Raw genomic sequence first — 57,671 nt, 5'->3', positions numbered from 1 at the left:
AGTATTAATGCCAATGAGCCAAAGCTTGTTGAATATCTGGCAAAAACCATGCTGGAAAGAAATATTAAACCGGAAATAGAAGTGTTTGATACGGCGATGATTAGCAATTCTGTTCGTTTAGAGCAGGCAGGACTGATTAAGGAACCCTTGTTATTCAACTTTGTATTAGGAGTTAAAGGTTCTTTACCGGCAACTCCTAAGAATCTATTTTTTCTGTATGAAAGCTTACCGCATAATGCAGTTTGGAGTGTCTCCGTCATTGGTCCTCAACATGTCAATTTATCCGTAATGGCAATGGCATTGGGCGGACATGTGAGGGTAGGAATTGAAGATAACGTATATTATAGTAAAGGTATATTGGCAACTAATGTTGCTTTGGTAGAGCGTATTGCTAATATTGCAAAGGCTATGGGGCGAGAAATAGCAACTCCAGAAGATGTAAGAAGAATATGGGGTATAACAGAGAACAGCCTAATATGAGTATCTTGACAGAGGAGATACCTTAGATAGAGTAAAGTTTCTGCTTGAAAAGATATATATATATTCGTAAATTTAAGCCTTCCGGCGTTTTGTCGGAAGGCTTAAATTTGGTTAAAGATGAACGAAAATAATTGCCAGCTAAAAAACTTGACAAATTTTAGCTGGTTTTTATACCTACCTCAATCTGGCTGTAATTGTACGGATAAAGAGAGAGAGGGGTTTAATTTAGTTTAAGTCTGGAATGTAGATAAATAAGAATTGATTTTTGGGGGTGGGACATTGGAATTAAATCTTAGCAATACGGTACAGCTCATTACAATCATTAGTTTTACAGCAGGGTTAGTAAAATATTTAATCGTTAAGCCTTTGCAAACTGCAATAACAGCGCTAAAAGAGGCAATTACCGAAATGAAAGATATGCTTTTTCGGTTAGATCAAGATCAAAAAGGAATTGATAAAAGGCTTGTTGCTGTGGAAGAAGCGGCAAAATCGGCCCATAAAAGATTAGATGGAATGGGGGTACATTAATGATGATACCAACAAGTAAATTACAAATCATTTATGTAGCTGCTGGCATATTGGTGGCGGCTAATGTTTTGGCTATTGGGTTATTCGTGATGTTTGCGAAACTTCGGGATGGACGGCTAAAAGAATCGATTCGAAATATTATCTTTGAGCTCGATCGATTTGCCGACAGTATGGAAAACACCGATAAGCGAAGATCTGCAATCCAGCAGATAAACGATATTTTAGGATGGAGAAAATTTATTATCCCTGGCGCGCTGATTGGTTGGGTAATTGACGCAGAAGTGGCGGTAATAAGAAAGATGCAAAAGGCAACAAATACACCAAATTTACATGGGGAGGACAAAATTAATGGCTAAAATATTTATTAATCCTGGACATGCACCAGGGGGATATCCTGATCCAGGAGCCCTTGGACCATCTGGATTGCGCGAATCGGACGTTGCTGTCGATGTGGGTGCCATGGTCTCAGTTTATTTAAGGTCGGCTGGCTGCGATGTTATAGTATATCAGTCGGACAGTTTGCAAGATATTTGCGATCGAGCCAATGCCTGGGGAGCAGATGCAGTAGTAAGTATCCATTGTAATTCCTTTTCTGCACCTACAGCCACTGGCATGGAGATCTGGACCAGCAGAGGACAAACTAGAGCTGATAGTTTGGCCAATTATATTATGGCGCAAATGGCTGGGGAATTTCCCACGTTGCCAGTCCGTGGTGATTGGTCAGACGGTGATGTGGATAAAGAGGCAGGATTGTATGTTCTTAATAATACGGTTGCGCCAGCAGTATTGGTTGAGCTTGCATTCATATCCAATCCAAAGGAAGAGGCTATTTTAGCAAGTGATGAAGGTAAGCGTATGTTTGCGGCAGCAATTGCTAGGGGCATAACGGATTGGCAGGTGAGTGCGTAATGAGTGAGGAAGAACTTTTAAGCCTTATTAACTCCAAAATTGGCATAGGAAAATATACACTTAGAACCCTCATAATCGTTGCCGTAATCTCTTTAATTATAGGCATCGTTACAGGATTAGCCATAGGGCATGTCTTAGCAGAAGGTGATAGGCAAGCCTTGGCGGTAGAAAAGAATAAGCCTCCTACTATAAAGGAGACAGTCAAAACGGTTACAGATACAAAACTGCAGTATGTGCCAGGGCAAACGGTCTATTTACCAGGGGAAGTTAAAGAAGTCTTAGTAGAACCAGTGGCTAACGATACACCTGGTGCTATTCCTGCAAAGTTAGACGGTAAATTTGATATTGGCAAACAACAATTTATCTATATGGTGAATGGCAAGGTAGGCAAGTTTGATAAGACGGATGATGAGCAATTTGTCTTTGATAAAAATATGATCGATTTACAACAGACCAGCACAATCACAATGAAAGCTGAGATACCGACGATTGATTTGACAAGGCACAACGTGATCACAGTCGGTGCGATGTTCACAAAAGGTAAGATTGAGCCTGCTGCTGGCTACACTGGCAGTATCGGTAAAGTTGGTGCTTATCAACTGGCAGGCAGTCAGTCGGCTGCTTATGTTGGTGCCGGATTTAAATTTTAAAACGTACCTACAGCTGCAGTAACGAAATATAATTATCTACACAAAAGCACCGTCTTACCTTTGGTAGGGCGGTACTTTTTATTTTGAACCTATCTATCAGACAGTAGTTACAGAGAGAGTAATTGCAGGAGTAGGAGTCATGTGGCTCTATATTATTTTTTTGCGAAGGTTCTAATTTGAATATAATAAGCGTATGATACATCATTGAGCGCCCTTGCGTTAACAAGGGCGCTCGGCTAGAATAATGGGAGCGATCAGGTGAACAATTCGGCAATAATGCGTAGCAAGACTAGTAGTAGCCAGTCTGAGACGTTAAAGTTGAAGCGTTTCGTCTCAAGACGCATTAAAGTCACCTCCCATATTCGGTTTAAGGGCAGAGGCCGAAACTCTGCCCTTATAAAATATATGCGTTGTTATAGAAGTTTAGAACCGAAAAATGTTAAAAAAATCCAGCAGACAAGTTCGGTGGTTCATTGCGAAAAAGAAGAGAATCTTAAGAGCAATTATAAAGAATGATCATGATAAAAATAAGCATGCAGAGATGATAACAATCTTGCATGCTTATTTTTACTATTTATTTTTTAAATTATGAACAGTTTCCCATATGACTATGGTATCATAATTACGGATGTGCCAATTTCGATTTTTTCAAATAACTCTTCAATATCCTGATTATACATTCGAACACAGCCGCCAGAGACATAGCCTTCTACCGGACCATTCCATGAGCCATGCAGGCATGTTTTATCAGACGATAGGACCAACCTTCGGGAGCCAAGGTCTACATCGGCTATCTTTTCAAATATCAACTTTTCGATAATCTGATAATTTCCTGGCGGGGTAGGTGTATCAGCTTTACCAATACCTACGGAATATTCTTTGATTAACGTATCATCTTCATAATAAGAAGTACGAAAAGTGGTAAGATTTACGGCAATATGCTTTTTCATTGGTTGTTCATCTCCTTCAAACTTATTCTATGCAAGATTACATTTTTTGTTCAAAAAGATAGAACGTATAGAGGCAAGGGATTATTTAAAAACAAATCCATTATGTATATAAAGAAAGACTGAATTTGGAATCCCTGAATCATCAATATCCAAATGATCGTCATTAATATGCTATAGAGCTATGGTGTTATTGTGAATGTCGAGGGCCTCAAATCATTTTTCAAGGTGTAACACGTAGAATGGTCTGAACTTATGGTTTATTGGTGTATGGTTAGCATGGTACTTAATATTGGTTTTAAAAAAGAAAATCAGGTAAAATGAGCCTTATGGCGAAACGCCAGAAGGCTTATTTATAAGAATTGCTACAGAAATGATCCTAATCTTCTTTTTCATCTTCTTGTTGATTAAAAAGAGGTTTTGCTACAGCTGGTTGCATGCTGCTAGCGACACGGTTCTTGGCATCTAAGGGAACTCCATCTTGCCACATTTGATAACCATAAATTACTACTGCATGTGTTATCGTGATTGGCAGCGATAAAAATGGGGATATTTTGAAATCTAATATTCCGTTATTTGGTAAAAGGTAGTTTAGCAAAAAAAAGTTAAACCCTATATCTAGAATGGTGTTGGTAATAAAATACATTCCAAAACGTCCATAGGTGAACTTAAAAATTCACATTGTTAATACAGGCATGGTACCAAAAAAGTAAGGCATCATTTGATGAAAAGGAAAAATTGATTCCCGAGTAGCCCAAAATCCTAATGTAGTCCCTACGTCATGAATGATGACAGTCAGGACTAGAGCAAACATGGCAACAGGCATCCAATGCTTTATCTCCTCTTTCTTCATGAAGAAGAGAGAGAGCCAAGGAACAAAGCACATTGACCACATAAGAACACTGTTACTCACCAATTGTCACTTCCAGTCACAGTCGTTATTGAATCGAAGTTAGTTTTACCTTAACATCCCGATTGTATACGGGGAAGAACTGATAGGCAAGCTGGATCACTTACTCCCTTGATAATGACTCGTACTGAACTTCCCTTTGTGCGCAAGTCGGTGAGAATCTTTTATATTTCTCTTACCTTATTTGTTCAAGAACCTGCAGATATTCTTCAACGTGAAGGTTAACAGTTTTTGAGGTGGTGACAATTGGAAAAACGTTAGATTTAGGAACCGTCTATAAGGCTGTAATTAAGTTATCCACAAACATTCACACCTTATGCACAGGGTTATCCACAATAGTGATCTTTTTGTGAAGGAAACCTAGGAATTTAATTGAATAGAGAAGAGTAGACTAAAAATAGTCTTTAAAATAGAATGTAGAATAACGCAGGTGCTTTATGGAGATTTGGAAGAAAAATTTATATGTCTGTTGGTTTGCAGTGTTTATTGTCTCTTCAGGTATGAGTCAGATGGCTCCGTCACTGCCCCTTTATATTGAACATCTCGGTGTCCATGGGGCAGCGTCGATTGCGAAATGGTCGGGAATCGTTTTCGGGAGTAACTTTATAAGTTTGGCGATTTTTGCTCCTATTTGGGGTAAGTTTGCAGACAAGTATGGACGAAAATCTATGATTCTAAGAGCAAGTCTCTGGTTATCTATAATCGTGACTTGTATGGGGTTTGTGGATAATGTGTATCAGCTAACGGGTTTGCGGATTTTTCAAGGAGCCCTTTCTGGTTTTCAATCGGCAGTCATTACATTAGTTGCGACGCAAACACCAAATGAACAAGTTGGATGGGCAATGGGCATCCTTTTTAGCGGGCAAGTTGGAGGTACCTTACTTGGGCCTTTGTTTGGCGGATTTTTAGCAGAAATAATAGGATTTCGAGCAACCTTTATTGCAATTGGCTGCATGTGTTTTGTTGCTTTTATTGCATCCTTCCTATTCATTAAAGAAAATAAAATTACTATAAACAAGCAATGCAACCTTAACTTTCATGAGGTTTGGGAGCTTCTTCCCAACCATAAGGTAACGGTGTGTTTGTTCATTACTACCTTGATCATGCAGCTTGCGCTTATGTCCATACAGCCGATTATTACTGTCTACATTGCCCAATTATCTTCAGGCACGAATCATATTGCTCTCATTTCAGGTGCGGTTTTTGCTGCTTCAGGTCTGGCAAGTATAATCTCGGCTCCTCGGCTTGGGAAAATTTCAGATCGAATTGGACCGCAAAAAGTGCTATTAGCAGCATTGGTTGTAGCGGGGGTGTTGTTCGTTCCTCAGGCCTTTGTAGAACATCCTTGGGAGCTGGGAGTACTTCGCTTTTTGCTGGGGCTGGCTACGGCAGGTCTATTACCTTCTGTTAACAGTCTTATTGCGCAAAGTACACCACAGTTCATCACAGGCCGAGCTTTGGGCTATAATCAATCCGCGCAATTTTTTGGTGTATTTCTAGGTTCGATACTAGGTGGACAAATGGCAGGTACGTTTGGTATTCGTTATGTGTTTTTCTTTACGGGGGCATTGTTGCTAGTGAACGGATTTTGGGTTTATTATACGATATACAAAGAAAAGTTTAATGTTTGTTAATCCAATAAAAAAAGGTCCCAATAAGGGACCTTTTTTTTATTGGATTAAACAAAGAGAATCGCTTTAATATTAAAGTCAAGAATCATCTCGAAAAGATATAGTTAACAATCCAATATAGTTATCCGAACAAAAGTTGTTTTACCTTGCGTCTAATGCATTAAAAGTAATTATGAATCGGGTTCCCTTACCTTCTTCCGATTGTACCTCTATAATTCCGTTGTGGCGTCGTACAATTCCTACACAAACAGAAAGCCCCAGCCCAGTACCACTTTCCTTTGTAGTGAAGAATGGATCAAATATTTTTTCCTGATTCTCTTTACAAATCCCGCATCCGCAATCTGCAACACATAAGGAAACCGTATCACCCTCAAGGATACTTTCAATAATTAGCGTTCCTTGTTGGCCCATAGCTTCGATGCCGTTTCTTACAAGATTTAAGAGCAACTGTTTAATTTCTTTTTCATTCAATAAGAGGTGAGGTAATCCTTCAGTTAGATTTACTTTCAACTCAATATCTCGCTCTGTTGCGTTAGTTGCTATAAGTGGAAGAATTCCTTTTATGATAGCATTTAAGTCTTGCTTTTTGTTCTCTACCAGCTTATTTTTTGCCAAAGAGAGGAAATCAGTAATAATTTGCTCAATTCGTTCTAATTCGCATAAAACAAGACAAAACTGCTCGACCATACTGTCTGAAACATTTTTACTAAGGAATTGCAGATAGCCTTTAATAACTGTCATAGGGTTTCTGATTTCATGGGCTACTCCAGCCGCCATTTCTCCTACCAAATTTAAGCGATCAAGTTTTGTCATGTCTTCCTTGAGTTTTTCATATTCGGTGATATCATGGATGATTGTCATGGCACCAATAATCGTATTCTCGTAATTACGAAGTGGAATTGCATTCAGTAAATAACAATTTCCATATGCGTTCTTTAGATAATAATCCAAAGTTTCTATTCCCTTTAATGCTTGATTACAAGGTGAGTGCTCCCAATCTAATCCTAGTGCTTCTAAAAGATAGCGCCCTGACTTACCTAGAAATTCTTCTTTTTTGAAATTTGATATACGTTCACGATGAGCTTTATTCAATGCGATAACATTACCTTTGTTATCATACAAGACAATTCCCAAAGGGCATAACTCAATTAATTGGTTTAGCTTTTTATTTTCGGTTAAATATTGATTTAAGAGTTGTTGCTGTTTCTCCTGGGTCTTTCCCCTGAAATTCTCTTGCTCACTTATTTGATACTTTCTTTCTAATGTAGATAAAAATTCTTGGCTGGTTTCAACTCCACTCAGCGCTTTGGCAATCGCAGATTCAGCGTGTTCAATAGAGTATTCATTGATAAATCGGTTAGAGGAAATATTTTTTATAAATTCTTTATTTACAGTAAGTATTCTCCCTTGTTTATCAACTATAAAAATAGCCATTGGGCATGACTCAATTAACTCGCTGATTGTCGTAACTTGATTAGGGAGGGGGATCTCTGATAAATTGCTCTCTGTAGTATCTGTAACATTGCACATAACCGCTTCAATGTCTCCGCTAGGTGTAATAATTGGATTTATCAAATATTCAAAAGAGTGATGCTGTCCTTCTGCATTAGAAACGCCTATATAATTATCATATACAGCGGCTCCCGTATTGAATACCTCTATTATTTTCTCATCCAATCGCTCAAAATCTTCCGATGGTAAATCAGTATTAAGGTCCCTCCAATTTTTACCTATCATATCAATTGGCTTTAGACCTAAGTATTTTGCCCCCATTTCACTCACATAAAGAAACTTTAGGTCTTTACTTATAATAGCGATAAATTTAAGTTGCGGCTGAAGTTTAAATTGTTCATCAGTCATGGTTAATTTTTTAATAAGTTGTAGTAACATAAGAAACCTCCAAATATTATACTAATGCAAAATTATATAAGTAACAAAAAAATCTCGACCAACAATACAATCCATTGTTAGAAGCAATTAATTGAAACAAATATAAATTAAGCGCTTCATTTGATAAGCACAGGGCTATGATTAAAAAATGCCTCCAAAACAAAGCATGTAGCTTTCTAAGCGGTGTCTGTATGTTACAAAGTTTCGTGATTATTCTGCTTTCGAAATATACTTGGAAAAACTCATTCTAACATTATTGGAGAAATTTACCGATAATACACCGATTGATAGAAGGTTGTTCACTTTTCATCAATCCTGCATTTTTTCTATGAGATATTACGATATTCTATTTTATTGTCTTATATAGGATGTAAGACATGTTGGCGTTGTTTTTGTTTGAAACTCCGTAATGTGGATGTCTCCACATGTTTCTGAACTCATAGAATGACTTAAAGTAGCGGCAACTTCGTTGCACTCATAGGAATCGAAATATTTCTGGTGCTGCTGTTTAAATTTAACTTTAACTAGACCCTTATAGATTAGGTCAACAACATAATCTTTAAAAGCAAGTTCTTCTAGCACTAGTTCTTCTTCGGCGATCCTTTCCAAAACTTTATATACCTTTTCATCTATTAAATATTCACTATAATATTGATTTTTGGAATATAAATAGAACTTCTTATCATTATTATTACTAAACGAGTAGTCAATTTTTACATGTAGGTCATCAGATAGAAATAGATATAAATTTTCCCACTCCACTGAGTGCAGCATATTAATTTGTTCGAAATATTCGGCTACCTTCTTATTAATCCCTTGGGTAGGATTATAAATGGATTTTGAATAAAAACTATTGCCTCCTTTTTTGATTAAAATGTATCCAAAGTTTACTGACGATATACTTGAGCAATTAAAATTCTGTATCCACATATCCAGTTCAGCATTGTATTGCTCAATTGTCTGTTCAAAAGGGTAATGGCAATGGGGTATGGAAAATAAAACATCATTTCTGTCAGCGGTAGTCAGTATTAGCTTATCTGCCTTTGTTTCTCCCCACCATTGGTTCAATTTCTCCTCATAATGGTGAACATTCACTAAATCAGTAACAATAAAAAGACTTCCTGCATCGCTCAGGTGTAAATCAGCATTTTTGATAATTACTTCTAATAACTTTTCGCCATTATTGCCTCCATCTCTAAAGTCTAAGTTACTATCGGGACTTGGAACAAAAGGTGGATTGGCTAAAATAGTATCAAACTTTTCATTACCGATAGGTACGTAAAGATTACCCTCAACAAATTTTATATTTGATATTCCATTTAGTTGTGCATTAAATCTGGCAAAACGTATAGCCCGCGGATTGATGTCTATCCCAACGACTTTCTTTGAGTAGCAGCTGGCTGTAATTGCCTGGATGCCGGAACCTGTACATAGATCAAGTGTATTTTTGGATAAATACTTCGGTACCGTATGTACCAAACCTAAACTGTCCATCCCAATATACATAACCGGATTTTCTTGGATCTTGTCTTCTTCATAAATCATATATCGATGGTCGGTAGCAATAAAAAACTCATTAACACAGTAGATATCAACTCTTGAGGCAAACAAATTGCCCCTTGGAATAATGATTCCCAAGTTGCAAAGATTCTGGAAACAACACTCTCCAAGTATCTCTGTAATTCTTTCTTTCTTTAAAGAATCGCGCAGTAAAAATAATCTGAGCAGGTCTTCTAGTTCTCCTTGACCAAGTTTATGATTGTTATAGTAATGGATATAAGTTGGCTCGATACTTTGAAGGGTTTCAATCTCAAGCAATTTACAAATGTTACTTTCTGAATAGCCATGCTTTGTAAGGTTATCATTAAACTGTTTAAGCGTATTGTATAAACGGAAGGACTCATCGGTAAACTGTCCCAGAGTACTATCTGAAAGCTTACTATTGGTACTGTCGCTTTCTTTTCTAAGCATCTTATAGGGCAAATTGTATCTTTTGAGCTGTTTTGAAGCCCACTCTAATTTTTCCCAAAACGCCTTTTCAGATAAGTTTAACTCTAATCTCAATTCCTCAAGCTCGGCTTCTGTGTCTTTATAGCAAAGCATTATTAGGCGTACTTCTTCATATGTATAATATTTTGAAGGAATTAGGTCAGTTAAATCTCTTATTTCTGACATTCCCAGTGGATCCAATAAAAGTATCAGATCTTTACCTAATTGTGCTGAAAAATGGGTGCCAAGTGGATTCTTAGCAAAAAGAACAGATGTTTCTTTATACATTGCGCCTTGGGAAGAAATCTTTTTTAATTCATTTGTTGTCCAAAATGAGTTCTCCGTATTGCCATAGAAAATAGCTTCATCTAACTTCTTCATTAAGTCAGTAACATCGATTCTTTTTTCTGCTAAACCATGAGGATAATCAGGTTCCTGCAATTGGAGCAAGTGCTCTTCATAACTTAATACAGGTGAATGTCTTTTCCTTATCCAATAATCTTCAAGACTAAGAAAATCGATGTCAGTTGAAAGGAATGTGCTGATTGCTTCTTCTGGTGTTTCAATAATTGGCTGACCGGCTATATTGAAGCTTGTATTTAAAATAACAGGACATCCTTCTCTTTCTTTAACCATGTTGTAACACAAATCATAAAAAAAGGTGTTCTGCTCCGACGTAACTGTTTGAACTCTCCCTGTACCATCATAATGAGTAACAGAAGGAATTTGATCATGGTATTCTTTTTTGATATTAGAAACTAAAAGCATGAATGGGCATGCTATAGCTTGTTCAAATATTGTAGATATTTCTTCCAAAGGTATGACTGGTGCAAATGGTCTAAAGGCTTCTCTGAATTTGACTCTATAATTTACAATGTCTTTCATTTTTTTAAAAGTTGGATCAGCAATGATAGATCGATGGCCTAAAGCTCTGGGGCCAAATTCTGATCCGCCTTCAAACCTTGCAATGATATTCCCTTTTGACATATGAGCAGCGCAGGTTGAAACCATTTCTTGAGAAGAAAGTTTTTCTATAATGATTTCATTTGCGAACTTATGAAGAGCTGATTCAATTTCATCTTTAGTATAATCTCTACCAAGGTCTGCTTTCTCTAGTTTGGGGCGAAGGTTACCCCTTTCAATGTTATGATATGCCCAAAGCGCATTCCCAGCAGCGATACCTGCGTCTCCAGCTGCAGGGAAAACAAAGATATCTTCCAGATTAAGTTGCGTTAAAAGTTTATAATTGACAACTGAATTTAAAGCCACTCCTCCTGCGCAGCAAAGCTTTTTGCAGTTCGTTTGCTCAATTGCAAGTTCAACGATATGTAACAATGCCTTTTCCAATTCTGATTGAATTTTATATGCCAAATCTACAATATATGGTCTAAGGTAAGCTTTTCCTTTACCATCATCATATAATTTTTTTAGTGCTTCCACCTCCAGAAACAAGTCATAGGCAGAAATATCGATACTGTAACTTTCCGGTTTAGTATGCAGCCACTCACGCCATTGATCACAATAAGTTCCATAGGGAGCCAATCCCATAAGTTTTCCTGCTTCTGGTATTGCCAGGTTTTTCCCAATGATAGTTGAAAAACCAGCCAATTTTGTAATGAATTCATAAATAAATCCGAGAGTGGAAAGTGATGCCAAATAAGCTTTTACCTTTTCACTATGCAACAATTGTATCTCGGTTCCTTTTGCAATGTACAAGCTGTATGATTCTGTAAGCCCCTCTTTGTCTGTACTGCCTGAAGCATCGACAACAAGAATAATTGCTTCATCAAAGCCCGATGGCCAGTAAGCTGTATACGCATGAGATAAATGATGGCTTGGAATCGTACAAATTTTATCCGATAATTCCCTTGGGAAGATTCTTTGTAAGATATCTTCTGAGTAGTCTATCCCCGGCATATTTGCCGTAATACTGGAAAGATCATTTATTCCAATATTGTATTTTCGTAGACAATATTGAATCGCTTCATGAGGAATCTGAATGCTTTTACAATCTCCCAATGTTTGGTGCAAAAAACCTATACTGTTTTTTGTCCTATCCAATCGTTCTTGCTGTATTGCGATTTCGATTTTTCCATTTCTTACGAGTGCTGCTGAACGGTCATGTCCGAGGTTAATTCCTAAATGATACATTGGCTCATTTGAAGTCGCCATAAATCATCCCTCCCAGTAAATTTTACCAGTTTGTCGCCAATAAATTGACCAACGCCTGCCACTTGGTATTACGGTATACTTTCTCAAAGAGAGGGGCATGCAAGCTCACAGGCAGAATAAGAAAGATTATCATTTTCATAAGCTGTAGGGAAATCTAGTTTCTGATAATCTTCCCAAAAAAAATAAAGCTATTAATAAAGTAGATATTGAGTATAAAAATGTAATTAAAGGGTTTTATTGTAAAAATTCGTCGGAGTTCTTGTTTTTCCTTCAAAAAAACTGATAAAAGTAAATTTGTTTTGCAACAATGATTTACCAAATGATACAGATGTGTTTAGTCGTCTATCTTTAATTAAGTGGACTGCTCTATTTTCGTCACAATTTTGTCACATATTTATTTTAAAATGTAAAGCGGCAGATCGGTATAGAAGCGGCTGATAAATTCACTACCGCTAGCATCCATGTCTATATCGCTCTGTTTTGTCGTTTATAAAATTAACAAGATGCTAACAACATTATTGATGATTGTGTAGTATAATAAATCCAATAGCAGATGCTATTTTAGTAATCTTTAAATAAGGAGGTGTTGAACTTGCTGGTTCATACCCAATGCGGATGTAGTATTATTCTTAGCCCTCAAGGCAGGGGGAAATGCCCCAATTGCGGCAAAAAAGTCAAAGTGCAAATATCTAATAAGTAAAAGAACCGTCTATCTTCCGGGTAGGTGGTTTTTTTATTTTAATAATCGCGATTGGGTTATGTTTTAATAGAGCGCTTGGAATCTCTCAACCGGAGGACATCGTTGAACGCAGTATGAAAATTATGTGGGCAATGAAAGACGAAGGCACTAGTTCTCTTAAGCGAGATATCCAAGCAGGTGTTGCCAGTGAAATTGAAATGTTTGGCGGTGAAATATGTCGTCTTGCAGCGACATGCGGCGTAAAGGTTCCTATGAGCTGCAAAGCATATGAAGCGCTCAAAAGTAAAATACAGGGATAGTTGTATCCACTGTTCCCAATTTGTTTGCTTCAATGCATGGACAATTTTAGTCCTAAAGGCGAGGAAACCTTACCAGGATTGTAGGAAGAAAAAGGCTTTAAATTGAGATGTATCAATAGCTTAGAAAGCTAAGAGTGTGCATAAAGAAGCAGGAAGTGGGGATAGTATCCCTCCTTTCCTGCTTCTTTGCGTATATCATTTTTGCTGTTGATTTCATCTGTTCTTCTGTGGAAAACTCAGCTATGCAGGGATAATCCTTTTACGATTTTATCAACAACTCTTTTATCCGCACGGATAGCCAAGCCAACTAAATTGAGATTACTGCTATTTGACATTTTAACAGCTGCTCGGTTTCCCTCATCGTGTGCAGTTGAAAATAGTTCTTCAGTAAAAATAGAAAATCGCTAGTATTTCATTGCTGATCTAATTGACAAATGAATCAGCGAAATATATAATTGAAAAATAGTTAACTAGTTAACTATTAAGTATAATAAAAAGGGTGAGAAAGATGGAAAACTCTGAATTACTATTGCATCAACTCTTTCAAACGGTTCGTATTATTGCCAAGGGTCTAAATAAAAGCTTAGAGCCTCACGGGATCTATGGTTCCGAATGGTCGATTATTACAACGCTAAATGAAAAGGGATCAATGACCCAGGGAGCGTTAGCAAACTACTTAAATATTGAACCGCCTGCAGTGTCTAAAAGTTTGGTCAAATTAGAGCAAAAGGGGCTAATCATGAGGATACCAGGCGCTGATAAAAGGGAAAAAAAAGCTACGTTAAGTCAAGAAGCAGTGGATCAATGCTTTTTCTGGAGAGAAATCGTAGGGCATCATAGAAATGCCATTTTAAATAATCTATCAGAGGAAAAGCAGAAAGAATTAACAATGCTGCTAAAGACTATTTTTCAAAATGCACAACAATATGAAAATAAAATTACAATGTGAATCCAAAAAATTAACCAAGGAAAAACACGATTGATATGGAGGCCATACGATGGAAATAAAAAAAGTCAAAAGTCATAGTACTACAACACTATGGTCTAAAAGTTTTCTGCTACTCCTATTTGGAAACTTATTCATTTATCAAGGCATTTTAATGCTAATCCCAACCTTTCCGTTATATATTAAACAAATTGGCGGAAATGATTTGGAAGCTAGTCTGCCTTTTGCCGTCATCTCGATTTCTGCTCTAATTGTTCGTTCCATTAGCGGTACTGCAGCAGATACATTTGGACGAAGACCACTGCTGATAGTCGGTATGTGCATCCTTATTGTCTTTAACTGCTCTTTTTTTGTAGCTTCAGGAATTGGCATCATACTGGTGTTACGATTTTGTCAAGGAATCGGTTGGGGGATGACATCAACAGTGCTGGCAACGATTATGTCGGATATTGTATCTCCTAAGCAGCGGGGAGAAGGTACAGGATATTTCGCTTTATCGATTATTCTGGGTACCTCTTTTGCAACAGTGCTTGGAATAGAGGCGATGAAGCGTTATAATTTTGATGTCATTTTACTGATCTCTACCATTTTAGTTGGGGGTGGAATGTTATTAACGCAAGGTATATCAATGGATTCTGCAAAAAAAGAGCTTAAACCTAAACGTATTAAAAGAGGAATCCTTTGGAGTGATTTATTTGAGAAAAGTGCATTGCTGCCTGCTTTTTTATGTTTCTTGCATTCAATAACCTTTGGTGGAATTATGAGCTTCATTATGCTGTTTGGTCAGGAAACCGGCATCCAGAATGTCGGAATCTATTTTGTTGGACATGTTTCAATGATTTTAATCAGCCGCCCATTCGCCGGGAAATTATTTGACCGAAAAGGGCATGCCTTCGTAATAGTGCCAGGAATAGTGCTTATGATCGCTGGCCTCTTGATGCTGTCTTATTCAACTACGACTTACATGTTAATTGCATCTTCGCTATTCTATGGGTTAGGATATGGGGCGGCTCATCCTTCACTGCAAGCCTGGGCGATTGCGCGATCACCTGCGGAACGTAAAGGAGCTGCCAACGGCACATTTTTATCTTCTTTGGATTTGGGATATTCAGTTGGTGCCGTACTATTAGGCCTGATTGCCACCCATACGAATTATGCTGCTATGTATCGAATCTCTATTTTATTCTTAGTAGCGTTTGCAGTAATATATGGATATCATCTCATTAGAAATAAACAGGGGAATTTGAAAAAAAATGAATATAGTGAAAAACTTGCATGATGAATATGACATTGTAGTTGTGCTTCATATGTGAGGTGGGAATTAATCTTCTTTGTTATCATCCTAAGAGGCTTGCTGGCAGCAGGCTGTACATTAGATGATAGATTTACATTCAACCTTTTGAACGGGCTTGCTTCACCTTCTTGCCAAAGCTGATAGCAATATAAAAGGGTGGCGTGTCCAAGCGACATAGGAAACATTTGGAGGGGCGTTATATTATACAATTCTAAAATACCCCGCCTGACAAACCAATTATCTAATGGGATGATGAGAATGAGATTAATACATGCATTTGTGGCAAGAAACAGCCAAAAGCGTTTATAACTAAATTTGAAGATCCAAAGAATACCAACAAGGAAAGAGCCATAAATAAATATCGGCATATTTACAAATGGAAAGACAGTTTCCTTAGTTGACCACCAATGTAAAGTAATTCCTGCCTCTATTACAATGGTTGATACTAGTGCGCCCAATAATGCAACAGGCATATAGCGTTTAAGGTCTTCTTTCTTTAGAAAAATGACAGATAGCCAAGAAATTACGAAACTTGCCCACAGTAATGTCTGATTACTCATATGAATCCCCCTAAGTTTAGTTTATTTTTAAGTCTTGGTCTGTTTCACGATAAATATACGTCAATAAGCAAGCTGATATATCTTACGATCGCTAACAAGTCTAATGCAAAACGTTTCATAGATCTTGATCCAATCAAACCAGCCGTCTATCTATTAAAGATAGACGGCTGGTTTGATTTATACGACCTTCGAAGCATGCGATCCATCTCTTGCTTTGCTCTTAACCGAGCGAGGCGACTTTTTTATTTAATTTGACTTAATAAAAAGGAATTCTTTATCTTTTGGATAATAATAACAATAAATGTATTATATTATCTTTAAAGTAAAATAATAGAAAATTAATGGAGGAAGATGATATTGAAAAGGAAAGTATTGATTTCATTATTGACAGTATTTTTGATACTTATTTCAATTCTAATAGTGGGGTGCGCCATGATCAATCCCAAAGCTGCAACAACAACTAATACATATCCAGATAGACCGATTACCATAATTGTGCCTTTTAGTGCTGGGGGGTCTTTGGATTTGATAGCTCGTGCATTGGAAAAGACAGCCGTCCAACATTTGGGTCAACCAATGATTGTCGTTAACAAGCCTGGAGCAGCAGGAACCTTAGCCTGGAATGAACTGACTGGTACTACACCGGATGGCTATACCATTGGTATCACCGGAGTCGAAATCATATTACATCCACTGTATGGATTGTCTAAATACAATTATCCCACCTCATTAGAGCCTCTTGTGCAGGTTTCGTCGTCACCATTTATAATGGTAGTTCAAGCGAATCAGCCATGGCAAAATGTTGATGATTTAGTAAAAGATGCTCGCCAGCATCCAGGTCAACTTAAATTTGGTAATAGTGGTGTAGGCTCGTTGCCGCATTTGCTTAGCGAAATGTTCGCACAATCGACTGGTATTACTCTTCAGCCCGTTCCTTTCCAAGGCGGATCAGAATCCTTGAAATCTTTACTGGGTGGTCATGTTCAGGCTATTTTTACGAGTACGTCAATAGTCAAAGAGCATCTGAAAAATGGCACGCTAAGAGCGTTAGCAGTGACTGGAGAACAGCGGCTAGCTGATCCTGTTTTTGCGAATGTGCCAACATTTAAAGAGCTAGGGAAAGATATTGTATTTAGTTATTGGATAGGAGTGGCAGCTCCTAAAGAAATGCCTCTTGAGGTAAAAGAAAAGCTAGCGAATGGTTTAAAAGCCATTATTGCCGAACCGGAATTTCAAAAAAATGTAGAGAATAATGGACTGCAATTTGAATATTTAAATCCTAAAGAATTCCAAGAGAAATGGCTGCGTGATAACGAAACTTTATCTAAAACAATAAAAGAAACGGGCATTTTAGAGCGGATTAAGGAGCAAAAAAAATAAGTTAACTTAGAAGAAAAAATGCACCAACCTACCTAAATTGTTGGGGCGGTGCTATATCTAAAAATAAAGAAAGTCTATGACTTTGCAGGAATTTTATAATCGGATGGTAAATAAGTGAGAGGATAGTAAAAAAGAAAATCAAATAGAAGTGAGCGACGCAATAAGGCAATGGAGCCTATTATAATCATTGGTAAGAACTAATGATTATAATAGGCTTTTTTATATTATTTTGGCTATTGCAATTTAAGCCGGAGGTCTTTTTATGGTAGAAACAGAGCATTCCATCCGGGATTTGTGCTTAGCGCATACGGATCTAATGATACCCGATATTATAATTCTAGAGAATATGGTAAATCAGCTGCCTGTGATTGCCACGTTAACGGGTACGGATATTTTTATTGATGCTTTGACAGTGAATCAAGAAGATGCAATTGTTTTGGCATGGGCAAGCTCGCCGAATTCGCCATCTTTGTATCGTAATAGTGTAGTAGGTGAATTGGCCTATGCCGCGTGTGAGCCAGCTGTCTATCAGGCTTTTTCAACGGGGCAAAGTTTTTACAATATCCGCGGTGTGAGCCAAGAGGGGGTACCTATTGCTCAAACCGTAGTTCCTCTAACGAATGATAATGGTCAAGTTATTGGTGTTCTAATCATGGAAAAGGATATTTCCAAGGAAATTCGCCAGGAACAGCAGGTTCAATTATTGAGCCAAACAGCAGAGCACTTAAGCCATACGTTAATGTCTTTACGAGTTACGGGATATGGCTGGGAAGAGTGGCTTGGTAATGGTGTTTTCATCTTGAATGATAAGGGAAAGATTGTATATGCCAATAAGCAGGCAATGTGCATTTCCAGGAGCTTATATGAAGGAGATACACTGGATGGCAATCTAATGCTATTGTTATCTTTTGCGTCTCTTCCGGAAATGGTGGAGGGTTTAAAGAATCCCAGGAATTACGAGTTTGACAATGCAAGCTATCTTTTTCAAGCCCATCCGTTGTTAACAGGGGGAGAGTTTAACGGCTGTGTACTATCTTTTCAAGACGTGACAGAGTTACGTCAAAAAGAACGTCAGCTGGGAATGCAAAATATTATTATCCAGGAAATTAACCATCGGGTCAAAAACACACTGCAAAATGTAATTTCCTTATTGCGCCTGCAAATGCGTCGCTCAAAATGGAAAGCTGTGCGGCGGGAGTTTACCGCGACTATTAATCGGATATTATCCATTGCCAAAGTATATGAGATTTTTACCTATCAATATCGCGATCTTGTCATTTTGCATGACTTGGCAGAGTATATCGTAGAGCAGGTTGTCCAAAGTTATATTTTACCGGACCAGAAGGTAAAAACAATGGTGCAAGGGCAGGCTGTGCTGATTCATGCCAGCCAGGCGGTGCCAGTAGCATTAGTGCTGAATGAATTAGTTGCAAATAGTTTGGAGCATGGTATTAAAACGGATCCTCATGGTGAAATCAGTATAATCGTGAAAGAGTCTGGAGCCAATATCAATGTTGAGGTGAGAGACAGCGGCTGCGGCCTATGCGATTATGCTGCGATAAGCAAGGGTGGTACGCTTGGTTTATACATCGTGAAGCTGCTTATCTGTGAACAATTGGGAGGCACCTTTCAATTCGAGAATTGTGGTCAATCCGTAGTTGCTAACATTTCATTTCCAGTGCATAAAAAGGAGGAAAAAGGATGAAACCCTTATCAATTCTATTGGTAGAGGATGAAGTATTAATACGGGCTGATATGAGAGAAATGCTGGAGAAGGCTGGTCACATAGTGTGTGCAGAATGCGGTAATGGGGAGCAGGCAGTAAGATTAGTCAAAGAGAATGTACCGAATTTAGTAATTATGGATATTATGATGCCTGGAATAAGCGGTTTGGAAGTGGCACAATGTATGTATAGTCTTAATATACCAGTCGTCATGGTAACGGCTCATAGTCAGCCTCAGATGCTGCAACGGGCAGAAAGCGTACATGTATATGGTTATGTGGTTAAACCCGTCTCAGAGAAGAATCTCATTGCTGCGGTGCAGATTGCATATGCTCGTTGGAAAGACATGTATAGTACTCATCAAGAATTGGACAAAACGAAAGAAAACTTAAAAAATCAAAAATTAATCAGCCAAGCACGGTCCATCATTCAAGATCGTCTGGGTATTTCTGCAGGAGAGGCTCATAAACGCTTATTGCAGGAATCCATGCAGCGGCAGACGACTCCTGGTCAAATCGCCCAAAGGATTATTGAAAAAATAAAAAAATAAAAATCTTTGCTTTTGCAGGACTATTTCTGATTAGGGCGAATAATATAAAACCAAAGATCAAAGAAATTTTTTCTTAATAAAGGAATATTGTAGCAATAGCGCTTAATAAAAATGTTAAACTCATTTAACATTTTTATTAAGCGCTTATTTTTTTGTTGCAATGAGGGGGGATAGTCTTCGTAGATTAACGGTTCTCACTAGTCATAGTAGTCTTATTAACTTAATATCAGGCAATGTCGCCTAATATGATTCTTCTTAAAAAAGAAGGTTGTATTAGGCGTTTATTTTGGCCTGACACATTACGGAGGAGGAAATAGGTATGGAGAGCAGTAGGGTAGAAACGGTCAATTCGGTTATTCAGCATGAGAAAGATGGTGAGCGCGCGAATCTTTCTCGCGTTTTAAAGCCAATTCATTTATGGGCATTAGCCGTTGGACTTGTTATATCGGGTAATTATTTTGGTTGGAGTTATGGTTTTGCTGTAGGCGGGGTCATGGGTCTTGCTTTGGCGTTAATACCAGTGACAATTTTTTATGTAACATTTATCTTATCGTACTCGGAGCTGGCGACAGCGATTCCTCATGCTGGCGGACCTTCTGCTTATGCCCGGCGTGCTTTAGGAAAGTTTTGGGGATATATGAATGGCGTGAGCTGCTTGATTGAATTTGTATTTGCTCCACCTGCAATTGCTTTGGCAGTAGGCGGCTATATTCACAACATGTTTCCAGGCATTGAGATTATGACAGCAACTGTAGTCGCCTTCTTATTATTCATCTTTATTAATTATTGGGGGATGAAGGTATCTGCTACCTTTGAACTGATTGTAACGATTGTTGCTTTGGTTGGTCTGGTCATCTATTGGGGCTTGGCATTACCTCATTTTGAATTGTCCCGGGTTATGGCTGAACCTCTTTTGCCGAATGGTTTTAGTGGTGTCATGGCTGCTGTACCTTTTGCTATTTGGTTCTACTTAGCGATTGAGGGCGGTGCTATGAGTGCAGAAGAAATGGTCAATCCACAAAAAGACATTTCCATTGGCTTTCTAAGTGGTATGGTAACCTTGATGATTATGGCATTTCTCACGTTATTCCTTACTGCGGGGATTACGGATGTAAAGTTAATTGATTCTGTTGATTTTCCGCTGCCTTTAGCGTTAAGTTCTGTTTATGGAGAGGGATCCTTCAGTGCCATGCTGATGAACTTCATTGGATTATTTGGTCTGATTGCTTCTCTGCATGGTATCATTGTGGGTTATTCCCGTCAGACCTATGCCATGGCGCGTACTGGGTATCTGCCAAAATTTTTAGCATATGTTGATCCTAAGCATCATACACCGGTATGGGCACTCATCATTCCTGGCATTATAGGCTTGGGAGCCGCATTGACAGGTCTTACAAATGTGGTTATTACCATTGCTGTATTTGGTTCCGTAGTGATGTATTTAATCAGTTTAGTAAGTTTATTCGTTTTAAGGGTGAAAGAACCAGAACTTAAAAGGCCTTTTAAGGTTTCCTATCCAGTGGTGCCGTCGATTAGTTTTCTGATTGCGATCTTTTGTCTCGTTAGTTTGTTCTATGCCTCTAGTGAAGTAGTACCATGGGTGTTAGCTGTTTATGGGTTAGCCATTGTATATTATTATATTTGGGGAAATAAGAATATTCGTCCCTTTGAGGAAGAGTTTGGTGTTCTTGAGGAGTTAGATAAATAGGTGAGGGTGGGGCATGGGTTTCATGACATGTCCCAGGATTTCAATTAAATGTATCCATTATAGAAGGTGTAGGTAGATATGGAATGGAAAGAGAATTTTTGAGTGTAGGCATTGATATTGGCACAACAACGACACAGGTAGTTTTTAGCCGAATAAAGGTAGAAAATACAGCGACTTCTTTTCTGATTCCTGAAATGAAAATTACCGATAAGAAGATCCTTTATAAAAGTGAGATTCATTTCACCCCATTATTGGCAAGAGACAAGATACATCTACCGGAATTAAAAGCAATTATTGAATCTGAATATGATAAAGCCGGTATTCAAAAAGATGAAATCGTGACAGGAGCCATTATTATTACGGGTGAAACTGCTCGCAAAAACAATGCCGAGGAAGTACTCCGTATTTTGTCTGACTTTGCTGGCGATTTTGTTGTTGCAACGGCAGGGCCGGATTTAGAGTCCATTTTGGCGGGTTATGGGGCGGGAGCTGCGGAAGCATCAAATCATTTTACCGCAAGAGTCGTTAATTTTGATATTGGCGGAGGTACCACCAACGGTGCAATCTTTTGGGAAGGGGAAGTGATTGACTCTTTTGCCCTGGATATCGGTGGAAGGTTGATACAGATTGATCAGCAAGGTATGATTTGCTATATTTCCGAAAAGATAATCCCGCTTATTAACTATTTGCAGCTGGAATTGGTTGTTGGGGCAAAGGCTAAGCTGGAAGACATAAAAGCTCTTACGGATGTTTTTGCCAAGATATTTGTACAAATAAGCAGCAACGAAGACTTAGAGGAAGAGGCTGTGAAGCTGTTTATTGGTCACAGTCATAAGGGGCTGAAAGCAGAAAAGATCATGTTTTCGGGTGGCGTTGCTGAATTTATATACAGCGATTATGAAATAGGTAGTATGAAAGACGTTACTCTATTCGGAGATATCGGTCCTTTATTAGGATACTCCATTCGAAAAAACTTTGAAAAAGATCAACCTCGTCTTGTCGAAGCTAGAGAGAAGATACGAGCTACCGTCATAGGGGCAGGTAGTCATTCTATAAAAATCAGCGGCAGCACGATTTTGTTTGATGAGGACCTGCTTCCTCTTAAAAATATTCCTATTATTAAGCTTGCAGAGAATGAGGATATAGAGCATATGTTCAATGGCATTGGTGAGAAAATCAAACGATATGGCGATACTCCCGTAGCCCTTGCGTTCAAAGGCCCGAAGTCACCATCTTATGGGCAAATAAAAGAGATGGCAAAAGCCATTGCCGCCAATGCGGTGGGTTCCCATCCTGTGATTGTTATTGTTGAGAATGATTTTGCCAAAGCATTGGGGCAAACGGTAATGAATATGCTGAATACAGAGACGAGGGTAATTTGTATCGATCAAATTAAGGTTGATAATGGTGATTATATCGATATCGGCAAATCCATTGCCAATGTAGTACCTACTGTTGTAAAAACGTTAATTTTTAAGCAGTGAAGAAATGAAAAAGAATAGGTGAAGAAAATGATACTAAAGACAAGGCTGTTTGGGAAAAGTTATGAGTTCAAAGATATAAAGGAAGTACTTGCTAAAGCCAATGAGGAAAAATCGGGTGATATTCTGGCAGGTATTGCAGCCCGGGATACAGCAGAGAGAGTGGCAGCGAAGGTTGTTTTATCGGAAATGACCCTTGAGGATCTGCGAAATAATCCTGTAGTTCCTTATGAAAATGATGATGTTACAAGAGCCATTCAAGATGGAGTTGATCCAAACGCTTTCAGCATGATCAAATCAATGACAGTGGGAGCCTTTAGAGAATTTTTACTAAAATCAAGTGAGGATGAGATCGAAAATATCCATGATGGCTTAACTTCGGAGATGATTGCTGGCGTTACGAAGTTAATGAGTAATATGGACTTAGTATATACTGCTAAGAAGATACATAACCTTGCTACTTGCAATACGACAATTGGTGAACGGGGTACATTGTCTTCACGATTGCAGCCTAATCATCCTATGGATGGTTTAGCTGGCATTATGGCTTCTACTATGGAAGGGATTAGTTACGGTATTGGTGATGCTGTTATAGGTTTAAATCCTGTAGTGGACACGATAAGTAGCATATCAGCTGTTTTACATAGTTTTAAAGATTTTATGGTGAAATGGGATATTCCTACGCAAAATTGTGTATTAGCTCATGTTACGAGCCAAATGGCTGCTTTGCAGAAAGGCGTTCCGATAGATCTGATGTTTCAGAGCCTGGCGGGATCTCAAAAATCCAATGAAGCCTTTGGTATAACGGTAAAACTCATGGATGAAGCCTATGAAGTCATGAGGGAAAAGAAGAGTTCCCGAGGTCCAAATTTTATGTATTTTGAAACCGGGCAAGGCTCAGAGCTGTCTTCAGAAGGACATCATGGTGCCGATCAGTTGACAATGGAAGCAAGATGTTATGGTCTAGCGAAACGGTATCATCCTTTTTTAGTGAATACAGTAGTTGGTTTTATCGGTCCAGAATATTTGTATGACGGTCGACAAATGATTCGAGCAGGGCTGGAAGATCATTTTATGGGGAAATTAACTGGTTTGCCCATGGGAGTGGATGTGTGCTATACCAACCATATGAAAGCCGACCAAAACGATGTAGAAAATTTAGCCTTGCTGCTTGCAGCATGTGATTGCACCTATTTTATGGGTATTCCTGGAGGCGATGATGTGATGTTAATGTACCAAACGACCAGCTATCATGATATTGCCAGCCTACGAGACATTACGGGTAAGAAACCGATTAAGGAATTTAATCAAAGGATGGAAGAGCTTGGCATATTAGAAGATGGGAAATTAACTAAAAAGGCTGGAGATCCTTCCATCTTTACAGCTTAGGAGTGGGGCGCATTATGAATGAAATGATAAAAGATATATCCGTGGTCGATTATTATGAGCGGGTGACCATCGATAATCCTCGGGATACGGAAAGTTGTATCAGACTAAAAAAGACAACCAATGCAAGACTTTGTTTAGGCAGAGCAGGGGATCGATGTAAAACCGAGACCTTACTGAAGTTTAGAGCAGATCATGGGGTAGCAATGGATGCAGTTTGGTCAGAAGTCGATGAAACGATTGTTGATCAGCTGGGATTTTTCAAAGTACAGACTCTGGTAGAAGATAAGGAGCAGTATATCAAAAGACCCGATTTAGGAAGAGTATTCTCACAAGAAACTCTCGATGGGATCAAGGGTAATTGTATTGAGAGTCCTGATGTGCAAATCATAGCAACTGATGGATTAAGTGCCTGCGCCATTAATGCCAATTTAGCAGATATTTATCCGATTCTAATTGATGGGCTAACCGCCAAGGGGTATACAATCGGTACGCCTATCTTTGTGAAATACGGCAGGGTCGCGACCATGGATCAAATTAGTGAAGCAATACAGGCGAAAGTGACGATCTTACTGGTAGGTGAAAGACCAGGTTTGGCAACGGATGAAAGCATGAGTTCCTATATGGCTTATGAATCCAGCACCTTAAAGCCGGAATCGCAAAGAACCGTGATTTCCAACATTCACCGTAAAGGTGTACCGCCGGTAGAAGCCGGCGCACAGCTTGTAAATCTAGTAGAAGTGCTAATTCGTGAGAAGAAAAGCGGTGTGGAGTTGAAAATATAAATAGAAAGGCAATATTAAACAGCCTGCTATAGATTAGGCCTTAGTCAGCGATTGACTAAGGCCTAATCTATAGCAGGCTGTTTTTTTAGTGAACGCAGTATTACTTGATGATGGCAAGCACCTTTTATGATGTTTAATCGGTGGCTTGAGATTTTAAAGCATTTGTTTTGCAGAAGTTACTGTGATTTCTAATACTGCACGAATCCATGAAATTTTTCTTTCATGGACTCGAAATCCTCACCCGATTTTATAAAACGGGTGGTTCCTTTCACAATGAAACCAGTTCCTTTTCCTTTGTAGCCTTCGATTTCCCTGCTGGCGATAGAAAGAGTCGCATCGTTAACCATAAAAATACATCCTTTCTGTTTAAAGTAAAAGTTCATTAATTCTGATAGTTATAGATAATTCTGGGATTGTTCAGCAGAAATGGTTTATATATAATTTGGTTAGAGAACACTTGAATGGAGGAAAATTAATGATAAAGCTTATGTCTTTGATGCTCATTTTACTTTTTCCCTCTTTACTCCTTGTCGGCTGTGGTGGTGGAAATACGAAAGCCACGACAGAAAAAACAGACAAATTGGTTATTTATTGTCCTCATCCGTTGACTTTTATCAATCCATTAGTAAGTGAATTTGAAAAACAAAGTGGTATAAAAGTAGAGGTTGTCGCGGCTGGCAGCGGTGAATTGCTAAAGCGGGTGGAATCCGAAAAAGCAAATCCGCTGGGTGATATTTTCTGGGGCGGATCACTTGGTACGATGAAGCCGAAAGCCAATTTATTTGAAAATTACACTTCAGCGAATGAAGATAAGATTCAGCAGGCGTTTAAGAATACAGAAGGTTCTTTGACTCGATTTACCGATATTCCAAGTGTAATTATGGTCAATACAAATTTAATTGGCGATATGAAAATGGAAGGTTATGAAGACTTATTAAATCCAAAATTAAAAGGCAAAATTGCCTTTTCTGATCCATCAAAGTCTTCTTCTTCTTATGAACATTTAATCAACATGCTCTACGCGATGGGCAAAGGTGATCCGGAAAAAGGCTGGGATTATGTAAAAGCACTCTGTGCAAATCTAGATGGTAAGCTGCTTAGTGGTTCTTCAGCTGTTTATAAAGGAGTGGCTGATGGTGAATACGCTGTAGGTTGTACTTTCGAAGAAGGCGGTGCAAAATACGTTGCTGATGGCGCTCCCGTAAAATTGGTTTATATGAAAGAAGGGGTTATTTCTAAGCCAGATGGTGTTTACGTCATAAAAAATGCGAAAAATATGACAAATGCAAAGAAATTTATTGATTTTATCACCAGTAAAGATGCCCAGACTATTATTGTACAACAATTACACAGACGTTCTGTCCGTGATGACGTCGAACCGCCAAAAGGTTTGATTGAAAAGTCAAAAATCAACATTATCAATGATGATGAAAAAGTGGTTGTAGCCAATCAAAGGCAATGGCTAGATAATTTTAAAGATATATTTACCAGCGTTAATTGATCCCATCATGGTTGTTATACAGCCCACACAAGTTATTTGTTGTGGGCTGTCATTCTATAAAAATGCCCGAAGTTTTAAACGGAGGTTTTATCTATGAGTGTTGCAATTCATATTGACCATGTAATCAAAAGATACGATCAAGTAACGATTATCCCCAATTTATCAGCCCATATTAAAAATGGTGAGTTTTTTACGTTATTAGGACCTTCAGGATGTGGTAAAACAACTTTACTAAGAATGATTGCAGGATTCAATAGTATTGAGGGGGGAGAAATCAAATTTGATGATTTGGTGATCAATGAGATTCCGACTCATAAACGTAATATTGGTATGGTATTTCAAAGTTATGCCATATTTCCTCATTTAACAGTACGGGAAAATATAGAATATGGTCTAAAGCTGCGCCGATTCAACAAGGCAGAGATTAAAACCAAAGTGGATGCTATTTTAAAAGCAGTAAAAATTGAAGAATATCAAGATCGCTTACCGGAACGACTTTCTGGGGGGCAGCAGCAGCGGGTTGCTTTAGCAAGAGCCATTGTGATCCATCCCAATGTACTCCTTATGGATGAACCCCTTTCTAATTTAGACGCAAAACTTCGCGTAGAAATGCGCAGTGCCATTCGTGAAGTACAAAATCAAGTAGGAATTACCACTGTTTATGTAACTCATGACCAGGAGGAAGCTTTGGCTATTTCCGATAGAATTGCAATTATGCAAACAGGCGTAATTGAGCAGATTGGAAAACCGCAGTCCATTTATACAAGGCCTTATAATGTATTTGTTTCTACTTTCATCGGCCATTCTAATCTATTTGTCGGCAAAATAAAAGTCGAAGATCATAAGGCTTTTGTTTTGTTTCAGGACGGTTATCAGCTGGAAATGGATAATCTTGGTGCAGTAACAGATGGGCAAGAGGTTATTATTTCTGTTAGACCAGAAGAATTTTCAGTACAAGAAGATGGTATAGAATGCACAATTCATAACCGAGTTTTTCTTGGTAAATATGTAAATTATACACTTGCTTTTGCTTCTGGTATGGTGATGAAAAATCAATCTGCAACTGAATTTTCACAAGACTTAGGCCATGCAGAAAAAGTGTTCGAAATTGGTGAGACAATTATTCTTCGGCCTAACAAAGCAAAAATCAATATTTTTACTGCGGACCAAAGGATGAATTTAATTAGGGATGTGAAGCAGTATGAATAAGAAGCTGTTTACCTGGAATTTTTGGACATTCGTTACCATCTCATCTGTTGCTGTATTTGGACTGTTTTTGATGTATCCCTTATTTTCATTATTTATCAGTAGTTTCCTGGATCCGGCTACAGGGGCTTTTACAATGGAAAATTTCAGTAAGTTTTTCAGTAGAAAATACTACTATCAATCGTTGATCAATAGCATGTGGGTTACTACTTGTGTAACCGTTCTATCCATCATAATTGGTACGGCATTAGCCTATTTCATGACGGCATTTAAGGTGAAAGGCAAGGGGGCAGTTGAGGTACTTGTGATTATCTCCATGTTATCACCTCCCTTTATCGGCGCTTACTCTTGGGTATTGTTAGGCGGACGAAGCGGTATAATAACGCAGTTTCTTTCTGACTTATTCCAGATGGAATGGCCGTCTATTTATGGTTTTAGCGGCATACTCTTAGTACTTACGTTAAAGCTGTATCCCTTTATTTATTTGTATGTATCCGGGGCGCTGAAAAAGATTGATGCATCCCTCATTGAGGCGGCAGAAAGCCTCGGCTGCAGCGGCATAAAAAAGGTAGTAACGGTGATTATGCCGTTGGTGATGCCCACACTGCTTGCGGGTGCTTTGATGGTTTTTATGAATGCATTAGCTGATTTTGGCACACCCATGCTCATTGGGGAAGGTTTTAACGTTATGCCAGTTATGATTTATTCCGAGTTTATTAATGAAGTGGGTGGGCAAGCCAATTTTGCCGCAGCCATGGCAACCTTAATGGTTATTCTTACAACAACGATTTTCTTATTGCAAAAATACGTGGTAAATAGGAAATCCTTTACCATGAGTTCCCTTAGGCCTATGCAGGCGAAAGGATTGTCAGGACTAAAGAATGCAGTTATGCATATCGCTATTTATGGGCTGGTATTGGTATCCGTCATCCCACAAGTTACAGTGATATACACTTCTTTTCTAAAAACAAAGGGTCAAATATTTGTATCGGGATTTTCTCTGGATAGTTATCGTATCGTTTTTGACAATCTGGCTTTAGCAATTACTAATACCTATGTTTATTCCTTTGTTGCCATTTTGCTGATTGTTTTCTTCGGTATGCTTGTTGCTTACATTACGACACGACGAAAGAGCTGGCTTACTGATATTATTGATACTCTTACCATGTTTCCTTATATTATTCCTGGATCGGTACTGGGTATCACTTTGCTTTTGGCATTTAATGAGGATCCCCTCATCTTATCAGGAACAGCAACGATTATTATTGTTTCTCTGGTCATTAGGCGCCTGCCCTATACCTTGCGTTCAAGCTCAGCCATTTTGTATCAAATCAGTCCAAGTGTGGAGGAAGCATCCATTAGTCTTGGTGCATCACCATTAAAGACTTTCTTCAAAATTACTGCGGTGATGATGATACCAGGGGTGTTATCCGGGGCGATTTTAAGTTGGATTACCTGTATTAATGAATTAAGTTCATCAGTCATCTTGTATACCGGCGGAACGAAGACAATGTCCGTGGCTATTTATACAGAAGTGATTCGTGCAAGTTATGGTACGGCAGCAGCACTGTCTACCATTCTAACGCTGACTACAGTCATTGGGCTGCTTCTATTCTTTAAAGTTTCCGGCAGCAAAGATATTAGTTTATAATAGAAAATGTAAACACTTGTATGAGCGTAGTTGATATAGAGAATCGAGGTGAAACATGAGTAGAAAAGTGAACCACTTGAAGGATGAATTACGGCGAACTTTTACCATTTATGCACTAATCCCGATTTTTATTATTTCAATTATCGTATTTATACTTGCTTTTGCGTATTGGAATACCAATGTGCTGGAACGCAATCACAATCGATTGAATGCTATTTGTGATATGATGAGTACAATGATTTCTAATTATTTAGATAACGCCAATGACATTGCTGGTCTTTGTGATATGAACGTGCTGCGTGATAACAAAACTGCAAAGACAAAAATGTATGAAAAATTATATCAATATACCAGTATGATAGGTGTACACACTGATTTTTATATTTTTGATGCTCAGATGAATCGGCTAATTTCAAATCAAATAGAAGATCCGGAATTCGCCGAGTTGGCAAGGATTGCAGACTGGGGTATTATAGGGCAAATCAAGAGAGAACCAATGGCACCAATCTTTACTTTTACGAATTCAATTCACCGCTTTGACTCCCAGATGGATCTTATAATTGGTAAAGCAATACTGGAAGAGGGCCAGATCACTGGCTATGTTCTTTTTGTTGTGCCGGCCGCACAAATTCTAAGTGCGATGATTAATCCTGATGTGCATATTGTTGTAAAGGATAGTTATGACTATATGCCAATTTGTACGAATGAATTCTTTGGTGCTGCTATGAACAAAATGAAACCTGAATTTCAAAATGCGAATGATTATTTTTCTTTTGCAGATACAAAGTATTATAGCAGCAAAAAAGCAATCCTAGACGGAGAATTAATGGTGTATGCGTTTACTTCTATCGGTGGTATCGTCAGTCAGTTGGTAAACACAGTGATGATTCTCATTGGAGTATTAATAATATTATCCGTGTCCATCGTTATCAGTGTAAAAAAGCAAGTGGAAGAAAAGACAAAAATGATAGATCAGCTTGTGGAAGCATTTTCGGCTGTGAAACAGGGGAATTTGGATATGCGTCTTCATATCAATACCAATAATGAATTTGAAATTATCGGTGAAGCCTATAATCGAATGCTTTTCAGCCTCAAAGAGCTTATGCAAACCAACCATGAAAAGGCACGAGCGACGATTATTTCTGAAATTAAACAGCTTGAGTCACAATTTAATCCTCATTTTTTATTTAATACATTAGAAAATATCAAATTTATGATTAAATTAGACCCTGTTGCCGCCAGTAAAATGATTATTGCCTTGTCAAATATATTGCGCTACAGCATTAGTACCAGCAGCAGTGAGGTAACCATTCAGGAAGATATGGAATATACCCAAAGTTATCTCGATATTCAGAAATATCGATTTGGTAATCGGCTGAATTATATTCTTCATATACCAGAAGAACTGAATCATTGCAGTGTTCCTAAATTGCTGATTCAACCTATTATCGAAAATGCAATAAAATATGGTTTTCACGATTGTCAGCATATGCTGGTAGAAATTGATATAAAGATTATTGAGAATACACTTGCGCTTACGATTACTAACAATGGTACTGCAATTGATGAACAGTCACTTAGTGAGATTCGAGCTATGCTTATATCACCTGCGAATGTTTCACAGCATTCAGGACTTTATAATGTCAATCGGCGAATTGAGTTGATGTATGGTGATTCTTTTGGATTGGACATTGTCAGCAGTTATTGTGAAGGAACTATTGTAAGAATTGTTTTGCCCATTCATAAAAAACAATAGATGACGGTCACCGCTGTTTTTGCTGAAATAAAAGGAGGTAAATCCGTATGCTCAAGATATTGATTGTCGAGGATGAAGAAATTATACGCAGAGGACTTGTTTACACAATTGACTGGCTGAGCATGGATTGTATGGTGGTGGGCGCAGCAGAGAATGGTAAAGAAGGACTTGCTATGTTAGAGCAATATGAAATCGATCTGGTTATTGCAGATATCATTATGCCCCACATGAATGGCATTGAAATGTTGGAAAAGGCCAAAAGTATGGAGATTAAACCATTTAAAAGTATCATTTTGACAAGCTATGCCAATTTTGATTATGCGCGAAAGTCGGTATATCTGCAGGTATCAGATTATTTGCTTAAACCTGTAGATGAAGATGAACTTAAAAATACAATCAAGAGAATCAAGGAAAGTATGGAAGAAGCCAAGGTTTATTCTAATATTATTGCACTTACCAAAAAACGAGATATTGGTAAACTTGTAGATTGGGATGTATATCTAAATGGGGATACCCTAAAAAATAGTTATGTTGCACAGGCGCTTTATAAAATTCGCGATCATTATCATGAGAAGATCAGTATTGATTCGATTTCCGATGAATTAGACGTAAGTGCCAGTTATCTAAGTCGTAAGTTTAAAGAAGCAACATCACAGACTTTTTTAGAATTATTGACACGATATCGTATTCAAAAGGCGATTGGTCTATTAAAAAAAGGGACTCATCGGGTATATGAAGTTTCTAATTTGACAGGCTTTAGTGATTATAAGCATTTTTGTGCGGTATTTAAGAAATATACCAAAACCTCTCCTACAGAATTTGTTAAACATAGTGGCTGTATTATTCGCAAATAATGGAAGGAGCTAAAAAGTTGAAATCATATCAGGATTTTATTCTTATTTCAGATTTGGATGGAACTCTTGCCAACAGTGAACACAAGGTTTCAGAAAAAAATAAGAACGCCATTGCCTATTTTATAGAGCAAGGCGGACACTTTTCTATAGCAACAGGACGCACGCAAAAAAACGTTGTACCTTACATGACAGATCTTATTATCAATGCACCTTGTATTCTTTATAATGGCGGGGCACTTTTTTCCTGGCAAGAGCAGCGCTTTATAAAAACAATGCAAATGAAAAGCAATCATTTAAGCGATTTCCTAAGATGTTGTATACTATCATTTTCACAAATGTGCATTGAAGTTTTTACCGAAGAACAACTCTATGTGGTTACTGATCCTGCCAATATTGATGAGCATATGAAACGAGAGAAACAGGAGTTTGTTTATGCCCAAATTGATGATATTTTGGAAGAATCATGGATTAAGATTATCCTTTGTGACAGCCATGAACATTTACTGGCTAGTCGGAATTTATTAGCCGAATTTCATTTGGAAAACAAAACAAATCAGTTTTTTTCTGCAGTTACTTATTTAGAGATTGTCGGTAAGCATGTTTCGAAAGGAAATATGCTTGGTGAATTGCTGAATATGGAAGCATACCGCTTAAAAAAAGTTATTGCTGTGGGTGATTTTGAAAATGATATTGAAATGCTGCAGCTTGCTGATTGTGGAGTTGCACCCGCCAACGCTCAAGAAGATGTAAAAAAGATTGCAGATAGGCTTACTGTAAGTAATGATGATGATGTAATCCATGATATTATTTATCGTATTGTGCCAACACTGTTGTAAAGATCTTTAAGAGACTATTCAGAGTTATGAGAAATAGTAAATTACTTAGCCGGATAAAGAGGAACATTATCTTGTTTCGTTAAATATAGTAGTATGAACGAACATAGATAGGATGGGATGAAATCACATGGAACATATAGAGAGTAAAATAGTTGCCATTGGTGACTCCATAACCTATGGTTTTCCCTACACATCGGAAGGTTCCTGGTTTAACCTGGCATCAAAGCAGTTAAACATAGAGCATATGAATAAAGGAATCAATGGTGATACTACCGATGGCATGCTGGAGCGCTTTTATAAGGATGTATTACGTCAAAAGCTGTCCCATGTTATCATTATGGGCGGTACTAACGATGCTTATGCTGGGATAGCTGTTGATGAAGTGATAAATAATCTTCAAACCATGGCAGAACTGGCGGTAGATAATACAATAACTCCAATCTTTGGTCTGCCCATTCCTTGTAATGATGTGGATGCAGAAAGCCTGATTGGGCAGTATCGAGAGCGAATATGCCAATATGCTGCTGAGAATGATATTGCGATCATTGATTTTTATGGGGCAATGGTAGATGAGAGCAGCGGCAAGATAAAAGAAGGGTTACATTCGGATGGTATACATCCAAATGAAGCTGGATACAAGGTGATGGCTGGTGTGGCTGTTGAATTTTTTACGGAAATGAAAATGATTCTGATTGGCAGATAGATTTTGAAGGAATGAAAAGGACAAGGAGTACTGATGATGGTACTCCTTGTCTTTTATTATGAGTCCAATATAGTCGTTTCAATTCTCATATCTTCGATAGCATCATTATAAACCTGTGATACTTGAAATGTATTCACGGCTTCATCAGATTTAACCTCAATGCTGTGACGAACACTAATATCCCTGGAATAGAGAGATTTCATTAACCTTGCAGGAACCGCCAGGAGCATCAGAATTTTGCATAATGGACGCATAATCCCAAATCCTTTCTATCGTATCATCTAGTTTACATAATAAATATTTTATCATATAAACGAATTGTCGTCACTATATAATAGATGGTATGATATGGAAATATTAATAAGTGGTAATTTTCTTACCAAAATAGACCACACCGGATGTAAGTATTTTTCATTTGTGGATGTAGAGGACATAACTCATGAATAAATATTGATCTAATTTGTTAAAAAATGTATAATCTAGTTAAATTTTAAATGGCTGAACTAAATTATTTAAGGGTTGGATTGATGATAGAGTACTGCGAGGAAGTTGGATTTATTTAGTGAAAAATGTTATACGTTATGATTGGAGAGGAAAATGGAAATAGTTAGTATTGCCCAATCTAAAAGCTACAAGCAGGAAGAAGTAGAAAAGGCGGTTTATGATTGCCTGGATGCAATTCCCGGAATCAAAAGCAGGATAAAAAACGGAACCAAGGTTTTGGTTAAAGTCAACTTATTAAAGAAAAATGCTCCAGAAGATGCGGTGACGACTCATCCGGCAGTCGTCGAGGCGATCGTCAGGTATCTTCAAGGATTAGGGTGCAGAGTCATTATAGGGGATAGTCCGGGCGGCCCCTATAATGTAAAACGATTGATCAGCATTTATAAAGCTTCTGGGATGACACAAGTCTCAGAAAATACAGGCTGTGAATTAAACTATGATACGTCAGCTGTTGATATTACGAATGAAAAGGCACAGAAATTGAAGCAAATGCAAATCATAAAAATTGCAGAAGAGGTTGATTTCATTGTATCGGCAGCTAAATTTAAGACACATGGAATGATGCTTTACACTGGAGGGGTAAAAAATTTATTTGGCGTTATCCCCGGGCTTACAAAAGCTGAATATCATTTTAAAATGAATAATGCGGAAAATTTTGCTCATCATCTAGTTGATATATGTGAGTATATTAAACCTGTTTTTACAATCATTGACGCAATAGAAGGCATGGAAGGAGATGGACCTTCTGCAGGGGAAAAAAGACAGGTTGGATTGCTTCTGGCGTCTGAGAATCCTTATGCATTGGATACAGTAGGAGCTCATATTATGGGAATGCAGCCACTGCACGTCCCGACTGTAAAAGTTGCAAAGGAAAGAGGGCTTTTCAGCGGAGAGCTTAAAGATCTGTTAATTAGGGGGTTGCAGTTAGAAGATATACACATACCTCCTTTTAAATTGCCAGGCTCTTTAGGTAAAAGCTTGGTAAGTGGAAAGGTTCCTAAATTTGTTGAAGAGTTCTTAATAGATGCCTTGCGGGCACAACCCGTATTTAACTATAATAGTTGCATTTCCTGTGGTGAGTGTGCTAGGGGATGTCCTGCCAAGATCATTGATATGAGTTCTGGGAAGCCTATACCGGAACTCAATAAATGTATAAGTTGTTTTTGTTGCCACGAGTTATGCCCCAAGAAAGCCGTTTCTATAAAAAAACATTGGTTAAATAGACTATTATTTAGATGATTTTAAAAGAGTCATTGGAATGAATCTTTTAAAAGTTATGATTCATAAAGGTCCGATAAGTCCCATGGATAGCAGCGATCATTGCTCCGATTAGATCACTGATCAAATCCAGATCCGTGTCCAGCAGACTTGGTTGGCTAATGGGAGTTGGATGTGAAATGGTATCGGTAACAAATTCTAGAATTTCATAGAAAGCTCCAATACTAAGTCCCAGGGATAGAATAAAGATGAATTTAAATGGGCGGCTTAGGGGATGGCGAAGTAATTGAACCGCTAAGATATAGGCAAATAGAGAGATGGAATAGGAGCCAAATGTATGCAGTAGTTTATCGAACGTGAAGGATGTTTGATAAAAATCTAAATAACAGCCGAAGAAACTATCAAACAGTAGGGAGAGAATGACGATACCTCTCACATAGGTATTCATATAAAACCCGTATCTAGCCTCTAGAAAGGTATACAACATCCAAAAAGATGTGGTTGTCGTAACGCTTCGCGCATAGCTGGATTGGCCTAGATTGTTCAATTGAAAAATGAGTACGAGTTGAATTGCTAGGAACAGTACGCTTACTTTCAGTAAGGTTGACTTATCTTTTATCATAGAGATCTCCTGCTTTTCGAATTAGATGAAATAGAGGGGGCTTTTAACTGCTGGCACATGTTAGTATGCCCAAGAATAATTCTTTAATTGCGTGATAGTCGTTTTTTCTCTGTAATATTAAAAATCCCCCTCCGTATCAATAGTATGCGGAGGGGGTATTTTTAGTTATCATCAGCTTTTTTATAGGTTAGCACAAGCAAGTAGGCAACAAAGGCTAGTAAGACTATGCCAGCAGCAGCCAGTGAGGTATAAATAGATATGCCTAATTTAAAAGCAAGAGTATAGGCCCCTACCCCGAGAAACATAAAACTATTTTCCACAAAATTTTGGATGGCAATGGTCTTGCCTGCTCCTATGGTTTGATGACCGACATGTTGCAGACACGCATTCATGGGAACGATAAAGATACCTCCCATACAGCCGATTAAGAGTAAAAAGATAATGGCGATGGGTAAGGTCGTAACCCATAAGAATGCTAGGATGCAAATTCCCATACCCAAACCATACCATGCAGTGCGCTGATAATCTCTCACGGTAATGAGATAGGGAGTAATGACTGCCCCTATGGCTATGCCAATGCCGGTAACGGCAATAATCATGCTAATATCTATCCCGCTGCGAATGCCAAGAGTTAGGGGCACCCATGCAAAAATAATCATCCTAAGGACAGCAGATGCCATCCAAAATGAGCCGGTACCGATCAGGGAAAAATGGCTTTGTTTATTGTGAAACAGGGTTGCTGCATCGCCAGCAAATTCTGTAATCGCGTTACGATATTGAATGCCTCTATTGCCGGGATCTTTTGGTATCAGAGTATTCACGCCAATGGATATGACATAAAGCACGATACAGGCTATCAATGACAGCACAATGGATATATCGGATAAATAACCGCCTGCAACAGAACCGGTGAGAATGGCTACTATGGTGTAGCTTTCTAAGCTGGAGTTTGCCCGCAGGAGGGCATCTTCTCCTCTTGCCAGAAAGGGTAGGATACCATACTTCGCGGGACTATAAATGACAGCACCGATACCTACCACGCCGTAGCTCAATGCGGGGTCGCATTTTGCAAGAAGAAGGAGTATTCCCAATGTCTTTATGACGTTGCCCGCCATTAGTACTTGAGATTTTGCTTTCTTATCGGCAAACCTGCCAACCCAGGGAGATAAAACAATAAAAGATAATAAAAAAGTGCTTTGTACAAGAGGCAGATAATAGCCAGGATAGCCGTCTCTATGGATAATCCCCAAGGCAATGAATAAGATCATGTTATCAACAAAGGCAGATATAAATTGAGCTAAGAATAAGGCGTTGAGGGGCGAAGGCTTAAGACGCACCGTTTTCCAGCTCCTTTGCGGCCATTTCTTTTAAGGTTACATAGTCAATCTTGCCGCTTCCTAGTAAGGGTAAGGTATCGACAACTCGTAATGCGGTTGGCATAACGAGCATGCTTTGTCCGCTCTGGCTGATGTATTCTCGCAGCAGCTGTTTAGTCGCATCTTTATGGAGTGTATACAAAATGATCTTTTCACCTTTTCTTGTATCTGAAATATTGATTGCTGCATTTTTATCAGTAGCAAAGCAGCTTTCGGCAACTTTTTCAACAGCATCCAAGCTAATCATCTCACCGGAAATTTTCGCGAAGCGTTTTAAACGTGATTTTATGGTAATAAAACCTTCCTTATCAATGGCAACGACATCGCCGCAATTATACCATTCTTCTGAAGGTACAAAGCCTTTGCCATGCAATAGGTAGCCTTTCATGGCATTTGGCCCTTTTACAAAGAGGTTTCCACCTTCTTCGATACCTTCTACGGTTTCCAATCGCCATTCAATGCCTGGAAGAAATTTACCGACAGTTCCGCGGCGATTAAACATAGGCGTGTTGAAACTGAGTACCGGGGACATTTCTGTGGTTCCGTAGCCTTCAAAAAGACGTATACCAAACTTCTCATTCCAAAGATTGCGTACATCATCTTTTAATTTTTCGCCGCCGGCCAAAACAAATCGTACATTATAAAAGTCATAGTTATGAGCATATCTCCCATATCCCATCAGAAAGGTTGGCGTTCCTAACAAGATAGTAACATTTCGATCATAGGCAATTTCGGGAATAATTTTATAGTGCAGGGGACTGGGGTACAAGAATACTCCCATTCCTTCCATAATGGGCAGCAGCGTTCCTGCCGTCAGACCAAAAGAGTGAAACATAGGCAGAGCATTTAGCATTTTATCTCGGTGGGTATAATCGATTACGCAAGAAATCTGATGAATGTTAGCCCGGATACTGGAATGGGCCAATACAACCCCTTTGGGTTTGCTTTCACTGCCGCTGGTAAAGAGTATGATCTCTCTATTGCCAATGGGAGATGCTTTTTTTCTTACAAAGTAGCTGAACAAGCCTGATAGTTTATCAGTACCCGATAGGGTACTTTTCAAATCCTCGAGATAAAGGATGGTAAATTTAGCAGCCAATTGGCTGATATAGGATTGAAAATTAGCTTTTTCCACAAAGGTACGAGAGGTAAGTATGGTTTTGATTCCCGCTGTTTCTCCACAGTCTAAATTGTTTTGTATACCTGCGCTAAAATTTAGAATCGCAGGCGTTTTATTTACGTAACATAAGGCAAACAGCGTAACGACATGACCGATCGAATTGGGTAATAAGACTCCAACCTTTTCATCGGATGCAAGAACTGTACGAAATGCACTGGCCAAGACATAGCTGCTAATAATCGTTTTACGATAGGTAATCTTTCCGCTGCTATCCTCTGCCATCATCTTACTCATGCCGTGAGTCTTGCCTGCCAGCAATAATTCATTAAATAAATTGATTTCAATCTGCGTATATTCTTTAGCTTTGAACATGGTATTTTCCAAAATCGTACGAATTTTGTCGCCAATTTCTCGTTTCTGCAGTCTGATGCTTTTACTCCCGCCGGATTCCAGATGAATAACTTTGTCAGCATACATCATTACTTCTGGGAACCATATTGAGCGTACTTTATCTTGAATTCGCGAGAATTTGGAATACTCTAACCCTGAAAAGATCACTGGATAAATTGCTGCATTGGTCCGAAAGGCGATAAATCCGATGCCGCTATAGATCTTCATTAAACTTCCCGTACGGGTAATACGTCCTTCAGGGAAGATGACTAAGGGCTTTCCTGCTTTTAATACGGCCAGGATTTTCTTTAATGAGTAAGGGTTTAAAGGATCAATTTTAATATGATTAATAAATTGAAGATAATAGCGCAGTTTTTCCGCAATATCTGTATTAATTACATAGCAAATAGTACTGGGCAAATAGGCATATAAGAATACTGCATCTAAAAAGGATACATGATTGGGTAATACAATTGTAGGACCGTCAAAACGCATCTCCTTAAAGCCGATTACTTTTGCTTTAAAGAGTAAGCGAAGTAGAATTCTCAACAAATATCTCAGCATTGTTTTACTCCCTCATCCTATTGTTTATTCGATCTAACATCAGTAGTGAATTTTTCTAAGTATCGAGTGAAACGTATTTACATAAGACTTCAATGATGTTCTTCCTCTAGAGGCTTTGCCAGTAGTTTCTCTTGATTTTTATCAGATGGTAAGTAAATTTCTAACTTTTCTTTTGTTACACTGTGGGTAGCATATCCCAAAAGACGATATGGTTCACCATCAAGGAGATGATAGGGCTCATTCGTATCCTCGATCGATTCTTGAATGGGGTTGTTATGCTGATTGGCTAATTGAACAATTGCTTCATTAAGGCGCAGGATACGTTCTTCCAGTCGTTTGGCGGATGCTTCCAGGGTAAAGCCTTGATCTAGAAAGTCTTTAATTAAAATGATTTTTTCAATATTGGTATAGTCATATTTTCGATTGGTGCCAGCATTGTCTCCTATAGAGCTGATGATTCCTTTGGATTCCCAATAACGAAGCTGTCTGGCTGAAACACCTGTGATGTTTGACACTTCGCCAATTCCTACAATAATTCGCGACAGGAGAGGGATATCGAGTATGGTAGATACGGATAAATTGTGTTTTGGCATTGTTTTCATCCTCCTTTAGGTAAATTTTGTCCTATGATGAGACTGTTCTTTGTATTCCTTATAAAACAGGATTTTAAAACGCTGCGTCCTGATAGGACATTTCTTTTATGTCTTATTATATACTTTATAGGTAATAGTAACAATGATGTAAGATATATTGACAAAGATGTAAAAAAACATTACAATACTACCGAGTGATACAACACCAATGAGTAAGAAAAATGAATGAGCAGAGGGGAGTTAGAAAGAATGAAAAAAAGACTACTAGGAAAAAACGGACCCGAAATATCAGCCATTGGATTGGGTTGTATGGGTATGAGTGAGTTTTATGGCAAGGCAGATTATCAAGAATCGCAAAATACGATTCAAGCAGCCCTTGAGTCGGGAATAACCTTTTTAGATACTGCTGATACGTATGGGCATGGTCATAATGAAGAGCTTATAGGATCAGTACTAAAGAGGTGGCGCGGTGAGGCATTTGTCGCTACTAAATTTGGCATTGTAAGGGAGCCGGGAGCCTATGAACGAAGAATTGATGGCAGTCCCCAATATGTTAAGCAGGCTGCTGAGGCCAGTTTGCGAAGATTAAATCGTGAAGTCATTGATTTATATTATATACATCGGGTGGACCACAATACTCCCATTGAGGACACCATCGGAGCTATGGCAGATCTGATCAAGGAAGGGAAAGTTCGCTATATTGGAATTTCAGAAGCTTCATCTGATACGATTCGCCGAGCTCATCGGGTACATCCCTTATCCGCTGTTCAATCCGAGTTTTCTCTTTTGACACGGAATGTGGAAACAAGTGTGTTGCCAACTTTGCGAGAGTTAGGCATTGGGCTTGTTGCCTATAGTCCCTTAAGCCGTGGACTGTTGAGTGGTCAACTCAGTTCGGAGGTTCTAAGTCAAGAGGGGGATTTTCGTAAGAGTTTACCACGCTTACAGGGGGAGGCATTGTGCAGTAATCAGAAATTCGCAGAGGCGATTGGAAACATTGCACAAGACAAAGGAATTACTGGAGCTCAATTGTCGTTGGCTTGGGTTCTCGCTAAAGGCGAGGATGTGATTCCCATTCCTGGTACGAAGAGGCTGAAATATTTGCTGGAGAATATAAAAGCAACAAAAGTAGAATTAAGCAGGGAAGATCTAAATCATATTGAATCTATCATCGCTCAGTATACAATTGTGGGGGAACGTTATACTCCAGCAGGCATGATAGGAGTAGAAGAATAGAGCGACAGCAATAAACAACCTCATTATTTAAGATATGTGAAATTCTACAATATATAATATAGAAGTAGTCAATTATATCAAGGATAAGGAGATATTAGTTTTGAATCCAGCTTCTCTGAAGCAAAATCAGAATCAACTACATACCACCAAGATTGCAAAAAGCTCCTGTAAAAATTCGTACACGAATTTTTACAGGAGCTTTTTAAGCAATACCTGGCCTAAAAAGGTAGGTTCTACGATCTTATTATTTTTTTACTGGCTTTTTAGGTGCCTGTTTGTCAATGAAGAACTTTGTACTTTTCTCTGCCGTTTTAATGTTCTTATAACTGCTTTTAGGGGATACTTTTCCCATACAATCACCTCCATAGAATCGATCTACTACGACATTATAGCAGATTTTCTATGCTAAATTCAAAATATTCATATCTTCCATCATTTTGCGTACAGCTATGATTTGTCTTCTCTGTTCTCTTTCTTGTTCAAAAACATCGCTCATTTCATAAAAACCCGTTTTTCCTATCAGAAATTGAGATACTTTGTAAGCGCCTTCGGCAAAGGCTTTTTTGGAGTAGGATTGATGAGAGATTTCGATGGAATCATATTCGCCGCAGATGATAACTTTATGCTTTCCAATAATACCGCCTGCTCGAACGGCATGAGTGGGGATCTCATCATTACGATCCAGACCCTCCTGTATTTTCAAAGCAATTTTCTTGGCAGTTCCTGATGGACTGTCTTTTTTCTGTTTATGGTGTTCTTCATAAATTTCAAAATCATAGGAGTTCATTAACTCCGCTGCTATTTCAGTCATCAACATTAACACATTAACGCCATATGTAATATTAGGTGCCAGGACAATTCCAATATTACCTTTTTGTGCTACATTTTTTATTTTTTCCAATTCTGCAGAATCATAGTCAGTTACTGCTGTAACTACACTTACGCCGCACTTTTCTAAGATGTGAATGTTATCAGTTAAAAAGCTTGCGCGTGAAAAATCAATAAGAATATCTGGCTTATATTGAAATAGTTTTCTTTCTAAATGATCGCTGGTTTCAATCATAATTCCTGTATCGTTACGATCCAATACCTCCCCAAGATCCTTATTAGCATTAGTACTATTCGGTCTACACAATACCATGCTAAGCACATTCTGCGAAAGAAGATATTCTGCCACAACTTTCCCTGTTCTACCCAATCCTACTAATGCGATTTTCACCTTATTCGCCCCCCATTTAATATACTAACAATCCTATAATAGCATTAAGTTGTCAGTTAGTCAAACAATATACTTTAAATTCTATAAATGTTAATAAATGGATATAGTTATTGAGATTCAAAAACTTGTATAAAGTAGAGATTATCTTTAAGGAGAACGTTAAACGCAGAGGGCACAGAGATTCACAAAGAACACAGAGAAGTGATTACTGTCCCCTTTTGTGTTCCTTTGTGTCCGCGTAAGCGGCTTCGTGTCTTTGTGTTTCAAAACGGCTATGTTTTAAAAAGACGCACGGGACGTTTCTTATATTTGTTATTTTGTCGTTGTTTCAATAAAATGGGTAATGACATTTCGGTATTCGGCTTGGCTGTCGAAAATGGCCATGGCATGTCCTGTGTCAGGGAAGGTATGGATTTGGCGATAGCCTTTGGTAGCGGCATATAATTGGTGGGACATACTCACAGGAACAAGGGGATCTGTCTCTCCATGTAGATATAAGATGGGTGTAGTGACGGTTTCAACCGCGTGGATAGGAGATACATCTTCATAAAAAAAACGATTTTGGATATAGGCCACTGCGCTGGAATATTTTAATAAGGTTTTGATCCATAGGGGATTATGAGAATTTACGGCGGCACCAATTTGTTTGGTTAGCAAGTCTTCTAAGTTGCTATAAGCGCTGTCAATAATATAAAAATCTACTTGTTTAGAGGATTCATTGAGCTGTGCTTGCATAAGTGCTGTCGCTGCTCCCATGGAGATTCCATGTACGCCAATGACTCCCTTTGGATGCTCGCTGGCCACCCATTTTACCCATCCCTCAAGATCGTATTTTTCATAGAAGCCCCATGTTGTGGAGGTTCCGCCGCTTTCGCCATGGGCTCTTGAGTCATAGATTAAAACATTGTAGCCCTGATCTAGGTAGATATTCACATACCATAAGCTCATTAAGCGGTTGGCAGCAATGCCGTGTACGATAATGACCGTCTTATTAGAAGGCTCTGCATAAGGTAAGTAGGTTCCTTTTAAGTAATAGCCAAAAGGTGACTGGATATTGGTAGAGTGCCAATTTTTTGTTTGCAGACCTCTTTGTAAGCGAGATTTGAGTGGATTGAATCTCTCTAAGCTGGTGCGAGTATTTAATACGCAGAATTCTTTATAAAAAACCGCACCAGCGAATAAACCAGCTACATTTATGACAAAGATGAGAACAATGATAATTACTAACAGCACTTGCCAATGAATTTTGCGTTTATATGCTTTTAATGCAGTATCTTCATACATGGCGCCAGCCTCCAGTGATGTATACTATCTATTATAATTGTAGAAGATGATAAGATAATAGACGTGATATTTTTGTTAAGAAGAATTCCAAAGAATAAAACCTCCGATGCTGTGGAGGTTTTTTTAGGTTTAAACAGAATAAGTAACCTTATAGATTGTACGGACGAGAAAGAGTTGACTGGAGGTGAAGTGTTAAGTGCACTTCAGTCGGCGGTAAACGTATCTGGTGACTTGGGTCACGAGATAAAGTCTAGAGAACATAAGGGAGTAAACGGTATGGCTCAATTTCATAAGGGGAGAAATAATTTAAGCGGAAAGGCCAATCGAAGTCTATTTGCAGGAATCGTACTTTTAGTGCTTGTGTGTATGTCTTTTTATCTAATCTTTGTGCATAAATTGCAGGTAAATCAGTGGTATTATTTAGCGCCGCTGATCATTGCCATTGTTTTATCCAGTTATTATATTAGACGCGGAGTTATATTTCGTTTTGGTGCAAAAGGGGAAACGATAGGCTTAGTAGAAGCACTGCACCTTCCTGAGGATTATCATGTCTTTACCAATGTGAGTATTTCATATCAGAATTATAGTCAAGAAACGGACTTGATTATAGTAGGCATGAAAGGGGTATATGTAGTAGAGGTTAAAAATCACAATGGTCACATTGTAGGAGATGCACAAGATGCGGAATGGACGCAGCATAAAGTAGGGCGAGGCGGCGGAAAATATTCTAAGAAAATGGTCAACCCTGTAAAACAGGTGAAAGGGCAAGTATATAAACTGTCTAAATTTTTAAAGGAACAAGGGATTAATGTATGGGTCGAGGGTATTGTTCTATTCACGAATGAAGCAGTCCATGTAAAGGCTCATAATAGTAGTGTACCCGTTTTATTTCATGATAATCAATTGAATCATTATATTCTGACCTGCAAAAATCGTCAATATTTGAATAAAACCTTAATTCATAAAGTCGTAGAGATCCTTTCTTCCTTGCAGAAGAAGTAGCTGGAAAAAATGGAGTGTTACAATGAAAACTAAGCCCGTTACATTAGAAGATGTCTTAGCAGCAAAAGAAGCTAGGTATAATAGGCAGCAAGTGTTTAAAGAAAAGTATCAAGAGACGATAGTAAGTATTACCTTAAATGTGCCAGGGGCAGTAAAAGACACTCCTGTCTTAAGACGCCTTAGGGATTATGCTGCACAAGAAGTGAAAAAACAATTTGAAATCCTAGGAGAGGAGCAAATCAATTTATCAACAGGTCCGGAAGCCTTACTTGCAATCGACAATGAGGGGTGGTTAGTCAAGAAAGCAGCCGAGAAGATTGAGGAGGCATTTGCTTTTTCTCGGCTATTGGATATTGATGTATTTGACCAAGCCGGTATGCTCTTATCCCGTCGGGATAAGGGGAAAGGGCGGAACTGTTTTGTTTGTGGCGGAGAATTTGTAGTGTGCCGGCGAGAAGGACGGCATAGTATGCAGGATTTGTTGCATGTAGTGGAAAAGCTGTTATATCAATTTAGAGCCTATGAAACCAGGTGTATTAGCCCTGTTGCTGAAAGAATCGGAGCATTGGCGATTGAAGCTATGTTATATGAAGTCACATGTACCCCCTCGCCAGGTTTGGTGGATCGAATCAATAGTGGTGCTCATCGGGATATGGATTTTTATAGTTTCATGGCAAGCTCAGCTTCTCTCGGCAGTTATATGAATCGTTGTGCTCAGGCCGGAATTCTTCATGAAGGAACTGTAGAAGCCTTGCTGCCAGTACTAAGAATTATCGGTTTGGAAGCTGAACACGCGATGCTAGCGGCTACTCGGGGTGTTAACACGCAAAAGGGATTGATTTTTTTACTCGGAATTATGACGGGGATTGCTGGATGGCTTCATGGACGTTCATTGCCTGTAACGCAAAGCACTGTACTAGAACATGCTTCACAAATGGTAAATGGGATTGTAGAAAAAGAATTGGCAGGGGCTATTCATAAGAGTGGGCAAGAACTGACTGCTGGAGAACGATTATATGTTACCTATGGCATTACGGGTATTCGTGGAGAATTAGCAGAAGGTTTACCGTCGGTACGATATAAGGCTTTGCCGGCCTTGCGGGAAGCCTTGGATAAGGGGCTATCAATCAATGACGCTTTAGTACATACGTTGTTGGTGCTTATGACTTGCGTAGATGATACTACCGTCATGCACCGCCATCATCCTGATAAGATGAGAGTATGGGTTCGGGAACAGGCGCAAATGGTAATTGAGGCAGGCGGTATGGAAACTAGTGATGGACGGGGTCGGTGTAAGGCTTTAGATCAAGAATTTATTCAAGAAAATGTCAGTCCTGGTGGCGTTGCAGATTTGTTGGCTGTGACATGGTTTTTGCATTCATTATAACTGTCGTAGAAAGGGAGGGATGGAGAGTAGTATATAATATAGCAAAAATAAAGATTCATGTTTAGAAAAAAAGATAAAGTTTTTCTAAAAGAGTGGCTATTTCCACTTTTATAGTTATGAAAACTGTGGTAGAATAGATAATGAAGCAGCGGAGTTAATGATTACTTAGTGTTGGGGTGGATGCTGAGATAATCTTGGGGGAACTCCGTTGCCCCGAATTTTTATAAATTACTACAGATGTTCTCGCGAAAGCGGGATTTTTTATTATATTTAAGAAAATATAAGTTTTATAGGTGGAAAAGGATACGATTTTATGAACCACAAAGGCACAATGCCGCTATCGCAGCACACAAAGGAGTACACAAAAAATAAAATCCTTTGTGTACTTTGCGTCTTTGTGGTTCGATTCGTTTATCTGCTTTATTATTTTAAGAATTTTAAATAATGTATATAGCATCATGAAATACAAAGAACATGAAGAATAGAAAAAATTCTTCGTGTTCTTTGCATTCTTCGCGGTTCAAATGTTTTTATTCTTTCCGGTATTTTTCTGGCAGTATTTCTTGTGAAAAGTGATCCCAGCCCAGCCTTTCAATAACCTGTCCTAAGCGTTCTTTGCTTTTTCCATGCTGGCGGAAGTAGGCTAATATGCTGTTCACGATAGACGCAATCTCATCGGCAGGTACCTTTTCGGCGACGGGAGTTGCAATTTGTGCAGAAAAGCCTGAGTTGCCGCCAACCACTAAGGTATATCCTTTGGCTGTGCCATACATGCCAATATCTTTAACAAATGGTTCAATGCAGCAATTTGGACAGCCACTAACACCAATGCGCAGCTTACTGGGTAATTCTTGACCGAAGAATTCTTTGTCCAGGGCAAGACCTAAGCCTGTACTATCTTGCAGCGCTCTAGGACAGTCGGGTTTTCCAGGACAGAAAGCAACGGCACGTACTTGTTTTGCAATGAAAGATTCACCTTGGCAGCCAAGTTCGGCTATGGCTTTTTCTCCATCTGCAAGGTTAAGTCCTATAATCGTAATCGTATTTCCCACTATCTTTAATGATCCATTATATTTATCAGCGATATCGGCAATTTGTCTAAGTTGAGCAGCGGTAGTTAAACCACCAGGTATGTGGGGTGTTACGGGGAATTTAATTTTTTTGTTTAGAAAGGGTATGCTTGCTAATGGTATTGTCATGAAAGACCCTCCTTAGATGGTAATGGTGTTTACTTTTTATTATAAGTGGATGTTTGTCACAGTCTGTGACGAATATCACAGTTTAGACATTATTTATTAAGAGATAGCACTCCTCTATTCCTAGCTGGTATGGATAAACATTTTTAAAGGCAGGATTTTGTAAAAATATGGCGAAATGCTATATACAAACATCGCGATACAATGTAGAAAATACTGTTATATATTTAAAATGGAGTGATAGGAATGAAGGGAACAGTTGTTGCCACTTGGATCAGTACTGCTCGTAATGCGTGGGGCCAGGATTTGGTCAACAAAGCAATGGCGAGTGCAGGATGGGCGAAGGATCGTATTGTTGGCCCAACGGAAGACGTTGAGGACAATGGGGTCAAAAAGTTTATAACATCTTTGGCGACTTCCTTAGACAAATCAGAGGATGACATTTGGTTAACCATTGGGAAAGATAACGTTAGAGCTTTCTTAGCTGTCTATCCAGCTTTTTTTCAACAGGAGACCTTGTATTCTTTTCTTAGATCCATGTATGATGTGCATGTAGTTGTTGTACAACGAATTCCAGGTGCTAATCCGCCAGAGATTTTAATTGAACCCATTTCAGAATATGAGGCAATTTTTAGTTATAAATCAAAACGAGGGATGTTTGGTTATCTCAATGGTCTTCTTCTCGGTGGTGCAGAGCATTTTAAGGAGGAGATTAAAACAGAAGTCTTGGAAAAGTCTGCTGAGCATGTAAAACTAAAAATTCGGTTCTCGAAACCTATTACATATAATAAAAAATATCGTGTGAATCAGCTGTTATCTTTTGGTTTTATCAAAAGATTGCCCGTCAAGATCGGCGTAGCGGTTGCTCTCATGACTGCTGCAGCAGATGGGATATTAGCCTTGCTTGGTGTTTCTGTTCCCTTATGGTCAGCTGTGGTTAGTGGGGGGATTGCAGGGATTGTATCTTCCCTTTTGTTAACACCTTTTGCTGCGATCCATGAAGAACTCCAAAATATGCAGGAGCGCAAGTACTTCCATGAAACCAATCTTTATACTGGTGATGAGTTCGAAGGTATTATGCAAGGCTTATCATTGTATAAAAAACGATTAAAGCGTGAGTTTGTAGGATTTAAAGGTACTGGCGATGAAATGAATAAATATGCGGATACCTTTAATGTATTAGCTGATGAAATGAAGGATACTTCCCGGGGTATTTCCGGCGTGGTATATGACGTAGCAACTGCTGCTGGTAATCAGGCTATTGAGACTACTGAGGCAGTTGGTATTTTAAGTGGTAATTTAGAGACTTTAAAAACCTTTGTCGTAGAGCAAAATCGTAACAAAATACAACTAGAAGCAGCCGTATCGGAAATTAATCAAGGTTTTCGAGAGGTAGAGACATCGGGATCTAAGTTACAGCATAGTCTGGAGAAATTCGCTGAAGTGAAAGAGTCGGCCAATAACCTGCAGTCCCAAGCTGCTAAAATTACGGAAATTACGGGGATGGTGGCAGCGATTGCAGGACAGACCAATCTATTGGCCCTCAATGCTGCGATTGAGGCAGCACGGGCCGGTGAGCAGGGCAGAGGTTTTGCTGTTGTAGCAGAAGAAGTACGCAAATTAGCAGAGCAGTCGCATCATCATTCGGATAGTATTACCAGTGATCTTAAGATTTTAATGGAGATTATTAGTGGTGTGGTATCGATGATTGAGGAAGAATATGATGTATTGGCAGTGGAAAGTCATCAGCTCAATGAGGTAGTAGCTAGTAATAGCCGCCATGTAGGTAATGTACAGAATGTCGCTACGAATATTGTAGAGATGATTGGAAAATTGGAATATGAGATGACTGGACTTGGGCAGGTGTATGGGAAAATTGAGTCCTTGGCAGCAATTTCTCAGGAGAATTCGGCAGCGAGTCAGGAAGTCAGTGCATCAGTTCAGATTTATAATGACAAGCTTGTAGATATGATGGAGAAAATTGGTGAATTTAAGGTTGTAATCCAGCATTTCGGGCAAGATATCAATCAGTATCGTACTTGATAAAGCCAGTTGTCTTTATTGAGTAGGTTAGGCAGGAATACGCCTACCTACTCATTTTTTTTTGCGAAAAGCAAATGATTGACAAAATGCATGAATTGGAAAGAATAATAACAAGAAAACTATGGATTTTATTCAATATGTGATATTATTTTTCTAGGAAAACACAAAATCGATAAAATAATGATAAACAGACAATTTTAAAAGAAAGATCTTCCAATGGTGGATCATTTGTATACTGGTATGTAGAGAATATGAAATATATGGAGGATTTGTATGATACGGGAACGGCGCAGTAAAGAAAAACTAATGAATTATTATAAAAAATTTATTGATGAAGGCGTGATGGATCCTAATGTGCATCCATGGGTGGCCGAGTCTTGGGAACAAAGTAAAGAACTGGGGATCACTTCCCAAGTCATGCCGAAATTAGTGAAGCTTTCCAAGGACGAGCTGGTTCGGCGGCAACATTTGCATCATCCTGCTATGGACTATTTGAATGGATTATATAACGAGACACGAGAACATTTTAATGTATATAACTTAAGCTTGCTGTTACTTGATCAAGATTGTTATGTAATGAAAAATTATGCCCTGCCTTTTTTCCAAAAGAGTCCTGGTCAATTAGAGGGGGCCAGGCTTGCTGAGGAAGATATCGGAACGTCAAGTATTAGTATTGTACATGAACATAAATCTCCCTTTTTATTATTTGGTCCGGAAATGTGGATTAAAGAGTGCCAAGACGGTGATGCCTGTTCTGTTCCTATTATGGTAGATGGACAACTTGTATATATTGTGACCATTGTTTCTGTAGAGCAAGAAGAGTTACCTCATAGCGCAGTCGTGTCCTTGCTGCTTAGTATTCGATATGCTATGGAACAACATTTGACAATGCTGGCGCAGCTGGAGGCTCGTCATGTTATTTTGGATTCTGTACCCTTTGCAGTGTATCATATCATACCAGGCGGCGATGTTGTATATAGCAATAAATTGGGGAAAAGCCGCTTAGCGGGTATTGATGCCGTAGGGACGAAGGATGTAGTGGCGAATTTAAATGATGTGGTCTTAAATTATCGACATACACCCTTGTATAAAGGTTTCAAAGGTATACCATCCTATAACAAGGAAGTCACATGGATTACCCAGCGAAAAACCTATGAAGATATTACAACAGTAGTGCCTTTAGAACAGGATAAAGCGGTAACAAGCGTAGTGGCGGTATCATTGCCAATTGAAGATTTAAGAACTCTTGTCGCTCATGCTGTTGGATATAAGGCTAGGTATAGTCTGACCAGTATGGTTGGAGAAACTCCTGTCTTTATTACCATGCAGGAAAAAGCAGGCAGGGTGGCCCGGAATAATCATCATCTATTGCTGCAGGGTGAATCGGGTACAGGTAAACAGCGTATGGCCCATGCGATTCATCAGGCAAGCGGCAGAGCCGCTGGACCTCTTATTTCTTTAAAGTGTGGTGATATATTACCGGAGGTGCTGGAAGAAGAGCTGTTTGGCAGTGGTGAATATCGAGATGAAAGCCGTCCAGGAAAATTGGAATTAGCAAATGGTGGAACTTTATTTTTGGATGAGATCGAAAAGATGCCCATGCATGTGGCAGCTCGTTTAGCAAATGCTCTAAAAACGTGTAAGGTATGCCGTTTAGGTGAAAAGGTGGAGCGTGGTTTTGATATTCGCATTATTGCTGCTTGTGATAGTGATTTAAAGCGGCTCACGGAGAAGGGGGCTTTCTTCTCCCCCTTGCACGAGATCATCTCAAAAAGCATGATTCGTATTCCTCCATTGCGGGCGAGGCGGGAAGATATTCCTCTGCTCGCAGAACATATTATTTGTGAATTAGCGGAACAACATAATATGCCAGTGAAAGAGTTGCAGAGTGAGGCAAAAGAGCTCTTAATGTCTTATGAATGGCCTGGAAATATTAAACAGCTCCAGGGGGTTGCGGAACAAGCCTTCTTTAATACAGAGGGCAATACAATTGCTCTAAAGGACATAAGTTTATTAGGTGAGACTGGTGTCAGCACGGCATGGAAAGAGGATAAGGATATATTTGTTGAGGCTTGGAAAGTTGCTGGCGGTAATATCAGCCGCTTGGCAAATATGCTGGATGTCAGCCGTGTTACACTATATCGATATTTGAAAAAGTTTGGTTTAGACAAAGAATAGTAAAGGTACAGGTGGGAATTGAATGCGACTGAGAAGAAAGCCGTGGGTGGATGCGGCATTGGAAGAATATAGTGATATTGTAGTAATAAAAGAGATACCTTTTGGTGTGCCTGAGCGGCCAGGTTCTAGCCTAGAAAAATTAAATGCACATGAACATCGGAAGGGGCAGTGGCATGAAGTTTTTGGCCGCAAAGCACCTCTTTACGTTGAATTAGGTACAGGTAAGGGGCAATTTATTAGTCAATTGGCTGAGAAAAATCCAAGAATTAATTTTATTGGCATTGAAGCGCAGCAGGATGTCTTATATTATGCAGCCCAAAAAGTGAGAGAAAAGGGACTGACCAATGTTCGTTTGCTGGTGTTTGATATTAATCACGTATTGGATATTTTTGCTCCAGGGGAAGTCGATCGGTTATATATTAATTTTTGCGATCCATGGCCGAAGGTTAGACATGCGAAGCGTCGGTTAACCCATGCAAATTTTTTAAACAAGTATCGGATTCTTTTGCCTGCTGGTGGTGAAATATTTTTTAAAACAGACAACAGACCTTTATTTGAATTTTCCTTAGAACAATTTGAGGCTTGCAATCTGCAGGTCGCTGAGGTAACATTTGATTTGCATAACAGTGATTATCAAGGCAATGTTATGACGGAATATGAAAAGAAATTTAGCGGTATGGGCACACCGATTAATCGGTGTGAAGTAAAATTCCCATAATAGTATATTATAGGATGGTAGATGAAGAGGAGACCTTCTGGGATAGTCGAAGATATGCTATCGTAGAAGGTTTCTTGCTATGTCCAAGAAAAAGGAATATAACATACATATGCTGTTGATAGTTACGTTCATGGGCTGAATAAAATTAGATTTGTATAGGAACATAGTTGCTTTTTTGTTGCTGTGACGTTAAAAAAGGTAGAAGTACAATTTAAGAGGAGGACTTTGGTTATGTATAAGGACTATCATCTTACGGCGGTTTTAACTTTAGGCTTGATGATGGCTCCGTTGGCTGGTCTGGTAGAAGCAAATCAAATCGATTACGTATCAAAACCCGTCTACAATCATAATGGAGAAATTATTGGTTCCACTCGGGGCGTAAACGCTGTAATTTCGAGGCAATGGCTGCCAGAGGGCTATCAGGTCTTGGATGTGCAGGAAGGAGATGTCAATGGTGATGGAGTCTCTGATACGGTATATCTGATTGGACATAAGCAGGAGGACTCTTCGTACTATGTGGATTCGATGAAGCTGATTGTCGAGAATGGGGCTGATCAAAAACGAACCGACGTAGTGTTGGATAAAATGGGTGGTTATCAGGCTGAATTATTATTAAGAGATTTTACTGGTGATAAGACTGTTGATGCCTTAGTGACTACTGCATCCGGCGGCAGCGGCGGCTGGTATTATAATCAGGTTGTTACATTGGGCGATAAACCATCCATTCTTTTTGGTGAGAAAGAGAACAATACAGGTTCTATATCCGGTCAATTCCTTGATGGATTTAAAGTGGAAATCAATGGCGGTGTTGGTTCAGGTGTGACGATGGATGTTAGTGATCGTACAGCCGATTATCTTCGTTTGGGTCTTTATAATGAAGAGGGAAAGCTTCAAAAGCAAATAAAGCTCATGGTGACACCTTTTGGCAGGCTGGAACCAGTTGATACGAACCATGACGACATTTACGAATTAAAAGGTATACAGCGCATCTCCGGTGCTTACAACGCTGATGGCCTTGCCAATGTGGAAACAGTGCTGTCTTACACCGGAAGTTTCTGGCAAGCACAGTCGGTCAATCTTCGCATTAATCTCCATCCCAAAATGCTGCAATCACATACTTAAACCTGGATTTAATCCCAACGATAAGTGCGACATAGCCGCTCTTAACTCTCACTGTTATAGAATGGGAGTTTTAGAGCGGTTTAGTCATCGATAAAAATAAAACTGCTAGGTTCCATTTTTTTATGACAGAATTTAAAGTTTCGGCATAGAATGTAATAAATGTGTAGTGGGATCAAAAAGGGAGAGTGTTGCTATGTCGTCGCGTCAACTCATGTCATATATGGTTCCTGAGCCCTTGGAACCACTCAACTTAGAAGAAGTAAAATTTTGGATACGGATTATGGAAGAGCATGCTTTATTTATTAAGTCGGGGCTGCCTTGTGATCAGGAAGATTTTATTGATGATGCCCAAGCTTTTTACCAGGAGTTTGAGTCTTTGCGCGTACGGGCAGAGCGATTGCAAAATGACAAGAAATTCATGGAGCTAGTGACTGACACCCAGGCCTTATTAAAAGAGTTTTATACGTTTAAGCGTGATTTATTACATCGCATGTTAGAGTGCAAGCTGGGTGGCTATAACTTTCCGTTACTTCTTGATCATATGGCACGCGAAGCCGAGTATTTTATGCGCCTGTTAGATAAAATTAAGAATGGAAAAGTGGCTTTGTCTGGGGGCGCAAGGGCACAGGAAAATGTATTTTGGCTGCGAATTATGGCAGACCATGCTAAATTTATTAGTCATTTATTAGATCCATCAGAGCGGAACCTAATTCAAACAGCCAATAGCTTTTCTCAAGAATTTGATGATCTTTATCTGCAAGGTCGTGACTTTTCTAGTATGCTGCAGGGCTATCCGGAAGTAGCTTCGTTCAAACGTTTCCTGCAGGATGTTCGTGCTGCTGTTTTGCGCATTAGAGATTTTAAACGTGCTGCTGAAGAGATGATCAGAGAGTGTCGGTTAGTCGGTTTGATCCCGGCTCTACTAGCCGATCATGTAAGACGAGAAGCCGATCATTTTCTCTTAATTTTGACAATGATGGAAAAAGGAATTATGAAGAACACAACGGCAGCATCTTTAGAATACTGTGAGCCTTCTTCGATGTCTAACCTTGCAGATCTGGAGAAATGCTCCATACCTGGTATGATGAATTCGGGGCGAGAAGAAGAGGTTTTACCAGAGCCAAAAGAAAGAGAGCCAAAAGTAGAGGAGGCACCACAAGAGAAAATCAGTAATAAAGTAAAAGGAAATAAGGAACAAAAACATAGCCATTTCGAGAGCAAAGGAAAAGCCGTGGAAGAGAAGCTAGTTCTAGAGGATATCCTGATTGAAGAAGAGGATGATACCTCTTCTACAGTACAGGTGATTGATACTAAAAATAGTGATGCTAAATATAAATGGAGTGGCAAGTGGCCCCGTCAATTAGGGAAGAAAAAGGATTGAATACTTATAGTTAACGAATAAAGACTTGGCGTTATGCCAAGTCTTTATTCGTTAACTGGATGGTTGTAGTTGTATCGAGATCCGTAGGAAGAATCGGTACAATCGCGATATAGCCTAACAATTCACGCTTTGTATCTGTAACGGATAATAGGCGGCCATTGGCTAAATCAATCATGCTAAGGTCAGCAAAAATATGGCTGGTAGCGATAGCTAACTGACTGCCAGGTACAATATGTAGGCAGGATATAGAACGATTCAGCTCAATGAGGCGGGAAATGGATGCAGTGGTAAGGTCAATCACTGTAATAGAGGCACTTTCTTCATTGACAACATAAGCAGTTTGCTCATTAGGAGAAGCTGCAATGTGGGAAGGATAAGCAGGACATGAGGTTTTATTCTTGGGGTATAAGCAGCTTTGCGACGTCATGGACGCAGGAGTTGTTTCCGTTGCCTTTATGATTGTGAAGATCATAATGCCTTCCAGGGTAAATGTTGTACTAGTAAAAGGTACTAGAATATGTTCATCGCCATGAAGAATTACGTTAGTGGGGATTCCCGGTAAAGAGTATTCCTGTAGTAACTGACCTGCAGGGCTAAAAACTGCCAGCGTACCTTGATTGTCATGTTCCCAGACGCTGTAGATAGCATCATGATCAGCAGCGAGGCCAACACAGGCAGCTTCTGCTGGATTTCCCCAGGCTGTTAGGGACATACTCGGTATGGTCAGAGAATATAATCCGCCATTTGGATCTGCTATATAGGCATAATTTCCTTTTGGTGCGAGTGTAAATTGCGTAGGAGGAGGCAGCTCTATCGGTAAGCGGTAGACGGATTTTTGTTCCAAATTTCCTACGAAGAGCGCGCCTTTCCCATTCGTTTTTACTACAGGCATATAGACTTTACTCTGGTCAGATGATAGCAGCAGCTCGGTTGGGGTGTACTCTGGCGGGTAGGGCATTTCAGCGATGATTTCTCCTTGTTGACCATCAACGAGCAGTAAAGCATGAGTCGTATCATCAATTACAACGAGTTGATAGGGTTGGATTTCCATGTAATCACCTCGGTTATCCCAATTTATAAATGCCGATTTCCTTATATAATATTCTAAAATCTCAATTTGGTTATTGGGTCTAGGGGATTAATTTTGTATAATAGGGATATTGGGTAGTGAAGGAGAAACAAAATGAAGTTATCTCAATTATGGCGGAGCAATGCTGAAGCTGTTATATGCATTTCCATGTTGTTATTTTTGATCGGTACAGTAAATATTTTCAGTGCTAGTTTTGTAGAAGCTGGCCAACAAATGGGAGATGGTTATTATTATTTAAAAAGGCATCTGATTTCCTTTAGTATTGGAATCGTGGCGATGCTGGTTATCAGCAGAATCGATTATCATCGATTCAATCGTTTTCTTTTCCCATTCATGTTATTAACAGTCGGTTTGCTAATTGCGGTACATTTTATTGGTATTGAAGTGAATGGTGCACGGCGTTGGTTAAATATTGGCTTTCAATTCCAGCCTTCGGAATTGGCAAAACTGACCGGCCTTATGATTACTGCTGGATTCTTAGGTCCGCTAATTGACCGTAAGCGCAGAATTACGCTGCTTTCTGCACCTTTCTATATTGCAGCAATATTAGGAATGATCGTATTAAAGCAGCCGGATATGGGGACGGCAGTCATTATCGTTGGTACAAGCCTTATGTTGTACATCATTGCCGGATTGCCAAAACAGCAGTTGTTAACTTTAGTGGGCGGCGGCATTGCCTTATTTATATATGCAACCTTTGCAGCCAGCTATCGGGCGGAGCGTATCGCCGCATGGATCAATCCTTGGGATTACCAATTGGGTATCGGTTATCAGACGGTACAAGGTCTGCTGGCAATTGGTTCTGGCGGATTTTGGGGAACGGGGCTTGGTATGGGATCAAGTAAATTTAACTATTTGCCGGAAGCTCATACCGATTTTGCTTTTGCTGTATTATGTCAGGAAATGGGATTTATCGGTGCTCTAGGGGTATTATGCCTTATGGGCTTATTAGCCTATTACGGTGTGCGCATTGCCTTGAAGGCTCCAGATGGATTAGGTAAATTATTGACGATGGGCAGTATTTTTTTAATCCTAGGACAGGCCATTATTAACATCTCTATGGTTTCAGGTTTATTTCCAGTAGTTGGTGTGCCACTGCCTTTTATTAGTTTCGGAGGTACATCATTAATTGTTAATTTAATGGCAATTGGTCTGATTCTGAGTGTAGGGCGTCAGGCAGATGGTGTTGTACTTCAAGATACTGCACCAGAGCCAGATGCCAGCCGCAGCACTCGTTTAAAATTAGCGAGACAAGCCAGAAACTTAAACAGAGTTAAATAATGTGAGAATGTTAAACAGGCACAAGCCTACGAACTATTAAATATTGTCTATCACTATGCAATATATTACTGAAAATGCTTTTGTATGTGTTTGTTTATCTGATAAAGTTCTACTTGTAATATCAAAATTTATAAGTTTACAGGGTGAAAATAAATAGCGCGTCTACGTTTTTTTCTGATAGTACAGAATCTGATAATCCTATTCTAAAAAAATACAATATCTATGGTGAATAGAGACGGCTGCTAAGCCGTCTCTATTCACCATCGTATAACAAAGTATAAATTTATGAAGGATGTGGGATAACATACTAGGGAGGTGAGAATGCTATGTTTGGTCTTATTCGTATAGGAGCTTACTTAGTAAGTGGATTAACAGCATGGCAATTTTTCCAAGGTGACGCAGATGGAATCAATTCATTACACAAGCAGCTGGCTCTTGATCCAGCTCGCGGCATGCTTTTCGGTGTATGTGCCGGGGTTAGTAACTATACTGGCATTGATGTCAGTCTCATTCGATTTGCCTGGGCGTTGTTAGTCTTATACCGCGGGGCGGGTATCTTATTATACATACTTGCCTTTCTGATTATGCCATCCATTGGCTAATCAGTTTTTTATAAGTATAGAAAATATAAATTTCTAAGGAAAACGTTAAACGCAGAGGATACAGAGATATACAAAGAACACAGATTGGGGGGTTATTCTCCTCCAATCTGTGTTCTTTG

At 39.0% G+C, this 57,671-nt stretch carries 51 protein-coding genes (1 of these 51 only partly in view); 34 read left to right on the top strand and 17 right to left on the bottom strand.

Annotated features, from left to right (window positions below; translation table 11 throughout):
* From LMF89_RS08280 to LMF89_RS08260, 5 genes are all read left to right on the top strand, one after another.
* A protein-coding gene (locus LMF89_RS08280; RefSeq protein ID WP_229534626.1) for a beta-keto acid cleavage family enzyme crosses the window boundary here: on the top strand, window positions 1-480 show its 3' portion. 348 nt of this gene lie to the left of the window's left edge; 480 of the gene's 828 nt are visible here — the last part of the coding sequence; its start codon lies off the left edge, out of view; its stop codon occupies window positions 478-480.
* A gap of 279 nt (window positions 481-759) precedes the next feature.
* Window positions 760-1,008, top strand: a complete 249-nt coding sequence (locus LMF89_RS08275; RefSeq protein ID WP_007954825.1) for a hypothetical protein — start codon at window positions 760-762, stop codon at window positions 1,006-1,008.
* Entirely contained in the window at window positions 1,008-1,364 is a 357-nt protein-coding gene (locus tag LMF89_RS08270; protein WP_229534625.1) for a hypothetical protein, read from the top strand. Before LMF89_RS08275 ends, LMF89_RS08270 begins: the two co-directional genes overlap by 1 nt.
* Window positions 1,357-1,917 (top strand): N-acetylmuramoyl-L-alanine amidase family protein, encoded by a 561-nt coding sequence (locus LMF89_RS08265; RefSeq protein ID WP_229534624.1) that lies wholly within the window; start codon window positions 1,357-1,359, stop codon window positions 1,915-1,917. The genes LMF89_RS08270 and LMF89_RS08265 overlap by 8 nt, the downstream gene beginning before the upstream one ends.
* The gene (locus tag LMF89_RS08260) at window positions 1,917-2,567 is read left to right on the top strand and encodes a hypothetical protein (protein ID WP_229534623.1); all 651 of its coding nucleotides are present in this window, start codon (window positions 1,917-1,919) and stop codon (window positions 2,565-2,567) included. Before LMF89_RS08265 ends, LMF89_RS08260 begins: the two co-directional genes overlap by 1 nt.
* Window positions 2,568-3,175: 608 nt before the next feature.
* Here the strand turns inward: LMF89_RS08260 and LMF89_RS08255 are convergent.
* The 3 genes from LMF89_RS08255 to LMF89_RS08245 form a co-directional block, all read right to left on the bottom strand.
* Window positions 3,176-3,517 (bottom strand): L,D-transpeptidase, encoded by a 342-nt coding sequence (locus LMF89_RS08255; protein ID WP_229534622.1) that lies wholly within the window; start codon window positions 3,515-3,517, stop codon window positions 3,176-3,178.
* Window positions 3,518-3,893: 376 nt separating this feature from the next.
* Window positions 3,894-4,160, bottom strand: a complete 267-nt coding sequence (locus LMF89_RS08250) for a hypothetical protein (protein ID WP_229534621.1) — start codon at window positions 4,158-4,160, stop codon at window positions 3,894-3,896.
* A 30-nt stretch (window positions 4,161-4,190) separates the two neighbouring features.
* The gene (locus tag LMF89_RS08245; protein ID WP_229534620.1) at window positions 4,191-4,427 is read right to left on the bottom strand and encodes a hypothetical protein; all 237 of its coding nucleotides are present in this window, start codon (window positions 4,425-4,427) and stop codon (window positions 4,191-4,193) included.
* 434 nt (window positions 4,428-4,861) lie between these two features.
* Here LMF89_RS08245 and LMF89_RS08240 point away from each other — a divergent pair, with 434 nt between their 5' ends.
* Complete coding sequence (locus LMF89_RS08240) at window positions 4,862-6,058, top strand: multidrug efflux MFS transporter (protein ID WP_229534619.1); 1,197 nt, start codon at window positions 4,862-4,864, stop codon at window positions 6,056-6,058.
* A gap of 138 nt (window positions 6,059-6,196) precedes the next feature.
* Here the strand turns inward: LMF89_RS08240 and LMF89_RS08235 are convergent, their stop codons facing one another.
* Window positions 6,197-7,945: an ATP-binding protein gene (locus LMF89_RS08235; protein ID WP_229534618.1), complete on the bottom strand. Its 1,749-nt coding sequence runs from the start codon at window positions 7,943-7,945 to the stop codon at window positions 6,197-6,199.
* Window positions 7,946-8,296: 351 nt separating this feature from the next.
* Complete coding sequence (locus tag LMF89_RS08230; RefSeq protein ID WP_229534617.1) at window positions 8,297-12,106, bottom strand: carbamoyltransferase C-terminal domain-containing protein; 3,810 nt, start codon at window positions 12,104-12,106, stop codon at window positions 8,297-8,299.
* A 711-nt stretch (window positions 12,107-12,817) separates the two neighbouring features.
* Between LMF89_RS08230 and LMF89_RS08225 the strand changes: the two genes are divergently transcribed.
* Window positions 12,818-13,105 (top strand): ketopantoate reductase family protein, encoded by a 288-nt coding sequence (locus LMF89_RS08225; protein WP_369412567.1) that lies wholly within the window; start codon window positions 12,818-12,820, stop codon window positions 13,103-13,105.
* 236 nt (window positions 13,106-13,341) lie between these two features.
* Here the strand turns inward: LMF89_RS08225 and LMF89_RS08220 are convergent, their stop codons facing one another.
* Window positions 13,342-13,500 (bottom strand): DUF2000 family protein, encoded by a 159-nt coding sequence (locus LMF89_RS08220; protein ID WP_229534649.1) that lies wholly within the window; start codon window positions 13,498-13,500, stop codon window positions 13,342-13,344.
* Window positions 13,501-13,613: 113 nt separating this feature from the next.
* On the opposite strand from LMF89_RS08220, the gene LMF89_RS08215 reads away from it, so the two are divergent.
* The gene (locus LMF89_RS08215; RefSeq protein WP_229534615.1) at window positions 13,614-14,054 is read left to right on the top strand and encodes a MarR family winged helix-turn-helix transcriptional regulator; all 441 of its coding nucleotides are present in this window, start codon (window positions 13,614-13,616) and stop codon (window positions 14,052-14,054) included.
* Between the two features lie 49 nt (window positions 14,055-14,103).
* Entirely contained in the window at window positions 14,104-15,330 is a 1,227-nt protein-coding gene (locus LMF89_RS08210; protein WP_229534614.1) for an MFS transporter, read from the top strand.
* On the opposite strand, the gene LMF89_RS08205 is transcribed toward LMF89_RS08210, so the two are convergent.
* On the bottom strand, window positions 15,267-15,905 hold the full coding sequence (locus LMF89_RS08205) for a hypothetical protein (protein WP_229534613.1): 639 nt from the start codon (window positions 15,903-15,905) through the stop codon (window positions 15,267-15,269). The genes LMF89_RS08210 and LMF89_RS08205 overlap by 64 nt on opposite strands.
* Window positions 15,906-16,340: 435 nt before the next feature.
* Between LMF89_RS08205 and LMF89_RS08200 the strand changes: the two genes are divergently transcribed.
* The 7 genes from LMF89_RS08200 (at window position 16,341) to eutC (ending at window position 24,919) form a co-directional block, all read left to right on the top strand.
* Window positions 16,341-17,285 carry a tripartite tricarboxylate transporter substrate binding protein gene (locus LMF89_RS08200; RefSeq protein WP_439651935.1) on the top strand — a complete coding sequence of 315 codons (945 nt, stop codon included), beginning with the start codon at window positions 16,341-16,343 and terminating at the stop codon, window positions 17,283-17,285.
* A 262-nt stretch (window positions 17,286-17,547) separates the two neighbouring features.
* The gene (locus LMF89_RS08195) at window positions 17,548-18,990 is read left to right on the top strand and encodes a sensor histidine kinase (protein WP_229534612.1); all 1,443 of its coding nucleotides are present in this window, start codon (window positions 17,548-17,550) and stop codon (window positions 18,988-18,990) included.
* Window positions 18,987-19,559, top strand: a complete 573-nt coding sequence (locus LMF89_RS08190; protein ID WP_229534611.1) for an ANTAR domain-containing response regulator — start codon at window positions 18,987-18,989, stop codon at window positions 19,557-19,559. The genes LMF89_RS08195 and LMF89_RS08190 overlap by 4 nt, the downstream gene beginning before the upstream one ends.
* A gap of 319 nt (window positions 19,560-19,878) precedes the next feature.
* Window positions 19,879-21,267, top strand: coding sequence for an ethanolamine permease (eat, locus tag LMF89_RS08185; RefSeq protein WP_229534610.1), 1,389 nt, complete (start codon window positions 19,879-19,881; stop codon window positions 21,265-21,267).
* Between the two features lie 83 nt (window positions 21,268-21,350).
* The gene (locus LMF89_RS08180) at window positions 21,351-22,751 is read left to right on the top strand and encodes an ethanolamine ammonia-lyase reactivating factor EutA (protein ID WP_229534609.1); all 1,401 of its coding nucleotides are present in this window, start codon (window positions 21,351-21,353) and stop codon (window positions 22,749-22,751) included.
* Window positions 22,752-22,778: 27 nt separating this feature from the next.
* Window positions 22,779-24,137, top strand: coding sequence for an ethanolamine ammonia-lyase subunit EutB (locus tag LMF89_RS08175; RefSeq protein WP_229534608.1), 1,359 nt, complete (start codon window positions 22,779-22,781; stop codon window positions 24,135-24,137).
* A gap of 14 nt (window positions 24,138-24,151) precedes the next feature.
* Window positions 24,152-24,919 (top strand): ethanolamine ammonia-lyase subunit EutC, encoded by a 768-nt coding sequence (gene eutC / locus LMF89_RS08170; protein ID WP_229534607.1) that lies wholly within the window; start codon window positions 24,152-24,154, stop codon window positions 24,917-24,919.
* A gap of 188 nt (window positions 24,920-25,107) precedes the next feature.
* Here eutC and LMF89_RS08165 read toward each other — a convergent pair whose 3' ends face one another.
* Window positions 25,108-25,266, bottom strand: coding sequence for a hypothetical protein (locus LMF89_RS08165; RefSeq protein WP_229534606.1), 159 nt, complete (start codon window positions 25,264-25,266; stop codon window positions 25,108-25,110).
* A gap of 128 nt (window positions 25,267-25,394) precedes the next feature.
* Between LMF89_RS08165 and LMF89_RS08160 the strand changes: the two genes are divergently transcribed.
* From LMF89_RS08160 to LMF89_RS08130, 7 genes are all read left to right on the top strand, one after another.
* Window positions 25,395-26,420 carry an ABC transporter substrate-binding protein gene (locus tag LMF89_RS08160; RefSeq protein ID WP_229534605.1) on the top strand — a complete coding sequence of 342 codons (1,026 nt, stop codon included), beginning with the start codon at window positions 25,395-25,397 and terminating at the stop codon, window positions 26,418-26,420.
* 93 nt (window positions 26,421-26,513) lie between these two features.
* Window positions 26,514-27,629 (top strand): ABC transporter ATP-binding protein, encoded by a 1,116-nt coding sequence (locus tag LMF89_RS08155; RefSeq protein ID WP_229534604.1) that lies wholly within the window; start codon window positions 26,514-26,516, stop codon window positions 27,627-27,629.
* Window positions 27,622-29,277: an ABC transporter permease gene (locus LMF89_RS08150; RefSeq protein ID WP_229534603.1), complete on the top strand. Its 1,656-nt coding sequence runs from the start codon at window positions 27,622-27,624 to the stop codon at window positions 29,275-29,277. Before LMF89_RS08155 ends, LMF89_RS08150 begins: the two co-directional genes overlap by 8 nt.
* A 55-nt stretch (window positions 29,278-29,332) precedes the next feature.
* On the top strand, window positions 29,333-31,033 hold the full coding sequence (locus LMF89_RS08145; protein WP_229534602.1) for a sensor histidine kinase: 1,701 nt from the start codon (window positions 29,333-29,335) through the stop codon (window positions 31,031-31,033).
* Between the two features lie 47 nt (window positions 31,034-31,080).
* A complete protein-coding gene (locus LMF89_RS08140) occupies window positions 31,081-31,887 on the top strand; it encodes a response regulator transcription factor (RefSeq protein ID WP_229534601.1) in 807 nt (268 codons plus the stop codon).
* Window positions 31,888-31,904: 17 nt separating this feature from the next.
* Complete coding sequence (locus tag LMF89_RS08135; protein ID WP_229534600.1) at window positions 31,905-32,723, top strand: Cof-type HAD-IIB family hydrolase; 819 nt, start codon at window positions 31,905-31,907, stop codon at window positions 32,721-32,723.
* Window positions 32,724-32,850: 127 nt separating this feature from the next.
* A complete protein-coding gene (locus LMF89_RS08130; protein WP_229534599.1) occupies window positions 32,851-33,426 on the top strand; it encodes a GDSL-type esterase/lipase family protein in 576 nt (191 codons plus the stop codon).
* A gap of 56 nt (window positions 33,427-33,482) precedes the next feature.
* On the opposite strand, the gene LMF89_RS08125 is transcribed toward LMF89_RS08130, so the two are convergent.
* Window positions 33,483-33,680, bottom strand: coding sequence for a hypothetical protein (locus LMF89_RS08125; protein WP_007954875.1), 198 nt, complete (start codon window positions 33,678-33,680; stop codon window positions 33,483-33,485).
* Window positions 33,681-34,023: 343 nt separating this feature from the next.
* On the opposite strand from LMF89_RS08125, the gene LMF89_RS08120 reads away from it, so the two are divergent.
* Entirely contained in the window at window positions 34,024-35,169 is a 1,146-nt protein-coding gene (locus tag LMF89_RS08120; protein ID WP_229534598.1) for a DUF362 domain-containing protein, read from the top strand.
* A 28-nt stretch (window positions 35,170-35,197) separates the two neighbouring features.
* Here the strand turns inward: LMF89_RS08120 and LMF89_RS08115 are convergent, their stop codons facing one another.
* The 4 genes from LMF89_RS08115 to LMF89_RS08100 form a co-directional block, all read right to left on the bottom strand.
* Window positions 35,198-35,770 (bottom strand): DUF2238 domain-containing protein, encoded by a 573-nt coding sequence (locus tag LMF89_RS08115; protein ID WP_229534597.1) that lies wholly within the window; start codon window positions 35,768-35,770, stop codon window positions 35,198-35,200.
* Window positions 35,771-35,931: 161 nt separating this feature from the next.
* Window positions 35,932-37,107, bottom strand: coding sequence for a lysophospholipid transporter LplT (gene lplT / locus LMF89_RS08110; protein WP_229534596.1), 1,176 nt, complete (start codon window positions 37,105-37,107; stop codon window positions 35,932-35,934).
* A complete protein-coding gene (locus tag LMF89_RS08105; RefSeq protein WP_229534595.1) occupies window positions 37,097-39,220 on the bottom strand; it encodes an AMP-binding protein in 2,124 nt (707 codons plus the stop codon). The genes lplT and LMF89_RS08105 overlap by 11 nt, the downstream gene beginning before the upstream one ends.
* A gap of 89 nt (window positions 39,221-39,309) precedes the next feature.
* Window positions 39,310-39,813 (bottom strand): MerR family transcriptional regulator, encoded by a 504-nt coding sequence (locus LMF89_RS08100; RefSeq protein ID WP_229534594.1) that lies wholly within the window; start codon window positions 39,811-39,813, stop codon window positions 39,310-39,312.
* A gap of 249 nt (window positions 39,814-40,062) precedes the next feature.
* On the opposite strand from LMF89_RS08100, the gene LMF89_RS08095 reads away from it, so the two are divergent.
* On the top strand, window positions 40,063-41,049 hold the full coding sequence (locus tag LMF89_RS08095) for an aldo/keto reductase (RefSeq protein ID WP_229534593.1): 987 nt from the start codon (window positions 40,063-40,065) through the stop codon (window positions 41,047-41,049).
* A 400-nt stretch (window positions 41,050-41,449) separates the two neighbouring features.
* Here the strand turns inward: LMF89_RS08095 and dapB are convergent, their stop codons facing one another.
* Window positions 41,450-42,268: a 4-hydroxy-tetrahydrodipicolinate reductase gene (gene dapB, locus LMF89_RS08090; protein WP_229534592.1), complete on the bottom strand. Its 819-nt coding sequence runs from the start codon at window positions 42,266-42,268 to the stop codon at window positions 41,450-41,452.
* 312 nt (window positions 42,269-42,580) lie between these two features.
* Entirely contained in the window at window positions 42,581-43,552 is a 972-nt protein-coding gene (locus LMF89_RS08085; RefSeq protein WP_229534591.1) for an alpha/beta hydrolase, read from the bottom strand.
* A gap of 189 nt (window positions 43,553-43,741) precedes the next feature.
* Between LMF89_RS08085 and LMF89_RS08080 the strand changes: the two genes are divergently transcribed.
* Together LMF89_RS08080 and citG are read left to right on the top strand one after the other, a co-directional pair.
* Window positions 43,742-44,554 carry a nuclease-related domain-containing protein gene (locus LMF89_RS08080; RefSeq protein ID WP_229534590.1) on the top strand — a complete coding sequence of 271 codons (813 nt, stop codon included), beginning with the start codon at window positions 43,742-43,744 and terminating at the stop codon, window positions 44,552-44,554.
* 22 nt (window positions 44,555-44,576) lie between these two features.
* Window positions 44,577-45,941, top strand: coding sequence for a triphosphoribosyl-dephospho-CoA synthase CitG (gene citG, locus LMF89_RS08075; RefSeq protein WP_229534589.1), 1,365 nt, complete (start codon window positions 44,577-44,579; stop codon window positions 45,939-45,941).
* Window positions 45,942-46,471: 530 nt separating this feature from the next.
* Here citG and LMF89_RS08070 read toward each other — a convergent pair.
* Complete coding sequence (locus tag LMF89_RS08070; RefSeq protein ID WP_229534588.1) at window positions 46,472-47,140, bottom strand: ferredoxin-like domain-containing protein; 669 nt, start codon at window positions 47,138-47,140, stop codon at window positions 46,472-46,474.
* Between the two features lie 243 nt (window positions 47,141-47,383).
* Between LMF89_RS08070 and LMF89_RS08065 the strand changes: the two genes are divergently transcribed.
* The 5 genes from LMF89_RS08065 to LMF89_RS08045 all read left to right on the top strand — a co-directional run bounded on the left by LMF89_RS08065 (window position 47,384) and on the right by LMF89_RS08045 (window position 54,579).
* The gene (locus LMF89_RS08065; RefSeq protein WP_229534587.1) at window positions 47,384-49,180 is read left to right on the top strand and encodes a heme NO-binding domain-containing protein; all 1,797 of its coding nucleotides are present in this window, start codon (window positions 47,384-47,386) and stop codon (window positions 49,178-49,180) included.
* Between the two features lie 273 nt (window positions 49,181-49,453).
* Window positions 49,454-51,358: a sigma 54-interacting transcriptional regulator gene (locus LMF89_RS08060; RefSeq protein WP_229534586.1), complete on the top strand. Its 1,905-nt coding sequence runs from the start codon at window positions 49,454-49,456 to the stop codon at window positions 51,356-51,358.
* A gap of 22 nt (window positions 51,359-51,380) precedes the next feature.
* Window positions 51,381-52,076: a tRNA (guanosine(46)-N7)-methyltransferase TrmB gene (gene trmB, locus LMF89_RS08055; protein ID WP_229534585.1), complete on the top strand. Its 696-nt coding sequence runs from the start codon at window positions 51,381-51,383 to the stop codon at window positions 52,074-52,076.
* A gap of 231 nt (window positions 52,077-52,307) precedes the next feature.
* Window positions 52,308-53,198 carry a YybI family spore inner coat protein gene (locus LMF89_RS08050; RefSeq protein WP_229534584.1) on the top strand — a complete coding sequence of 297 codons (891 nt, stop codon included), beginning with the start codon at window positions 52,308-52,310 and terminating at the stop codon, window positions 53,196-53,198.
* 193 nt (window positions 53,199-53,391) lie between these two features.
* Window positions 53,392-54,579 (top strand): DUF2935 domain-containing protein, encoded by a 1,188-nt coding sequence (locus LMF89_RS08045; RefSeq protein ID WP_229534583.1) that lies wholly within the window; start codon window positions 53,392-53,394, stop codon window positions 54,577-54,579.
* Window positions 54,580-54,610: 31 nt separating this feature from the next.
* On the opposite strand, the gene LMF89_RS08040 is transcribed toward LMF89_RS08045, so the two are convergent.
* Window positions 54,611-55,630, bottom strand: a complete 1,020-nt coding sequence (locus tag LMF89_RS08040) for a YncE family protein (protein ID WP_229534582.1) — start codon at window positions 55,628-55,630, stop codon at window positions 54,611-54,613.
* Between the two features lie 132 nt (window positions 55,631-55,762).
* On the opposite strand from LMF89_RS08040, the gene LMF89_RS08035 reads away from it, so the two are divergent.
* Together LMF89_RS08035 and LMF89_RS08030 are read left to right on the top strand one after the other, a co-directional pair.
* Window positions 55,763-56,950, top strand: a complete 1,188-nt coding sequence (locus tag LMF89_RS08035) for an FtsW/RodA/SpoVE family cell cycle protein (RefSeq protein WP_229534581.1) — start codon at window positions 55,763-55,765, stop codon at window positions 56,948-56,950.
* Between the two features lie 326 nt (window positions 56,951-57,276).
* On the top strand, window positions 57,277-57,552 hold the full coding sequence (locus tag LMF89_RS08030) for a PspC domain-containing protein (RefSeq protein ID WP_229534580.1): 276 nt from the start codon (window positions 57,277-57,279) through the stop codon (window positions 57,550-57,552).
* Window positions 57,553-57,671: the final 119 nt, after the last annotated feature.

The sequence above is a fragment of the Pelosinus baikalensis genome, assembly GCF_020819555.1.
GTDB lineage: Bacteria > Bacillota > Negativicutes > DSM-13327 > DSM-13327 > Pelosinus > Pelosinus baikalensis.
This window is presented reverse-complemented; position numbering and strand designations above follow the sequence as displayed.

Bases quoted from the DNA above. Each gene is read 5' to 3' on its own strand.
- LMF89_RS08270 (WP_229534625.1), top strand. From the start codon at position 1,008: ATGATGATACCAACAAGTAAATTACAAATCATTTATGTAGCTGCTGGC.
- LMF89_RS08265 (WP_229534624.1), top strand. From the start codon at position 1,357: ATGGCTAAAATATTTATTAATCCTGGACATGCACCAGGGGGATATCCT.
- LMF89_RS08260 (WP_229534623.1), top strand. From the start codon at position 1,917: ATGAGTGAGGAAGAACTTTTAAGCCTTATTAACTCCAAAATTGGCATA.
- LMF89_RS08255 (WP_229534622.1), bottom strand. From the start codon at position 3,517: ATGAAAAAGCATATTGCCGTAAATCTTACCACTTTTCGTACTTCTTAT.
- LMF89_RS08250 (WP_229534621.1), bottom strand. From the start codon at position 4,160: ATGTATTTTATTACCAACACCATTCTAGATATAGGGTTTAACTTTTTT.
- LMF89_RS08240 (WP_229534619.1), top strand. From the start codon at position 4,862: ATGGAGATTTGGAAGAAAAATTTATATGTCTGTTGGTTTGCAGTGTTT.
- LMF89_RS08235 (WP_229534618.1), bottom strand. From the start codon at position 7,945: ATGTTACTACAACTTATTAAAAAATTAACCATGACTGATGAACAATTT.
- LMF89_RS08230 (WP_229534617.1), bottom strand. From the start codon at position 12,106: ATGGCGACTTCAAATGAGCCAATGTATCATTTAGGAATTAACCTCGGA.
- LMF89_RS08215 (WP_229534615.1), top strand. From the start codon at position 13,614: ATGGAAAACTCTGAATTACTATTGCATCAACTCTTTCAAACGGTTCGT.
- LMF89_RS08210 (WP_229534614.1), top strand. From the start codon at position 14,104: ATGGAAATAAAAAAAGTCAAAAGTCATAGTACTACAACACTATGGTCT.
- LMF89_RS08205 (WP_229534613.1), bottom strand. From the start codon at position 15,905: ATGAGTAATCAGACATTACTGTGGGCAAGTTTCGTAATTTCTTGGCTA.
- LMF89_RS08195 (WP_229534612.1), top strand. From the start codon at position 17,548: ATGGTAGAAACAGAGCATTCCATCCGGGATTTGTGCTTAGCGCATACG.
- LMF89_RS08190 (WP_229534611.1), top strand. From the start codon at position 18,987: ATGAAACCCTTATCAATTCTATTGGTAGAGGATGAAGTATTAATACGG.
- eat (WP_229534610.1), top strand. From the start codon at position 19,879: ATGGAGAGCAGTAGGGTAGAAACGGTCAATTCGGTTATTCAGCATGAG.
- LMF89_RS08180 (WP_229534609.1), top strand. From the start codon at position 21,351: ATGGAAAGAGAATTTTTGAGTGTAGGCATTGATATTGGCACAACAACG.
- LMF89_RS08175 (WP_229534608.1), top strand. From the start codon at position 22,779: ATGATACTAAAGACAAGGCTGTTTGGGAAAAGTTATGAGTTCAAAGAT.
- eutC (WP_229534607.1), top strand. From the start codon at position 24,152: ATGAATGAAATGATAAAAGATATATCCGTGGTCGATTATTATGAGCGG.
- LMF89_RS08165 (WP_229534606.1), bottom strand. From the start codon at position 25,266: ATGGTTAACGATGCGACTCTTTCTATCGCCAGCAGGGAAATCGAAGGC.
- LMF89_RS08160 (WP_229534605.1), top strand. From the start codon at position 25,395: ATGATAAAGCTTATGTCTTTGATGCTCATTTTACTTTTTCCCTCTTTA.
- LMF89_RS08155 (WP_229534604.1), top strand. From the start codon at position 26,514: ATGAGTGTTGCAATTCATATTGACCATGTAATCAAAAGATACGATCAA.
- LMF89_RS08150 (WP_229534603.1), top strand. From the start codon at position 27,622: ATGAATAAGAAGCTGTTTACCTGGAATTTTTGGACATTCGTTACCATC.
- LMF89_RS08145 (WP_229534602.1), top strand. From the start codon at position 29,333: ATGAGTAGAAAAGTGAACCACTTGAAGGATGAATTACGGCGAACTTTT.
- LMF89_RS08140 (WP_229534601.1), top strand. From the start codon at position 31,081: ATGCTCAAGATATTGATTGTCGAGGATGAAGAAATTATACGCAGAGGA.
- LMF89_RS08130 (WP_229534599.1), top strand. From the start codon at position 32,851: ATGGAACATATAGAGAGTAAAATAGTTGCCATTGGTGACTCCATAACC.
- LMF89_RS08125 (WP_007954875.1), bottom strand. From the start codon at position 33,680: ATGCGTCCATTATGCAAAATTCTGATGCTCCTGGCGGTTCCTGCAAGG.
- LMF89_RS08120 (WP_229534598.1), top strand. From the start codon at position 34,024: ATGGAAATAGTTAGTATTGCCCAATCTAAAAGCTACAAGCAGGAAGAA.
- LMF89_RS08115 (WP_229534597.1), bottom strand. From the start codon at position 35,770: ATGATAAAAGATAAGTCAACCTTACTGAAAGTAAGCGTACTGTTCCTA.
- LMF89_RS08105 (WP_229534595.1), bottom strand. From the start codon at position 39,220: ATGCTGAGATATTTGTTGAGAATTCTACTTCGCTTACTCTTTAAAGCA.
- LMF89_RS08100 (WP_229534594.1), bottom strand. From the start codon at position 39,813: ATGCCAAAACACAATTTATCCGTATCTACCATACTCGATATCCCTCTC.
- LMF89_RS08095 (WP_229534593.1), top strand. From the start codon at position 40,063: ATGAAAAAAAGACTACTAGGAAAAAACGGACCCGAAATATCAGCCATT.
- LMF89_RS08085 (WP_229534591.1), bottom strand. From the start codon at position 43,552: ATGTATGAAGATACTGCATTAAAAGCATATAAACGCAAAATTCATTGG.
- citG (WP_229534589.1), top strand. From the start codon at position 44,577: ATGAAAACTAAGCCCGTTACATTAGAAGATGTCTTAGCAGCAAAAGAA.
- LMF89_RS08070 (WP_229534588.1), bottom strand. From the start codon at position 47,140: ATGACAATACCATTAGCAAGCATACCCTTTCTAAACAAAAAAATTAAA.
- LMF89_RS08065 (WP_229534587.1), top strand. From the start codon at position 47,384: ATGAAGGGAACAGTTGTTGCCACTTGGATCAGTACTGCTCGTAATGCG.
- LMF89_RS08060 (WP_229534586.1), top strand. From the start codon at position 49,454: ATGATACGGGAACGGCGCAGTAAAGAAAAACTAATGAATTATTATAAA.
- trmB (WP_229534585.1), top strand. From the start codon at position 51,381: ATGCGACTGAGAAGAAAGCCGTGGGTGGATGCGGCATTGGAAGAATAT.
- LMF89_RS08050 (WP_229534584.1), top strand. From the start codon at position 52,308: ATGTATAAGGACTATCATCTTACGGCGGTTTTAACTTTAGGCTTGATG.
- LMF89_RS08045 (WP_229534583.1), top strand. From the start codon at position 53,392: ATGTCGTCGCGTCAACTCATGTCATATATGGTTCCTGAGCCCTTGGAA.
- LMF89_RS08040 (WP_229534582.1), bottom strand. From the start codon at position 55,630: ATGGAAATCCAACCCTATCAACTCGTTGTAATTGATGATACGACTCAT.
- LMF89_RS08035 (WP_229534581.1), top strand. From the start codon at position 55,763: ATGAAGTTATCTCAATTATGGCGGAGCAATGCTGAAGCTGTTATATGC.
- LMF89_RS08030 (WP_229534580.1), top strand. From the start codon at position 57,277: ATGTTTGGTCTTATTCGTATAGGAGCTTACTTAGTAAGTGGATTAACA.